Annotated in this window: 59 protein-coding genes, 1 pseudogene and 1 riboswitch (1 of these 61 running past the window's edge); of the genes and pseudogenes, 29 read left to right on the forward strand and 31 right to left on the reverse strand. The window is 59.8% G+C overall.

Translation table 11 applies throughout. The features are described 5' to 3' along the window. The 4 genes and pseudogenes from AC13Q5_RS30230 to sugE form a co-directional block, all read left to right on the forward strand. Positions 1–178 (forward strand): annotated as a pseudogene (locus tag AC13Q5_RS30230) (S-(hydroxymethyl)glutathione dehydrogenase); the annotation flags it as partial. Positions 179–252: 74 nt separating this feature from the next. Further along, positions 253–693: a YaiI/YqxD family protein gene (locus AC13Q5_RS30235; RefSeq protein ID WP_075850584.1), complete on the forward strand. Its 441-nt coding sequence runs from the start codon at positions 253–255 to the stop codon at positions 691–693. A gap of 118 nt (positions 694–811) precedes the next feature. After that, positions 812–1,648 carry an S-formylglutathione hydrolase gene (gene fghA, locus AC13Q5_RS30240; protein WP_488504196.1) on the forward strand — a complete coding sequence of 279 codons (837 nt, stop codon included), beginning with the start codon at positions 812–814 and terminating at the stop codon, positions 1,646–1,648. Between the two features lie 134 nt (positions 1,649–1,782). Further along, entirely contained in the window at positions 1,783–2,097 is a 315-nt protein-coding gene (sugE, locus tag AC13Q5_RS30245; RefSeq protein WP_075850586.1) for a quaternary ammonium compound efflux SMR transporter SugE, read from the forward strand. 111 nt (positions 2,098–2,208) lie between these two features. Here sugE and AC13Q5_RS30250 read toward each other — a convergent pair whose 3' ends face one another. From AC13Q5_RS30250 to AC13Q5_RS30285, 8 genes are all read right to left on the reverse strand, one after another. Next, entirely contained in the window at positions 2,209–2,595 is a 387-nt protein-coding gene (locus AC13Q5_RS30250) for a DoxX family protein (RefSeq protein ID WP_075850587.1), read from the reverse strand. A gap of 137 nt (positions 2,596–2,732) precedes the next feature. Next, positions 2,733–3,125 carry a DoxX family protein gene (locus tag AC13Q5_RS30255; RefSeq protein WP_075850588.1) on the reverse strand — a complete coding sequence of 131 codons (393 nt, stop codon included), beginning with the start codon at positions 3,123–3,125 and terminating at the stop codon, positions 2,733–2,735. Positions 3,126–3,248: 123 nt separating this feature from the next. Beyond that, the gene (locus AC13Q5_RS30260) at positions 3,249–4,781 is read right to left on the reverse strand and encodes an acyl-CoA carboxylase subunit beta (protein ID WP_488504197.1); all 1,533 of its coding nucleotides are present in this window, start codon (positions 4,779–4,781) and stop codon (positions 3,249–3,251) included. 44 nt (positions 4,782–4,825) lie between these two features. Further along, a complete protein-coding gene (locus AC13Q5_RS30265) occupies positions 4,826–5,296 on the reverse strand; it encodes a hypothetical protein (protein ID WP_075850590.1) in 471 nt (156 codons plus the stop codon). Positions 5,297–5,365: 69 nt separating this feature from the next. Next, positions 5,366–6,151 (reverse strand): ATP12 family chaperone protein, encoded by a 786-nt coding sequence (locus AC13Q5_RS30270; protein WP_488504198.1) that lies wholly within the window; start codon positions 6,149–6,151, stop codon positions 5,366–5,368. Positions 6,152–6,160: 9 nt separating this feature from the next. Beyond that, complete coding sequence (locus tag AC13Q5_RS30275; protein ID WP_075850592.1) at positions 6,161–6,814, reverse strand: HAD-IA family hydrolase; 654 nt, start codon at positions 6,812–6,814, stop codon at positions 6,161–6,163. Continuing rightward, a complete protein-coding gene (locus tag AC13Q5_RS30280) occupies positions 6,811–7,809 on the reverse strand; it encodes an RluA family pseudouridine synthase (protein ID WP_075850593.1) in 999 nt (332 codons plus the stop codon). Before AC13Q5_RS30280 ends, AC13Q5_RS30275 begins: the two co-directional genes overlap by 4 nt. A gap of 185 nt (positions 7,810–7,994) precedes the next feature. After that, positions 7,995–8,528 carry a copper chaperone PCu(A)C gene (locus AC13Q5_RS30285; RefSeq protein WP_488504199.1) on the reverse strand — a complete coding sequence of 178 codons (534 nt, stop codon included), beginning with the start codon at positions 8,526–8,528 and terminating at the stop codon, positions 7,995–7,997. 168 nt (positions 8,529–8,696) lie between these two features. After that, positions 8,697–8,784, forward strand: a riboswitch (glycine riboswitch). A gap of 148 nt (positions 8,785–8,932) precedes the next feature. On the opposite strand from AC13Q5_RS30285, the gene gcvT reads away from it, so the two are divergent. From gcvT to AC13Q5_RS30310, 5 genes are all read left to right on the forward strand, one after another. After that, positions 8,933–10,069 (forward strand): glycine cleavage system aminomethyltransferase GcvT, encoded by a 1,137-nt coding sequence (gene gcvT / locus AC13Q5_RS30290; protein WP_488504200.1) that lies wholly within the window; start codon positions 8,933–8,935, stop codon positions 10,067–10,069. Between the two features lie 25 nt (positions 10,070–10,094). Beyond that, positions 10,095–10,457, forward strand: coding sequence for a glycine cleavage system protein GcvH (gcvH, locus tag AC13Q5_RS30295; protein WP_075850596.1), 363 nt, complete (start codon positions 10,095–10,097; stop codon positions 10,455–10,457). Then, positions 10,457–13,321 carry an aminomethyl-transferring glycine dehydrogenase gene (gcvP, locus tag AC13Q5_RS30300; RefSeq protein WP_075850597.1) on the forward strand — a complete coding sequence of 955 codons (2,865 nt, stop codon included), beginning with the start codon at positions 10,457–10,459 and terminating at the stop codon, positions 13,319–13,321. The genes gcvH and gcvP overlap by 1 nt, the downstream gene beginning before the upstream one ends. A 146-nt stretch (positions 13,322–13,467) precedes the next feature. Beyond that, entirely contained in the window at positions 13,468–14,088 is a 621-nt protein-coding gene (locus AC13Q5_RS30305; RefSeq protein ID WP_488504201.1) for an alpha/beta hydrolase, read from the forward strand. Position 14,089: 1 nt separating this feature from the next. Further along, positions 14,090–14,356 carry an addiction module antidote protein gene (locus AC13Q5_RS30310; RefSeq protein WP_075850599.1) on the forward strand — a complete coding sequence of 89 codons (267 nt, stop codon included), beginning with the start codon at positions 14,090–14,092 and terminating at the stop codon, positions 14,354–14,356. Between the two features lie 19 nt (positions 14,357–14,375). On the opposite strand, the gene AC13Q5_RS30315 is transcribed toward AC13Q5_RS30310, so the two are convergent. From AC13Q5_RS30315 to AC13Q5_RS30355, 9 genes are all read right to left on the reverse strand, one after another. Continuing rightward, positions 14,376–15,068, reverse strand: a complete 693-nt coding sequence (locus AC13Q5_RS30315; protein WP_457881165.1) for a ZIP family metal transporter — start codon at positions 15,066–15,068, stop codon at positions 14,376–14,378. Positions 15,069–15,237: 169 nt separating this feature from the next. After that, complete coding sequence (locus AC13Q5_RS30320) at positions 15,238–15,843, reverse strand: hypothetical protein (RefSeq protein WP_488504202.1); 606 nt, start codon at positions 15,841–15,843, stop codon at positions 15,238–15,240. A 34-nt stretch (positions 15,844–15,877) separates the two neighbouring features. Beyond that, entirely contained in the window at positions 15,878–16,267 is a 390-nt protein-coding gene (gene sufA, locus AC13Q5_RS30325; RefSeq protein WP_457881163.1) for a Fe-S cluster assembly scaffold SufA, read from the reverse strand. A gap of 76 nt (positions 16,268–16,343) precedes the next feature. Next, positions 16,344–16,724, reverse strand: coding sequence for an SUF system Fe-S cluster assembly protein (locus AC13Q5_RS30330; RefSeq protein WP_075850603.1), 381 nt, complete (start codon positions 16,722–16,724; stop codon positions 16,344–16,346). An 11-nt stretch (positions 16,725–16,735) separates the two neighbouring features. Next, entirely contained in the window at positions 16,736–17,977 is a 1,242-nt protein-coding gene (locus AC13Q5_RS30335) for a cysteine desulfurase (RefSeq protein ID WP_488504203.1), read from the reverse strand. Between the two features lie 15 nt (positions 17,978–17,992). Continuing rightward, a complete protein-coding gene (gene sufD, locus AC13Q5_RS30340; protein WP_488504204.1) occupies positions 17,993–19,267 on the reverse strand; it encodes a Fe-S cluster assembly protein SufD in 1,275 nt (424 codons plus the stop codon). A 22-nt stretch (positions 19,268–19,289) separates the two neighbouring features. After that, positions 19,290–20,045 (reverse strand): Fe-S cluster assembly ATPase SufC, encoded by a 756-nt coding sequence (gene sufC / locus AC13Q5_RS30345; RefSeq protein ID WP_488504205.1) that lies wholly within the window; start codon positions 20,043–20,045, stop codon positions 19,290–19,292. Between the two features lie 71 nt (positions 20,046–20,116). Further along, on the reverse strand, positions 20,117–21,586 hold the full coding sequence (gene sufB, locus AC13Q5_RS30350; RefSeq protein ID WP_075850606.1) for a Fe-S cluster assembly protein SufB: 1,470 nt from the start codon (positions 21,584–21,586) through the stop codon (positions 20,117–20,119). Positions 21,587–21,732: 146 nt separating this feature from the next. Continuing rightward, complete coding sequence (locus AC13Q5_RS30355; RefSeq protein ID WP_488504206.1) at positions 21,733–22,899, reverse strand: cysteine desulfurase family protein; 1,167 nt, start codon at positions 22,897–22,899, stop codon at positions 21,733–21,735. A 233-nt stretch (positions 22,900–23,132) separates the two neighbouring features. Here AC13Q5_RS30355 and AC13Q5_RS30360 point away from each other — a divergent pair, with 233 nt between their 5' ends. Further along, complete coding sequence (locus AC13Q5_RS30360; protein ID WP_047633174.1) at positions 23,133–23,810, forward strand: alpha/beta hydrolase; 678 nt, start codon at positions 23,133–23,135, stop codon at positions 23,808–23,810. A 12-nt stretch (positions 23,811–23,822) separates the two neighbouring features. On the opposite strand, the gene AC13Q5_RS30365 is transcribed toward AC13Q5_RS30360, so the two are convergent. Then, entirely contained in the window at positions 23,823–24,341 is a 519-nt protein-coding gene (locus tag AC13Q5_RS30365; RefSeq protein WP_075850608.1) for a GNAT family N-acetyltransferase, read from the reverse strand. Between the two features lie 179 nt (positions 24,342–24,520). Next, a complete protein-coding gene (locus AC13Q5_RS30370; protein WP_488504263.1) occupies positions 24,521–26,980 on the reverse strand; it encodes a caspase family protein in 2,460 nt (819 codons plus the stop codon). A gap of 319 nt (positions 26,981–27,299) precedes the next feature. Between AC13Q5_RS30370 and tyrS the strand changes: the two genes are divergently transcribed. Then, the gene (gene tyrS, locus AC13Q5_RS30375) at positions 27,300–28,556 is read left to right on the forward strand and encodes a tyrosine--tRNA ligase (RefSeq protein ID WP_488504207.1); all 1,257 of its coding nucleotides are present in this window, start codon (positions 27,300–27,302) and stop codon (positions 28,554–28,556) included. Positions 28,557–28,657: 101 nt separating this feature from the next. Here the strand turns inward: tyrS and AC13Q5_RS30380 are convergent, their stop codons facing one another. Then, complete coding sequence (locus AC13Q5_RS30380; protein ID WP_488504208.1) at positions 28,658–29,539, reverse strand: alpha/beta fold hydrolase; 882 nt, start codon at positions 29,537–29,539, stop codon at positions 28,658–28,660. A gap of 165 nt (positions 29,540–29,704) precedes the next feature. On the opposite strand from AC13Q5_RS30380, the gene AC13Q5_RS30385 reads away from it, so the two are divergent. After that, complete coding sequence (locus AC13Q5_RS30385; RefSeq protein ID WP_075850611.1) at positions 29,705–30,031, forward strand: hypothetical protein; 327 nt, start codon at positions 29,705–29,707, stop codon at positions 30,029–30,031. Positions 30,032–30,083: 52 nt separating this feature from the next. Here the strand turns inward: AC13Q5_RS30385 and AC13Q5_RS30390 are convergent, their stop codons facing one another. Next, entirely contained in the window at positions 30,084–33,503 is a 3,420-nt protein-coding gene (locus tag AC13Q5_RS30390) for a YhdP family protein (RefSeq protein ID WP_488504209.1), read from the reverse strand. 128 nt (positions 33,504–33,631) lie between these two features. Between AC13Q5_RS30390 and AC13Q5_RS30395 the strand changes: the two genes are divergently transcribed. The 5 genes from AC13Q5_RS30395 (at position 33,632) to AC13Q5_RS30415 (ending at position 38,587) form a co-directional block, all read left to right on the forward strand. Next, entirely contained in the window at positions 33,632–34,114 is a 483-nt protein-coding gene (locus AC13Q5_RS30395; protein WP_488504264.1) for a peroxiredoxin, read from the forward strand. 4 nt (positions 34,115–34,118) lie between these two features. After that, positions 34,119–34,949, forward strand: coding sequence for a ferritin-like domain-containing protein (locus AC13Q5_RS30400; RefSeq protein WP_457881154.1), 831 nt, complete (start codon positions 34,119–34,121; stop codon positions 34,947–34,949). A 116-nt stretch (positions 34,950–35,065) separates the two neighbouring features. Beyond that, on the forward strand, positions 35,066–36,382 hold the full coding sequence (locus tag AC13Q5_RS30405) for a peptidoglycan DD-metalloendopeptidase family protein (protein WP_457881153.1): 1,317 nt from the start codon (positions 35,066–35,068) through the stop codon (positions 36,380–36,382). A 197-nt stretch (positions 36,383–36,579) separates the two neighbouring features. Continuing rightward, entirely contained in the window at positions 36,580–38,097 is a 1,518-nt protein-coding gene (locus AC13Q5_RS30410; protein WP_457881152.1) for a DEAD/DEAH box helicase, read from the forward strand. A gap of 67 nt (positions 38,098–38,164) precedes the next feature. Next, positions 38,165–38,587 (forward strand): NUDIX domain-containing protein, encoded by a 423-nt coding sequence (locus AC13Q5_RS30415; RefSeq protein WP_075850617.1) that lies wholly within the window; start codon positions 38,165–38,167, stop codon positions 38,585–38,587. 3 nt (positions 38,588–38,590) lie between these two features. On the opposite strand, the gene AC13Q5_RS30420 is transcribed toward AC13Q5_RS30415, so the two are convergent. Genes AC13Q5_RS30420 through AC13Q5_RS30450 form a run of 7 tightly spaced genes read right to left on the reverse strand, consistent with a single transcriptional unit; the run spans position 38,591 to position 44,266 of the window. Beyond that, positions 38,591–38,911, reverse strand: coding sequence for a TfoX/Sxy family protein (locus tag AC13Q5_RS30420; RefSeq protein ID WP_075850618.1), 321 nt, complete (start codon positions 38,909–38,911; stop codon positions 38,591–38,593). 3 nt (positions 38,912–38,914) lie between these two features. Beyond that, a complete protein-coding gene (locus AC13Q5_RS30425) occupies positions 38,915–40,549 on the reverse strand; it encodes an NTP transferase domain-containing protein (RefSeq protein ID WP_488504210.1) in 1,635 nt (544 codons plus the stop codon). Continuing rightward, complete coding sequence (locus AC13Q5_RS30430) at positions 40,546–41,253, reverse strand: XdhC family protein (protein ID WP_488504211.1); 708 nt, start codon at positions 41,251–41,253, stop codon at positions 40,546–40,548. Before AC13Q5_RS30430 ends, AC13Q5_RS30425 begins: the two co-directional genes overlap by 4 nt. Continuing rightward, complete coding sequence (locus AC13Q5_RS30435) at positions 41,253–41,582, reverse strand: XdhC family protein (protein WP_069613195.1); 330 nt, start codon at positions 41,580–41,582, stop codon at positions 41,253–41,255. Before AC13Q5_RS30435 ends, AC13Q5_RS30430 begins: the two co-directional genes overlap by 1 nt. A 7-nt stretch (positions 41,583–41,589) precedes the next feature. Continuing rightward, positions 41,590–42,837, reverse strand: coding sequence for a vWA domain-containing protein (locus tag AC13Q5_RS30440; protein ID WP_488504212.1), 1,248 nt, complete (start codon positions 42,835–42,837; stop codon positions 41,590–41,592). 3 nt (positions 42,838–42,840) lie between these two features. Further along, a complete protein-coding gene (locus AC13Q5_RS30445) occupies positions 42,841–43,770 on the reverse strand; it encodes an AAA family ATPase (RefSeq protein WP_488504213.1) in 930 nt (309 codons plus the stop codon). Between the two features lie 19 nt (positions 43,771–43,789). Continuing rightward, a complete protein-coding gene (locus AC13Q5_RS30450) occupies positions 43,790–44,266 on the reverse strand; it encodes a flavin reductase (protein ID WP_208621517.1) in 477 nt (158 codons plus the stop codon). Positions 44,267–44,452: 186 nt separating this feature from the next. Here AC13Q5_RS30450 and AC13Q5_RS30455 point away from each other — a divergent pair, with 186 nt between their 5' ends. The 4 genes from AC13Q5_RS30455 (at position 44,453) to purB (ending at position 48,235) form a co-directional block, all read left to right on the forward strand. Next, on the forward strand, positions 44,453–45,538 hold the full coding sequence (locus AC13Q5_RS30455; RefSeq protein WP_075850624.1) for a branched-chain amino acid ABC transporter substrate-binding protein: 1,086 nt from the start codon (positions 44,453–44,455) through the stop codon (positions 45,536–45,538). Positions 45,539–45,618: 80 nt separating this feature from the next. Further along, positions 45,619–46,305 (forward strand): ribulose-phosphate 3-epimerase, encoded by a 687-nt coding sequence (rpe, locus tag AC13Q5_RS30460; RefSeq protein WP_075850625.1) that lies wholly within the window; start codon positions 45,619–45,621, stop codon positions 46,303–46,305. 94 nt (positions 46,306–46,399) lie between these two features. Further along, positions 46,400–46,813, forward strand: coding sequence for a hypothetical protein (locus AC13Q5_RS30465; RefSeq protein ID WP_488504214.1), 414 nt, complete (start codon positions 46,400–46,402; stop codon positions 46,811–46,813). A gap of 120 nt (positions 46,814–46,933) precedes the next feature. Next, complete coding sequence (gene purB, locus AC13Q5_RS30470) at positions 46,934–48,235, forward strand: adenylosuccinate lyase (protein WP_488504215.1); 1,302 nt, start codon at positions 46,934–46,936, stop codon at positions 48,233–48,235. Here purB and AC13Q5_RS30475 read toward each other — a convergent pair. Both AC13Q5_RS30475 and AC13Q5_RS30480 read right to left on the reverse strand, forming a co-directional pair. After that, positions 48,216–48,731 carry a low affinity iron permease family protein gene (locus AC13Q5_RS30475; RefSeq protein WP_457881144.1) on the reverse strand — a complete coding sequence of 172 codons (516 nt, stop codon included), beginning with the start codon at positions 48,729–48,731 and terminating at the stop codon, positions 48,216–48,218. The genes purB and AC13Q5_RS30475 overlap by 20 nt on opposite strands. Before the next feature lie 93 nt (positions 48,732–48,824). Then, positions 48,825–49,625: a DUF2189 domain-containing protein gene (locus tag AC13Q5_RS30480; protein WP_075851822.1), complete on the reverse strand. Its 801-nt coding sequence runs from the start codon at positions 49,623–49,625 to the stop codon at positions 48,825–48,827. Positions 49,626–49,793: 168 nt separating this feature from the next. Here AC13Q5_RS30480 and AC13Q5_RS30485 point away from each other — a divergent pair, with 168 nt between their 5' ends. From AC13Q5_RS30485 to AC13Q5_RS30510, 6 genes are all read left to right on the forward strand, one after another. Then, a complete protein-coding gene (locus AC13Q5_RS30485; protein WP_075851823.1) occupies positions 49,794–50,348 on the forward strand; it encodes an RBBP9/YdeN family alpha/beta hydrolase in 555 nt (184 codons plus the stop codon). A gap of 267 nt (positions 50,349–50,615) precedes the next feature. Next, a complete protein-coding gene (gene purC / locus AC13Q5_RS30490) occupies positions 50,616–51,380 on the forward strand; it encodes a phosphoribosylaminoimidazolesuccinocarboxamide synthase (RefSeq protein ID WP_004108877.1) in 765 nt (254 codons plus the stop codon). 17 nt (positions 51,381–51,397) lie between these two features. Next, positions 51,398–51,640, forward strand: coding sequence for a phosphoribosylformylglycinamidine synthase subunit PurS (gene purS, locus AC13Q5_RS30495; protein ID WP_075850629.1), 243 nt, complete (start codon positions 51,398–51,400; stop codon positions 51,638–51,640). Between the two features lie 103 nt (positions 51,641–51,743). Further along, positions 51,744–52,415, forward strand: coding sequence for a phosphoribosylformylglycinamidine synthase subunit PurQ (gene purQ, locus AC13Q5_RS30500; protein ID WP_113229767.1), 672 nt, complete (start codon positions 51,744–51,746; stop codon positions 52,413–52,415). Positions 52,416–52,534: 119 nt separating this feature from the next. Next, positions 52,535–52,942 carry a hypothetical protein gene (locus AC13Q5_RS30505; protein WP_075850631.1) on the forward strand — a complete coding sequence of 136 codons (408 nt, stop codon included), beginning with the start codon at positions 52,535–52,537 and terminating at the stop codon, positions 52,940–52,942. An 81-nt stretch (positions 52,943–53,023) separates the two neighbouring features. Beyond that, positions 53,024–53,557 carry an AAA family ATPase gene (locus tag AC13Q5_RS30510; protein WP_488504217.1) on the forward strand — a complete coding sequence of 178 codons (534 nt, stop codon included), beginning with the start codon at positions 53,024–53,026 and terminating at the stop codon, positions 53,555–53,557. A gap of 48 nt (positions 53,558–53,605) precedes the next feature. Here the strand turns inward: AC13Q5_RS30510 and AC13Q5_RS30515 are convergent, their stop codons facing one another. Beyond that, positions 53,606–53,914: a DUF1127 domain-containing protein gene (locus AC13Q5_RS30515; protein WP_457881142.1), complete on the reverse strand. Its 309-nt coding sequence runs from the start codon at positions 53,912–53,914 to the stop codon at positions 53,606–53,608. A 42-nt stretch (positions 53,915–53,956) separates the two neighbouring features. Here AC13Q5_RS30515 and AC13Q5_RS30520 point away from each other — a divergent pair, with 42 nt between their 5' ends. Beyond that, positions 53,957–55,375 carry an aminotransferase-like domain-containing protein gene (locus AC13Q5_RS30520; RefSeq protein ID WP_075850634.1) on the forward strand — a complete coding sequence of 473 codons (1,419 nt, stop codon included), beginning with the start codon at positions 53,957–53,959 and terminating at the stop codon, positions 55,373–55,375. A gap of 123 nt (positions 55,376–55,498) precedes the next feature. Beyond that, a protein-coding gene (locus AC13Q5_RS30525; protein WP_075850635.1) for an acyloxyacyl hydrolase crosses the window boundary here: on the forward strand, positions 55,499–55,685 show its beginning. Its footprint extends 422 nt past the window's final position; 187 of the gene's 609 nt are visible here — the first part of the coding sequence; its start codon is at positions 55,499–55,501; the stop codon falls past the right edge of the window.

Here is a 55,685-nt window from a genome sequence, read left to right on the forward strand (position 1 = left end):
CACGGCCTTCGGCGGCGCCCGCGGCCGCACCGACGTTCCGAAGATCGTCGACTGGTACATGGAGGGCAAGATCCAGATCGATCCGATGATCACCCACACCATGCCGCTTGAAGACATCAACAAGGGCTTCGAGCTCATGCACTCCGGCGAAAGCATCCGAAGCGTCGTGCTGTATTGAGGTTCAAAGTCACGGAAAGAAACGTATGCGGCGCGTGAGGAATGCGCCGCATATAGCTGAAAAGATTTGATATCATGATTTATGTCGACGCCGACGCCTGCCCGGTTAAGCCGGAAATCCTGAAGGTTGCCGAACGCCACGGCATCGAGGTGACCTTCGTCGCCAATTCGGGACTGCGGCCGTCGCGAGACCCGATGGTGCACAACGTCATCGTCTCCAACGCCTTCGACGCTGCCGACAACTGGATCGCCGAGCATGCCGGCGCCGGCGACATCGTCGTCACCGCCGATGTACCGCTTGCCGGCCGTTGCGTTGCCACTGGAGCGCTGGTGACGGGACCAACTGGGCGCATCTTCGACAAGACGAATATCGGCATGGCAACCGCCATGCGCGATCTCGGCGCACATCTTCGCGAAACCGGCGAAAGCAAGGGCTACAATGCCGCCTTCTCGCCGCGCGACCGCTCCGCCTTCCTCGAAACCTTCGACCGGCTTTGCCGGCGTGCCAGAGCATGATCCAAAAACTGCTCAGCGGTTTTTGGATAAGATCATGCAAAATCAAAACCCCAGAGCTTGAGCGCTTCGAAGAAAGGCCATCAAGCTCTGAAGCCAATCAAACGCCTGGAGGCCAGCCGTGAACATCATTTCCCAGAATACCGCCTTCGGCGGCATGCAGGGCGTCTTCTCGCATGAATCCGAGGCCTGCAAATGCGAGATGACCTTTGCCGTCTTCGTGCCGCCGCAAGCGATCAAGGAGCCTCGCCCGGTCCTCTGGTATCTCTCCGGCCTCACATGCACCCATGCAAACGTCATGGAAAAGGGCGAGTATCGCCGCATGGCCGCCGAACTCGGCTTGATCATCGTTTGCCCGGACACCAGCCCGCGCGGCAATGACGTGCCGGACGAGCTGACCAACTGGCAGATGGGCAAAGGCGCCGGCTTCTATCTCAACGCCACCGAGACGCCTTGGGCCGAAAACTATCATATGTACAGCTACATCACGGAAGAACTGCCGGCCCTCATATCAAGGCAATTCCGCGCCGACATGAGCCGCCAGGGCATCTTCGGCCATTCCATGGGCGGCCACGGTGCCATGACGGTCGCGCTGAAGAACCCCGACCGCTTCAAGAGCTGCTCAGCCTTTGCCCCGATCGTCCAGCCATCAACAGCCGATTGGTCCGCCCCGGCGCTGGAGAAATATTTGGGCAGCGACAAGGCCGCTTGGCGCCGCTATGACGCCTGTGCGCTCGTCGAGGACGGAGCTCGCTTCCCCGAATTCCTGATCGACCAGGGCAAAGCCGACAGCTTTCTCGAAAACGGCCTGCGCCCCTGGTTGTTCGAAGAGGCGATCAAAGGCACGGATATCGGTCTCACGCTGCGCATGCACGAGCGCTACGACCACTCCTACTACTTCATCTCCACCTTCATGGACGATCACCTGAAGTGGCATGCCGAACGCCTGGAAAAGTAAAGGTAGTGCGATCGTCTTGAAATAGGCAGACGGCAAAGGCATATAGGAAACACGCAGACGACTGCGGCGGCTGGCGCCCAAAACCGGCCGTAGGCATCGCGGGGACGGCCTCGCTCTTAACAAAGGAGCGTAAAATGGCTTGGTTCCTGCTTTTCCTCGCAGGCTTGTTTGAAATCGGTTGGGCCGTCGGTCTGAAATATACCGACGGCTTCACGCGGCTGACACCGACGGTTTTGACCGTGATATCCATGATCATCAGCATCACGCTGCTTGGCTTGGCCGTAAAGACCCTGCCGATGGGCACGGCCTATGCGGTCTGGACCGGGATTGGCACCGTCGGCACTGTTCTGCTTGGCATATGGTTGCTCGGCGATCCCGCGACATTGGTCCGCCTGTTTTGCATCGGCTTGATCGTGGCAGGCATTGCCGGCCTCAAATTCGTCGCCTGAGCACTTCCAGGAAAAGTGCGTAGCGGTTTTCCGTCCGGAATGCGTAAGGGAACAATAAGATAGAGCTTTTCCGCGATGCAAGGAAAAGCGGGAAAGCTCTGAGCGAGTCGATCATCGGCGCTGGCGGTTGTCCAGCGCCCAGCTTCCCGGTCCGGCAAATACCAGAAACAGGAAGATGAAGCAGAACAGGATGGCTCCATCTCCCTCATTGTTGGCCGGGAAAAAATTGATCGGCATATGCACCATGAAATAGGCGATCGCCATTTCGCCGCTCAGGAGAAAGGCGATCGGCCGGGTGAAGAGCCCAAGCAGGACAAGTGTGCCGCCGACAAGCTCTATTATTCCTGCCACGAAGAACAGCGTCGTGATTGCGTAAGGTGCCGGTGGAAAGCCGAAAACCTTTTGCGTGCCATGCTCGATGAACAGCAACGCGGCCATGATTCGCAGGATTGCTTGGGAGGCAGGCTGATAGGGCGACAAGCGCTCGGAAAATGACATGAGGATCTCCGTTCGATAGGGGATGCGAAGGAGATCCTGTCAAAAGTGCTCTCGCTTCGCTGACAACGGAGTGAACACGCGAGAGGCGAATTTATTCGCCGGACCCGGCGATCAGCCGAGCCCGACGAAGAGGCTGGTTACTTCTTGTTGTTGTCGATCGCCAGCAGGCCCGGGCCTGCGAAGATCAGGAACAGGAAGATGAAGCAATAAAGGATCGCTGCGTCACCGCCATTGTTGGCCGGGAAGAAATTCTTCGGATAATGCGCCATGAAATAGGCAACCGCCATGTTGCCGCAAAGGATGAACGCGACCGGACGGGTAAAGAAGCCGACGATCGTCGCCAATCCGCCAACGATTTCGATGATACCCTGAACCAGAATCAGGGTCGGCAATGGGCTTGGAAATTGACCGCCAGCCGGAAAGCCGAGCAGCTTCTGCAAGCCATGTTCGATGAACAATACACCAGTGACGACACGCAATACGGTAAGAGCATAGGGCTGATATTGATTCAGCCGATCGGAAAGCGCCATGTTAAACTCCAGTTTTAACTCCCCCACGAGGAAGCAATAGAGCGCACGGGCACGAACGTGAAAACACGGATTCTGACGCTCAATCAATTTTCCGTGTCAAATCCGTGACTTGTTGTCACATGCTCACAACGGGATGTTGTCGTGCTTCTTCCAGGGATTGGTCAGGTCCTTGTTGCGCAGCATCCTGAGGCCCTGTGCCAACCGCCGGCGGGTCGAGTGCGGCATGATCACTTCGTCAATATAGCCGCGCTCTGCGGCAACGAACGGTGACAGGAAACGATCCTCGTACATCTTCGTATGGGCCGCAATCTTTTCCGGATCGGCGATATCCTTGCGGAAGATGATCTCGACCGCACCCTTGGCACCCATGACGGCAATCTGTGCCGTCGGCCAGGCATAGTTGAGATCGCCGCGCAGATGTTTCGAGGCCATCACGTCATAGGCGCCGCCGAAGGCCTTGCGAGTAATGACCGTCAACTTCGGCACGGTCGCCTCGGCATAGGCGAAGAGGAGCTTGGCGCCATGCTTGATCAGCCCGCCATATTCCTGCGCCGTCCCCGGCAGGAAGCCAGGCACATCGACAAAGGTTATGATCGGGATATTGAAGCAATCGCAGAAGCGCACGAAGCGTGCGGCCTTCCGCGAGGCGTCGCTGTCGAGAACGCCGGCCAGCACCATTGGCTGATTAGCAACGAAGCCGACCGTCGCCCCCTCGATGCGGCCGAATCCACAGACGATGTTCTTGGCGAAACTCTCCTGAATCTCGAAGAAATCACCCTCGTCCGCCACCTTCAGGATCAGTTCCTTGATGTCGTAGGGCTTGTTGGCATTGGCCGGGATCAGCGTATCGAGCGAATTGTCAGCCTCGGTCACCGACTGATAGCACTCGATCTCGGGCACGGTCGCGGTGTTCGACTGCGGCAGGAAATCGATGAGACGGCGCACCTGCAGGAGCGTATCGACATCATTGTCATAGGCGGCATCGGCGATCGAGGATTTCGTCGTATGCACCGAGGCGCCACCGAGCTGTTCGGATGTCACGGTCTCGTTGGTGACGGTCTTCACCACATCCGGCCCGGTGACGAACATGTAGGAGGTGTCCCGCACCATAAAGATGAAATCGGTCATCGCAGGCGAATAGACGTCGCCGCCGGCACAAGGTCCCATGATGATGGAGATCTGCGGAATGACGCCCGAGGCAAGCACATTGCGCTGGAACACCTCGGCATAGCCGCCAAGCGCTGCGACGCCCTCCTGAATGCGGGCACCGCCGGCATCATAGATCCCGATGATCGGCGCCCGGTTCTTCAGCGCCATATCCTGTACTTTGGTGATCTTTTCCGCATGTGTTTCCGAAAGAGATCCACCAAAGACCGTGAAATCCTTGGCAAAAACGAAAACGGTGCGCCCGTTGACCGTACCCCAGCCAGTCACAACGCCATCGCCGGCGATCTTGCTCTTGTCCATGCCGAAATCGGTCGAGCGATGCTCGACGAACATGTCGAATTCCTCGAAAGAGCCCTCATCGAGGAAGATGTCGATGCGCTCGCGCGCCGTCAGCTTGCCGCGTGCATGCTGCGCGTCAATGCGCGCCTGCCCGCCGCCCAGCCTTGCGATCTCGCGACGACGTTCCAGTTCCTGCAGAATTTCCTTCATGCGGTCCTCTCTCCTTCATCGCTTGGGCTTAGCACGACGCAGGCTTAGTTGGCGAGCCGCGGCGTGTTCAGCGAAAAGATGGAGCGAACCCGCGCGGCGATATCTTCCGCCATCAGCTCGTCCGCGGTAGCGGGATCGGGAGCAACAGTTCTGGTCTCGAAGGATGCCATGGCAACCACGGCGCCGCCATCAGCCGCAGCGGCATCGATATTGATCTTGGCACTGCTGCGGTCGCGATTGAAGCCGCGTGCCTTGCGCACGTCGGTCAGCCTGACGGTGATGACAACCTGTGGCAATTGCGGAGCAAAGCTTGTTGCAGCGATCGCAGCGTTGACGCGATCGTTGACGGCTGCGACCAACGCCGGCGACACTGGCGGCAAAGCCTGATCGGCTACGACGGTTGCACTTCGCACGGCATATGTTGGAGGCGGAGGATCGACGGACCAGCTCGAGCACGCGGCCAGTGCCAAACATCCCACGAGCGCCGGTACGGCTCTCGGCCTCAACAACAACATGATCCCTGTCCCGACTTTCGAATTTGCAAGATATGCAGATCGACATAAAGGACTGGAAATCAACAATATTCAACTGCGAAGCGCAGAAAAAACGTCAGTCGCGGCCTGAAACTCCTCAAAACGCTGTGCACGGCGCCGCTCGGCCTCTTCGTCACTGCCCCAATGCTCGATGGTCCAATCCTCGTCGAGATGGGCGAGCGACCAGACGTCGGCAAGCGGCAGGAAGCCTTTGGCAAAAGCGAGCGCCAGGATCGCTGAGCCGGTCAGTGTCGTGATCGTGTGAAGGCTCGCAAGTTCCATCGGCGTGTCAAATTTGCGCAAAGCAGCGGCGAAGGCCGCAATGGCTTCACCGGGTTGTTCCTGGTGCATGACACCTTCCGCCAGGATGAAGCGGGCGCCGAAATCGCGAGCCGCCCATTCGATCACCGGATTCCAGCGCTCCGACTGCCGCTCGACGAGCCGCTCAGGACCGTCGGCGCGATAGCAGAGCAAATCGCTGCCGGAGAAGCGGACGATTTCGTCGAACACAGCCTGACTTTCCGTCGCAACACCGTCAATGGCCGTGTTGACGAGGCGCGTCACCGGCATGGTCGCGGGATCGATGACATCGACCTGCCGTGCCCATTCAGCGGCCACCAGCTTGGCGAGCGCTTCTGTCGGCAGCGCCAGGGAGCGCCTGGCCGGCGTCTTCACCACCTTGCCGTCAAGCGCGATGGCATGGCCGCCCTCGTCCGCGCTGATCGTCACATCCTTGTAGAAGCGCTTCGGCAAAGGCTTCTTCATCTGGATCTGCGCGCGGCGGATCGGATCGGGATGGCTGAGACCTTCGGAAAGATCGTTCAACAGGTCGCGCATGGCGTCACCTCAGAGAATATGGCTCAACAAGTCGTTCGGATGGTGGGCTATCGCGTCTGCACCGGCAGCCAGGAGCTCTTCCACGGAGGCATAGCCCCAGGCGACGCCGATGGCGGTCGCACCTGCCGCCTTCGCCATCTGCATGTCGTAGATGGCATCACCGATCACGATCGTATCATGCGGATCCATGCCGGTCTCATCGCAGCATTCCGTCACCATCGCCGGATGCGGCTTCGACGGGCAATCATCGGCGGTACGCGAGACGATGAAATAGGGCGTGAACTCGTTGACGGCAAGAATATGGGTCAACCCACGGCGGGACTTGCCCGTGACGGCACCGAGCAGCAACTCGTCACGCGCGGCAAGCGTCTCGATCAGCGACTTGATGCCGTCGAAAAGCGGCGTCTGCATATCCGCCTCGTCGCGAACTTCAGGAAAGATCGACTTGTAATGCGCCGTCATGGCAATCGCTTCGTCATCGACATGCGGCTTGCCCTGCATGCGGGCAATGGCGATATCGAGCGTGAGGCCGATGATCGATTTGGTGGCGGAAACATCAGGACGCTTGTAGCCAAAAGCCACGAAAGTCCGTGCCATCACCTCATGGATCAGCCGCACGCTGTCGACCAGCGTACCATCGCAATCGAAAAGGACCAGCTTCATTCGTCGTCCGGCTCCCCCGCCGATTCCATATCAAAGCCGAGAAGGTTCCAGGTCTGCACCATATGCGGCGGCAGAGGCGCGGTAACGCGCAGGCGTCCGCCACTCGGATGCGGAATATCGATATGCCGCGCGTGCAGATGCAGACGCTTCTGGACACCGCCGGGAAAATCCCAGTTAGGATCGTCATCGAAATATTTGGGATCGCCGATGATCGGATGGCCCATGTGCAGCGCATGAACGCGCAACTGATGCGTACGGCCGGTATAGGGTTCCATCTCCAGCCAGGCGAGGCTCTGCGCAGCGGTTTCGAGCACACGATAGTAGGAGATCGCGTGATCGGCGCCCTCCTCGCCATGCTTGGCGATACGCATGCGATCACCATCGGCCGTAGCCTCTTTCACCAGCCAGGTCGAGATCTTGTCCTCGTGCTTGCGCGGCACGCCCTTGACCAGCGACCAATAGGTCTTCTTGGTATCGCGCTCGCGAAACGCCGCCGTCAGCTTCTGTGCGGCGCCACGAGTGCGCGCGACCACGAGCACACCGGACGTGTCACGGTCGAGACGATGCACCAGACGGGGCTTTTCACCCTTCTTGCTTGTCCATGCCTCGAGCATCTTGTCGATATGGCGGGTAAGGCCGGAGCCGCCCTGCACGGCGAGGCCGGCCGGCTTGTTCAGCACATAGACCTTATCGTCTTCATGAAGCAGCATGCGCGCTAGAAGCTCGGCATCGCCACCATGTTTAAGGTCGTTACCGGCGATCGGGCCGCTCTTCAGGGCCTTGGCATCGACATCGAGAGGCGGCACGCGCACGATCTGTCCCGGCTGTACGCGCGCATCCGTCTTGACACGGCCACCATCGACGCGCACCTGGCCCGAACGCAGCAACTTCTGCAGCTGACCGAAGCCAAGCCCCGGAAAATGCACCTTGAACCAGCGGTCGAGACGCATGCCCGCTTCATCAGGCTCGACCTGTATATGTTCAATCCCGGCCATTCTTCTTCTTTCAAACACCGCAACATGTCCCGGGAAATTCCAAATCTTGTTCGGCGGGATCATGCGAATTCAAACGACGGGACGATCGGCCCCGTGGCCGGAGGTTTCCCGGCCTTTTGACGTGGCTTTAGAGCATTTCGACGAAAAGTGGAAACCGGAATTATACGGCAGGATAATTTTCTGGCTCAGTTTCCCTTGGCCGAGACGACGGGTAGATTGACGTCGACCATGCCTGCCTTGTTGAACATCAGCATCACGGGCACCGTACCGCCCTGCTTGAAGGGCGTCTTCACCTGCTTGAACATCATGTGCATCGTACTCGGCGCGAGCGTCACGGTTGCGCCGGCGGGGATGGCGATACCCCCCTTGATCTCGCGCATCTTCATGATCTCGCCCTCCATCTTCATCTCATGCAGCTCCACCTTGCCTGCGGACGACGAGGTTACGGAGGTGAGCTTGTCGTCCGTCTTGCCCGTATTGTGGATGGTGATGTAACCGCCGCCGACCGGCTGGCCGGGAAGCATGGCGCGAACATAACCGCCGCTGATATCGAGATCACCAAGCTTGGCAGACGCAGAGCCAGCAGGTGCCGCACCGGCATCCATGTGCATCCCGGGTATGGATTTCATCGCGCCACTGTCCTCGGCCATCACTTCATTGAGCGGAAGCGAAAAAGCGCCAATCGAAATCAGCAATGCGGCGGCGTAGTTGCGGTTCATGTTCATCTCCTGCCCGGCTCCTCGATCGAGCAGAAGGGATAGCCTCTCCCATCCCTGTTGCAAAGGCCCGTAATCATTAGGAAACGCAGGATTGATCGGCGCGACAAAAATTTGTTCAGCGGCGACATTTGCCCCTTGCCATCTCTGCCCGGGACCGGATAATGGCACTCAACCCTGTTGGGAGAATCCGGCGTAAGCCGGTGCCGAAGGAGCAACCGCCCCGGAAACTCTCAGGCCAAAGGACCAGCAAGGGGCAGACGGAACTCTGGAGAGAAGCGCGCAAGCGTTCGCCGAAGGGATAACAATCTCAGGCAAACAGACAGAGGGGGCTCATCGTCAGGCGCAACCGCGCCGAAATTGTGAGCTCTGCGCTTTGAAACGAGCGCAAAACCCGGAGGCGTCATTTGGACGAGACCGCTGCCCTCAAGACCACCCCCCTTCATGCCCTGCATGTGTCGCTCGGTGCCCGCATGGTGCCTTTCGCAGGCTATGACATGCCCGTGCAATATGCGCCCGGCGTGCTGAAGGAACATCTCTGGACTCGATCCTCCGCCGGACTGTTCGACGTGTCGCATATGGGTCAGGTGACGATCCGCGCCCGCTCCGGCAAATATGAGGATGCGGCGCTAGCCCTCGAAAGCCTCGTGCCGGTCGACATCCTCGGTCTCGCCGAAGGCCGCCAGCGCTACGGCTTTTTCACCGACGACAAGGGCGGCATCCTCGACGACCTGATGATTACCCATATGGACGACTATCTCTTCGTCGTCGTCAATGCCGCCTGCAAGGAGCAGGATTTTAAGCATCTTCAAGACCATATCGGCGATAGCTGCGAAGTGACCTTACTTGATCGAGCCCTCATCGCGCTTCAGGGACCGCGCGCCGTTGACGTCCTCGCGGAACTCTGGGCCGATATCGCCTACATGAAATTTATGGACGTGCGCCATTGTCGCCTCCATGACGTTTCCTGCCTCGTTTCGCGCTCCGGCTATAGCGGCGAGGACGGTTTCGAAATCTCCGTACCGGCAGACAAGGCCGAGGATATCGCCAAGCGGCTGCTCGAGCATCCGGATGTCCAGCCGATCGGCCTCGGCGCCCGTGACTCGCTGCGCCTCGAAGCCGGCCTCTGCCTCTATGGCAACGACATCGACCAGACGACGACGCCGATCGAAGGCGCGCTCGAATGGGCCATTCAGAAAGCCCGCAAGACGGGCGGCGCCCGCGCCGGCGGCTTTCCGGGAGCAGCTCGCATTCTCGGCGAGCTCGATGGCGGCACTTCGCGCCGCCGCGTCGGCCTGAAGCCCGAGGGCAAGGCGCCGGTGCGCGGTCACTCGAAGCTTTATGCCGATGCCGAAGGCAAGACCGAAATCGGCGAAGTCACCTCTGGCGGTTTCGGTCCGAGCGTCGAATCCCCGGTCGCCATGGGCTATGTGCCAACCGATTTCACGGCGCCCGGCACCACTGTTTACGCTGAAGTGCGCGGCAAGTATCTGCCCGTCGTCGTCAGCACCCTGCCTTTCATCAAGCCCACCTACAAACGTTGAACGTCTTTTCCAGAGAGGATTACCCATGCTGAAATTCACCGAAGAACATGAGTGGCTGAAGGTCGAAGGCGATATCGCAACGGTCGGCATCACGGCGCATGCCGCCGAGCAACTCGGCGATCTCGTTTTCGTCGAACTGCCTGAAGTCGGCGCCAGCTTCTCCAAGGGTGGCGACGCGGCAACCGTCGAATCCGTCAAGGCAGCCTCCGAAGTCTATTGTCCGCTCGACGGAGAGATCACTGAAGTCAACGAAGCCATCACCGCCGATCCGGCCCTCGTCAATTCCGACCCGATGGGTGACGGTTGGTTCTTCAAGCTCAAGCTGAAGAATGTCAGCGATCTAGATGGTCTTCTTGATGAATCCGGTTACAAGGAGCTGATCGGATAATGACGACGCCTACGGAATTCACGTTCACCGACTACCAGCCATACGATTTCGCCAATCGCCGGCATATCGGTCCGTCTCCGTCGGAGATGGCCGATATGCTCAAGGCGATCGGCTACAAGAGCCTTGATGGTCTGATCGACGCAACGCTGCCACCGGCAATCCGCCAGAAGGCGCCGCTTGCCTGGGGCGCAGCGATGACGGAGCGAGAGGCGCTCGACCGCCTGCGCGAGACAGCCAACAAGAACAAGGTTCTCGTCTCGCTGATCGGTCAGGGTTATTACGGCACCATCACGCCGCCGGTCATCCAGCGCAACATCCTGGAAAACCCGGCCTGGTACACAGCCTACACGCCGTACCAGCCGGAAATCAGCCAGGGCCGCCTCGAGGCGCTGCTCAACTACCAGACGATGATCAGCGACTTGACCGGCCTCGATGTCGCCAACGCCTCGCTGCTCGATGAAGCAACGGCAGCAGCCGAAGGTATGGCGATGGCGGAACGCGTCGCCAAGTCGAAGGCGAAAGCCTTCTTCGTCGATTCCGCCTGCCATCCGCAGACCATCGCGCTCATCAAGACCCGCGCCGAGCCGCTCGGCTGGAGCGTCATCGTCGGCAATCCCTTTACGGATCTTGATCCCGTCGATGTCTTCGGCGCGATCTTCCAGTATCCGGGCACGCACGGTCACATCAACGACTTCAGCGGCCTGATCGCACGCCTGCACCAGACGGGCGCCATCGCCATCATGGCTGCCGATCTCCTGGCCCTGACCCTGCTGAAATCCCCCGGCGAAATGGGCGCGGATATTGCCATCGGCTCCTCGCAGCGCTTCGGCGTTCCCGTCGGATATGGCGGCCCGCACGCCGCCTATATGGCCGTCAAGGACGACTACAAGCGCTCCATGCCGGGCCGTCTCGTCGGCGTTTCGGTCGATGCACGCGGCAATCGCGCCTATCGCCTGTCGCTGCAGACCCGCGAGCAGCATATCCGCCGCGAAAAGGCGACGTCGAACATCTGTACCGCGCAGGTGCTGCTCGCCGTCATGGCCTCCATGTATGCGGTCTTCCACGGTCCGCAGGGCCTGAAGGCCATTGCCCAGCAGGTCCATCAGAAGGCTGTTCTGATGGCCAAGGGCCTGGAAAAGCTCGGCTACACCGTCGAGCCGGAAACCTTCTTCGACACGATCACCGTCGAGGTCGGCCACATGCAGGGTCTCATCCTGCGCGCGGCCGTCGCGGAAGGCGTGAACCTGCGCAAGGTCGGTGAAACGAAAATCGGCATCAGCCTCGACGAGCGCACGCGCCCGGCGACGGTGGAAGCGGTGTGGCGTGCATTCGGTGGCGATTTCCGCATCGCCGATTTCGAACCGTCCTACCGCCTGCCGAAGAGCCTGCTGCGCACCAGCGAATACCTGACGCATCCGATCTTCCACATGAACCGCGCCGAAAGCGAGATGACGCGCTATATCCGTCGTCTCTCGGATCGCGACCTGGCGCTCGACCGCTCTATGATCCCGCTCGGCTCCTGCACCATGAAGCTGAACGCGACGGCGGAAATGCTGCCGATCACCTGGCCGGAATTTTCCGACATCCATCCTTTCGTTCCGGCCGATCAGGCGCTCGGCTACCGCGAAATGATCGACGACCTGACGGAGAAGCTCTGCGCCGTGACGGGCTATGACGCCTTCTCCATGCAGCCGAACTCCGGTGCGCAGGGCGAATATGCCGGCCTCCTGACCATCCGCAACTACCACATTGCCAATGGCCAGGGGCACCGCGACATCTGCCTCATCCCGACCTCCGCGCACGGCACCAACCCTGCCTCGGCTCAGATGGCCGGCATGAAGGTCGTGGTCGTCAAGGTCAGCGACGACGGCGATATCGACATGGCCGATTTCCGCGCCAAGACAGAGCAATATGCCGACAACCTCTCCTGCTGCATGATCACCTACCCTTCGACGCATGGCGTCTTCGAGGAGACGGTAAAGGAGATCTGCGATCTCGTGCACAAGCATGGCGGTCAGGTCTATCTCGATGGCGCGAACATGAACGCCATGGTCGGCCTCTCGCGTCCAGGCGATATCGGCTCCGACGTCAGCCACCTGAACCTGCACAAGACCTTCTGCATTCCGCATGGCGGCGGCGGTCCCGGCATGGGTCCGATCGGCGTCAAGGCGCATCTTGCACCTCACCTGCCCGGTCATCCGGAAACGGACGGCCGCAGCGGTGCGGTCTCGGCGGCAGCCTTCGGTTCGGCCTCCATCCTGCCGATCTCCTGGAGCTACTGCCTGATGATGGGTGGCGAAGGCCTGACGCAGGCGACGAAGGTGGCGATCCTCAACGCCAACTACATCGCCGCGCGGCTGAAGGGTGCCTATGACGTGCTCTACAAGTCCAAGGACGGACGCGTCGCGCATGAGTGCATCATCGATACCCGCCCGCTGGTCGCTAGTGCCGGCGTGACGGTCGACGATGTCGCCAAGCGCCTGATCGATTGCGGCTTCCACGCGCCGACCATGAGCTGGCCGGTCGCCGGAACGCTGATGATCGAGCCGACCGAATCGGAAACGAAGGCCGAGCTTGATCGCTTCTGCGAGGCAATGCTGGCGATCCGCGAGGAGGCCCGTGCCATCGAGGACGGCCGGATGGACAAGACCAACAACCCGCTGAAGAACGCTCCGCATACGGTGGAAGACCTTGTCGGCGAATGGGATCGCCCCTATTCGCGCGAACAGGCCTGCTTCCCGCCCGGTGCTTTCCGCGTCGACAAGTACTGGTCTCCGGTCAATCGCATCGACAACGTCTATGGCGACCGCAACCTCATCTGCACCTGCCCGCCGCTCGAATCCTATGCCGAGGCCGCAGAATAGAGTTTTGCAAAAAAGCGAAGCGGTTCAGTCGCTTCGCTGGAAACAGACATAAATCTATTGTGAAACTTGTCTATGAAAACGCCGCGTGTCCGAAAGGATGCGCGGCGTTTTCATGACGCCACAGTGGGGCCCTGGAATTCAGATTCATGCCGGAGCAACCGGAACTTCACTTCGTCGCCGGGCGAACGGAACGTGCTTCCGCGCCGCTGCTTCTCCTGCATGGGAGCGGCATGAATGAGGCCGCGCTTGTTCCTCTTGCCGATTCGGCTGCGCCGCAGCATCCCTATATCGCCCTGCGAGGTGCCATCGGCTGGGAGGGCGGATTTGCCTTCTTTCGCCGCAATCCGGATCGAAGCCTGGATCATGCGGATCTCATAAGCCGCACGGATGAACTCTGTGATTTCATCGAAACGGCTCTGGAGCAAGGGACGCTCAAGCGGACCCCCGTGCTGGTTGGCTTTTCGAATGGCGCGATCATGGCGGCATCCATTCTTTTGCGCCGGCCCCGCCTGGCCGCCGCCGCCATTTTGATGCGGCCACTCTCGCCGGCACTGGACGCACGCTTTCCATCGCTGGCAGCTTTGCCGATCCTGATCGTGTCCGCCGAGCACGATCAGCGACGCGAACCCGGCGATGCCGATATCTTGAAAAATCAATTTGCAAACGCCGGTGCGGATGTCAGCGCGCATGTGCTGGCAACCGGTCACGACGTCAATCAAGACGACATCGGCATCATCCGCGACTGGCTCATACGGAAAGGCTTATGACATGAATCAGGAGATTTCCCTGAGCACCGACAATCCCGACAGCTATATCGCGGCCGCATTCGCCACGGACGACCCCGCCTCGATCGCCAGGGCATTAGGCGAAGTTGCCCGCACGCGCAACATGAGCAAGCTCGCCAAGGATGTCGGCATGAACCGTTCGGCGCTCTATCGTGCACTGAGCGGTGACGGAAATCCGGAATTCGCCACGATCCTGAAAGTCGTCAGAGCGCTCGGCCTCAAGCTGACGCCGGTATCGGCCGCAAGCTAAGTCTCGCCTCGAAGCGTCGCTAACCGATCGCCTCTTCGAGCAGAAGCAGTACGAGAAAGCCGGTAAAGAACATGGCTGTCACCCAAGGGCGATCGGGTGTTTCATGAGCTTCGACCAGCAGTTCTTCGGTGACGAGATAGAGGAGCGCAATCAGCCCGAACGCGAAGAAGCCGGTCAGAATCGGGTCGGGCAACGACGCGATCGGTGTTCCCAGCAAAGCGCCGATCGGCAGCAGCAGTGCAAGCGCTGCCGTAATGGCGACGATCCTGGCTCGAGAGCGAACGCTCTCGCCAAGCTCGTTCGCGACCGTCAGGCCCAGGAACAGCACTTCGATCGTCAGCGCGATCGTCAGCAGCAGGCCTACCTTCGGGCCGGCTGCAAAGCCGATGCCGAGCACAAGGCCATCGATCAGAATATCGATACCAATCGCCGCGAGAAGGCCAACCGGTCCTTTGGCCCAGTTTTCCAGTTGCTTGACCAGCAGCATGACGATGACGCCGATCGCGCCGCCGATGACGGTCGCCAAGGGAGAACCTCTGTGCATGACATCGGGCAGGATCTCGCCAGCGGCGGCGGCAAAGACCACACCGGCGGCAAAATGCTGGATTGCGCTGACAAGATTAGGCCCCGGCCGCGTGTTCACGGCAACGGCGGCACCCGCAATGGCCGCAGTCGCAGGGATCAAGGTGTAAACCCATGCCGCAGCCGCCATAGAATTCCCCCTCGCGCGCCGTGTCGATTTTCACCGGCGAGCCGGTCAGCCGAGGAGATAGCAGTGATATCCTCGGCACGCGTCGATCAAAGCACGAAATGCAGCGAGGTGAAATACGGCTAAGTCGGCTCCAAGCGGACTGAGCACCCCGACCCTAAGCAATCGACAGCTACCAGATCACCTTGGACAATTCGGATAAGACGATATTGCCGTAGTCCTCGTCCTTGATGCTGAACTCGGCCTCGCCGGATTCCAAATTGAAGTTGAAATAGACTTCAGCTGCGCCCTCGGCAAGAAAGAGCTTGGTGGCGTACCAGTTTCCCGCCGCTCCACCAAAACCGCCGCTAGGAAGGCGCGTGGCCGGAGGGCCGAGAAATGCTATGTCAAATGGTAGTGTTTCCTGCTTCGCTGCTGAAAAGGTTGGAGAATCCGCGGCCAAAGCATTGGCCAGCCGTTCGAAAAACTGTGCCGGGCGGGAACTCGTAACATGACGAAATTCGCCATGCGAGAAGCTTACCGGAGTATCAAGATCGACGCTGCCGTCCTCTTTCCGCGGACCCTGAATTTCAATGAGGAATTTTGTTTGGTCCTGCCCCTCGCCATAGCGAGCCATCAAGGCGAGTGTTTCTGTATCCGAACCGCCAGTTATCGGGACAATTCTGAAGGGAAGAGAGGCCGGAAAATCACCGTCCGCAGGAAGCGTCACCTCGCTGCCGCTCTGTGCTGACAGCAACGCCACCACCGGCAGAATCAGCACGGAGCGCCGTGTGATCATCCCGCATCCTGAGATAACAAACGGCGCCTGCCCGTCATATGGCTTGCGCGGATTGGCGCTGAGCCGCCAGTGCGGCGAGATCGGCGGGCTTCAATTCGACGGATTCGCCACAGCCACAGGCCGATGTCTGGTTCGGATTGGTGAAGATGAAACCGGAGCGCAAGGTCGTCGTTTCGAAGCCCATTTCGGTGCCGAGCAGATAAAGTACCGCAGACGGCTCCACCCAGACCTTGGCGCCATCGCGCTCGATCAGGTCATCTTTCGCATTCGGCTCGGTCACCAGGTTGATGGTATATTCCATCCCCGCACAGCCGCCCTTCTTGATGCCAACCCGAACGCCCTTGGCATCGGGGCCGGAATTTTCAACGATCGCCTTGACGCGTGCTGCTGCCGCATCCGTCATGCTCATGACTGCAAAGCCCATGGGCTCATTCTCCTTCCGCAACCGGGGTCAAGATCCGGCGCTTCGAGTCTCAATGTAAAGCCGGCGGCCTAAAGCTTCAATACCAGCCGACGGCAACCTGCGCTTCTTCCGACATGCGATCCGGCGTCCAGGGCGGATCGAAGGTCATGCTGACGTCGACACCGGACACACCTTCGACGGCGCCAACCGCATTTTCGACCCAGCCGGGCATTTCGCCGGCAACCGGGCAACCGGGCGCGGTCAGCGTCATAACGATCTTCACCATGCGGTCGTCTTCGATATCGATCTTGTAGACCAGGCCGAGTTCGAAGATATCAGCGGGAATTTCCGGGTCGTATACCGTTTTCAGCGCTGAGATGATGTCGTCGCTGAGGCGCGCCAGCTCATCCTCGGGGATGCTGGAGTGCACGATCCCTTCGCGCGCGTCGATCTTCTGTTCGCTTTCGTCGAGTGACATCACTTGCCTCCTCAGGCAAAGAATTTCCGTGCATATTCCAGTGCGTCAGCCAAGGCATCCACCTCGGCGCGCGTATTGTACATGCCGAACGATGCTCGGCATGTGGAGGTGACGCCGAAGCGTTTCAAGAGCGGCTGGGCGCAATGGGTGCCGGCGCGAACGGCGACACCCTGCCGGTCGATCACCATAGAGACGTCGTGGGAGTGTATTCCCGCAAGCTCGAAGGAGAAAATGCCGCCCTTGCCCGGCGCCGTGCCGATGACGCGCAGCGAATTGATATCGCGCAGCCGTTCCGCCGCATAGGCGGCAAGGTCGGCCTCATGACGGGCAATCGCTTCGCGACCAATGCTGTCCATATAGTCGAGCGCGTAACCAAGGCCGATCGCCTGCACGATCGGCGGCGTACCGGCTTCGAAGCGGTGCGGCGGCTCATTGTAGGTGACGTTTTCCTCGGTGACGTCGAAAATCATCTCGCCGCCGCCCTGGAACGGCCGCATCTCCGCAAGCCGCTCCTTCTTGCCGTAGAGAACGCCGATGCCCGAGGGGCCATAGAGCTTGTGACCGGTCATGACGTACCAGTCGCAATCGATATCCTGCACGTCGACGGGCATATGCACTGCACCCTGCGAGCCGTCGATCAGGACGGGAATGCCGCGCTCATGCGCGATACGGCAGACTTCCTTTACCGGAACGACCGTTCCGAGCGCATTCGACATATGCGTAATGGCGACAAGTTTGGTGCGCTCCGTCAGGCTCTTCTCGAATTCCTCGATATGGAACGCGCCCTCGTCGTCGACGGGTACCCAGACCAGCTTAGCGCCCTGCCGCTCCCGGATGAAATGCCAGGGAACGATGTTGGAGTGATGCTCCATGATCGAGACGACGATCTCATCACCCTCACCAATCTTCGGCATACCCCAGCCGTAGGCGACCGTGTTGATCGCCTCGGTCGAGTTCTTGGTGAAGACGATATCGTCGACCGACGGCGCGTTCAGGAAGCGACGAACCTTCTCGCGCGCCGCTTCATAGGCTTCCGTCGCTGCATTGGACAGGAAGTGCAAGCCGCGATGCACATTCGCATATTCGTTGGAATAAGCATGCGAGATGGCATCGATGACGACCTGCGGCTTCTGCGCGGAGGCGCCATTGTCGAGATAGACCAGCGGCTTGCCATGCACCGTTTTCGCCAGGATCGGGAAATCCCGGCGAATGGCTTCGACGTTATAGGCCGTTGCCGGCACGATCTTGTCCACGAGCTTTGCCTCCAATCAGGCGTGCTTTTCCAGCCAGGCGGAGATAACGCCTTCCAGCGCCTCGACCAGGGCTTCGTCTTCCAGTTCCTCGACGATCTCGGCCACGAAGGCATTGACCAGCATGGCACGAGCCTTGTTCTCGGGAATGCCGCGCGCCATCAGATAGTAGAGATGGTTCTTGTCGATATCGGCGACAGTGGCGCCATGGCCGCACTGAACGTCGTCGGCGAAGATTTCGAGCTCGGGCTTCACCGAGAACTCGGCATCGTCGGACATCAGCAGCGTGTTGCACGCCATCTTCGCGTCGGTCTTCTGCGCATCCGGAGCGACCCGGATCATACCCTGAAAGACGCCGCGGGCGCGATCAAACACCACGTTACGGATAACTTCCGTGGAACCGGTGTTCGGAACGTCATGACCGAGCACCATCGTCACGTCGGTATGGGTATCGCCGCCGAGCAGATTGATGCCGCGAAGCGTCAAATCGGCGCCTTCGCCCACCACCTTGATGTAGAGCTCCTGACGCACGAGCTTGCCGCCGGCATTGATAACGAACAGCCTTAGCTTGGCATCTTCTCCAAGATCGATGCGAAGCTGGCCGAGATGGGTGTCTTCGCTGCCCTGCTCCTGCAGGACGATCCAGGTGATTTCAGAACCCTTGCCGATCTTCACTTCGCTGACAGAGGAAACCAGTGCAGCTGCGCCTTCAACCGCCTGATGACGCTCGATGAAGGTCGCCTTGACGTCAGCGCCAAAGGAGACAGGCAGGCGGCTGTGAATCTGGCCACCGGCATGGATGAACTGCACTTCCAGTGGCGCTTCGAGTTCGGTGCCATCAGGGAAATCGATGACATAACCGTCACGCACAAAGCTTGCATTGATGCGGCCGATCGCGTCATCCTTACCAAGAGCTTCGAGGCCGGCAGCAGCCGTGCCGTTGATCAGGCTGTCAGCGTAGCGTCCGACCGTCAAAGCCTTGACGGCGGCCTTCTCGCTTGCCTTGCCCTGAAGAACCGCGAGAACGGGAGAGCCTTCGACCGTTGCCGGGAGAGCCTCTACCAGCCCCTTACCGATATCGCTCGGCACCAGACGCAGCAGGTTCTTGAAATCGGTATAGTGCCAGGCCTCGACGCGGCGCGTCGGCAGGCCGGCAGTCTTCAATTCGTCCAGCAGGCGATCGCGGACGGCGAAAACTTCGCCATCACCGGGCAGATCGCCCATCTGGTCGTTATACGCCTCGATCAGCGCCGTTTCGGCTGATGTCAGGCGGTTCGTCGTCTGAATATTCATCGACGTGTCCTTTCCGCCTCGATCAGGCTGCAGCACCGATGATGTCGGCATAGCCGTTGGCTTCGAGCTCATGCGCCAGCGTCTTGTCGCCGGACTTGATCACCTGGCCCTTGTAGAGGACGTGAACGGTATCCGGAACGATGTAGTCGAGCAGGCGCTGGTAATGAGTGATGACGATCACGGCACGATCCGGAGAGCGCAGCGCGTTGACGCCGTCGGCAACGATCTTCAACGCGTCGATGTCGAGACCGGAGTCGGTTTCGTCGAGCACGCAAAGCTGCGGCTCCAGCAGTGCCATCTGCAGGATTTCAGCGCGCTTCTTTTCACCGCCGGAGAAGCCCACGTTGAGCGGGCGCTTCAGCATGTCCATGTTGATCTGCAGCTTGGCCGCAGCATCCTTGACGCGGCGGATGAAATCCGGCGTCGTCAGTTCGTCTTCGCCGCGCGCCTTACGCTGTTCGTTCAGCGCCACCTTCAGGAACTGCATGGTGGCAACACCGGGAATTTCGACCGGGTACTGGAAGGCCAGGAAGATGCCCTTGGACGCACGCTCAGCAGCATCGAGTTCGAGAATGCTCTCGCCGTTATAGAGGATGTCACCCTCGGTGACTTCATAGTCCTCGCGGCCGGCGAGAATGTAGGAGAGCGTCGACTTGCCGGAGCCGTTCGGACCCATAATGGCGGCAACTTCGCCCGCCTTGACGGTCAGGTTCAGGCCACGGATGATCTCGGTGCCGTCTTCGGCGATGCGGGCGTGCAGGTTCTTGATTTCAAGCATTTTAATATCCTATCGCAGGAATGAGTGTGCAGCGCGCCTAGCGCGCCAAAGCTAATTCTGTTTCGTGGACGTCAGCCAACGCTGCCTTCGAGCGAGATGCCGATGAGCTTCTGCGCTTCGACGGCAAACTCCATCGGCAGCTCCTGCAGGACTTCCTTGACGAAGCCGTTGACGATCAACGCGATCGCCGCTTCGGTCGGGATACCGCGCTGCAGGCAGTAGAACAGCTGGTCTTCGGAAATCTTCGACGTCGTGGCTTCGTGCTCGAACTGCGCGGACGAGTTCTTCGCCTCGATATAGGGCACCGTATGCGCGCCGCACTTGTCGCCGATCAGCAGCGAGTCGCACTGCGTGAAATTGCGAGCGTTCGATGCCTTACGGTGAGCCGAGACCTGGCCGCGATAGGTGTTCTGCGAAACGCCGGCGGCGATACCCTTCGAGACGATGCGGCTCGACGTGTTCTTGCCGAGATGGATCATCTTGGTGCCGCTGTCGACCTGCTGATGGCCGTTCGAAACCGCGATCGAATAGAACTCGCCGCGGCTGTCGTCGCCGCGCAGGATGCAGGACGGGTACTTCCAGGTGATCGCAGAGCCGGTCTCGACCTGCGTCCAGGAAATCTTGGAGCGATGGCCGCGGCAATCGCCACGCTTGGTGACGAAGTTGTAGATGCCGCCCTTGCCGTTCTTGTCGCCCGGATACCAATTCTGAACGGTCGAATACTTGATCTCGGCATCATCGAGCGCAACCAGCTCGACGACCGCTGCGTGCAGCTGGTTTTCGTCGCGCTGCGGCGCCGTGCAGCCTTCGAGATAGGAGACGTAGGCACCTTCTTCGGCGATGATCAGCGTGCGCTCGAACTGGCCCGTGTTCTTCTCGTTGATGCGGAAGTAGGTCGACAGCTCCATCGGGCAACGAACGCCCTTCGGCACGAAGACGAAGGAACCATCGGTGAAGACGGCCGAATTGAGCGTCGCATAGAAATTGTCCGAGGTCGGCACGACGGAGCCGAGATACTTGCGCACCAGCTCCGGATGTTCGCGGATAGCTTCCGAGATCGACATGAAGATCACGCCGGCCTTCTTCAGCTCTTCCTTGAAGGTGGTGACGACCGAGACGGAATCAAACACCGCATCGACCGCGATCTTCGGCTTCTCGACGCCGGCAAGAATTTCCTGCTCGCGCAGCGGAATGCCGAGCTTCTCGTAGGTCTTCAGCAGCTCCGGGTCGACTTCGTCGAGCGACTTCGGGCCGGCGAACTTTTTCGGTGCGGCGTAATAGTGGATGTCGTTGAAATCGATCTTCGGATAGTCGACGCGCGCCCAGGTGGGCTCTTCAAGCGTCAGCCAACGACGATAGGCTTCGAGGCGCCATTCCAGCATCCAGTCCGGTTCCTGCTTCTTGGCGGAGATGAAGCGAATGATGTCTTCGGAAAGACCCTTGGGAGCCTTTTCCACTTCGATCGTGGTCTCGAAACCGTACTTGTACTGGTCCACGTCGATCTGGCGAACCTGATCGACCGTTTCCTGGACTGCAGGCATTTCGTTCTCCAATCTCGCCGGATCCAAGGTCCGGCAGCTTGTCAACGTTGCGGCAGACTTATGTCTGCCCCCTATGTAGTCGGCCAAAAGGGACTTTTCACCCCGCTTGGCAAGCGGAAATTTCGGTTTCCGCAAATTTGTGGCCCTTAGGCCGCCGCGCCCGCCAGCTTGCGCCTTCCCGCTATGCGGGCAAACGCGGCGATTGCGCGATCGATATCCATTTCGGTTGTGGTCGGCCCCAACGAAATGCGGAGCGCTCCGAGTTTCGGGTCGCACCCCATCGCCACCAGCACATGGCTCTCGCCGACCTTGCCCGACGAGCAGGCCGACCCGGCGGAGATCGCCACGCCTTCCAGATCGAAGGCGATCTGGCCGGTTTCGGATTTCAGTCCCGGCAGCGTGAAGAAGCTGGTGTTCGGAACGCGCGGACCATCCTTCCCATGAATAATGACATCAGGCGCCGCAAGCTCCATCCCTGCTTCCAGCCGGCCGCGCAATGAAGCGATCGCAGCATTGCGAACATCGAAGTCCAGGGCAGCGGCCTCGGCGGCGGCACCGAATCCGATGATGGCAAGCGTGTTTTCCGTGCCCGAACGATGGCCTTTTTCCTGACCGCCGCCATGGATCAACGGCTTCGGCATCAGCACCTCGCCGCGCGAGACGAGTGCGCCGACACCCTTCGGCCCACCGATCTTATGCGAGGACACGATAACGAAATCCGCGCCGATCGCATTGATATCGAGCGGAACGCGGCCGGCCGCCTGAACGGCATCGACCACGAAGAGACCGCCCGCTGCCTGAACGAGCTTGGCCGCATCGCCGACAGGCTGGACAATTCCGGTCTCATTGTTCGCGAGCATGATGGCGACCATCGGCAGGCCGCTGGCCTTGTCATGGGCTGCTAACATGGTCTCCAGCGCGGCAAGATCGACCGTACCATCCGATGTCACAGGTATTTCGCTGACATTGCACCTGGCAAATCGCCCACCTTCGCGCACGGCCGGATGCTCGACGGCCGATATATAAAGGTGGCTGACCACAAGCGGCGTCCGCCCCATGCGAAATTCCGGCGTCAGCACCATATTGGCCGCCTCGGTGGCGCCGCTCGTAAAAACGACATGGGCGGGTTCCGCACCCGTCAGTCTTGCAACCTGCCGGCGTGCGGCCTCGACAGCTGCGCGCGCTGCCCTACCTTCACCGTGAACGGAATTGGGGTTGCCTTGAATATCCATCGCACGCAGCATTGCTTCGCGGGCCGCCGGAAGGAGCGGTGCGGTAGCATTCCAATCGAGATAAAGGCGCGTTGCCGCCATAATCTTCTTCCTGCGCGACTTTGCTTTGCTGCGACCGGCTCATTTTCCTTGAAATTTCAGCCGGGCATGCCTTATGACACGTTCCACAAACCGTTGCACAAACAACGCGCGGACCACCGCATCAAGTTTCGAATTGTTCTAAACTGCGTTCTAGAAAAGATGAGCGCATTCGTCAAGTCAACTTGCTGCGTGCCGTTGGGTTTGAACGCAGAAAAAGAAGAGCCGGAGTATCGATGCCCGAAGTAATTTTCAACGGCCCCGCGGGTCGCCTTGAAGGCCGCTATCAGCCCTCCAAGGAAAAGAGCGCCCCGATCGCGATTATCCTTCATCCTCACCCGCAATTTGGCGGCACGATGAACAATCAGGTCGTCTACCAGCTCTTCTATATGTTCCAGAAGCGCGGTTTCACGACACTTCGCTTCAATTTCCGCGGGATCGGCCGCAGCCAGGGCGAATTCGACCACGGCGCCGGCGAACTTTCCGATGCGGCATCAGCACTCGACTGGGTGCAGAGCCTCCATCCTGATTCGAAGAGCTGCTGGGTTGCCGGCTATTCCTTCGGCGCCTGGATCGGCATGCAGCTCTTGATGCGCCGCCCGGAAATCGAAGGCTTCATGTCGATCGCACCGCAGCCGAACATCTACGACTTCTCCTTCCTGGCACCCTGCCCGTCGTCTGGCCTGATCATCAACGGCGACGCTGACAAGGTTGCCCCGGAGAAGGACGTCAACGGCCTCGTCGAGAAGCTGAAGACGCAAAAGGGCATCTTGATCACGCACAAGGTCGTGTCGGGCGCCAACCACTTCTTCAACGGCCAGGTCGAAACGCTGCTCGGCGAATGCGAGGATTATCTCGATCGTCGCCTCAACGGCGAACTGGTGCCGGAACCGGCCGCCAAGCGCATCCGCTAAGAAAAGCGGCCGTTACTGAGCCATCATGAAAGTCGGACACGAGATCCCGTCGATCGTCATCGACGGGTGATCCTGCATGCCGATCTTTCGCAAAACGCGTTGCGATGCAGCGTTTTGCGGGTGGGTGAAGGCGATGAAATGCCTGGCAAGATCACGTGTGAAGAACCATTGTGCCAAGGCGGTAGCAATCTCCGTCGCATAGCCATTACCCCAGGCCTCCTTTCGAATCGAATAGCCAAGCTCGAATTCGCCGCGGCCACTCTCCTCATGAAAACGCGAAAAACCGGCGCGACCGATAAAGCGGCCGTCCTCACGGCGCAGCATCTTGTATTTCGTCACGCCATCGCGCGTGTGTTCTCCGAACCAGCTTTTCAGCCGCTCCTCGGCCTTCTCCAGCGTCCAAGGGGCGCCGCCGGAAAGATAGCGCGTCGTGTCGATCGTCGAATGCAGCTGCCGAATCAACTCGGCATCACCCTTGTCCCACATCGTCAGAACGAGGCGCGGGGTTTCGAGTATGATGGTATCACTCATCTGCCTGCCTGTTTTCATGTTGGATCTGCAGCCTGCCGTAACCTGTATGGCATCGCCGATTGACAACCGGCCAGTCAGTGCTAACCGCTCGGCCTGATTTCAACAAGGTAATGAAGCGACAATTCCGAATGAGAAGGCCCGCCGAAGCGGGCCTTGAGATTATCGCCTGATATCATCGGTCAGTGACATGCGGGCAAGCCGGGAGCGCCGCACTTCTTCTTTTCCGGAGGCTTTTGCGGCGGAGGCGGAGGTGGTTTCCTCACCTGTTGCTGCACGACCTTCGGCTGCGGTTGGGGCTTCGGCTGAGCCTGCGGCTTGGGCGCGGGCGGCCTCGCCTGTGCCACGACGTGCGGCGCCGGCCTTGGCTGCGCAGGAGCCGGATTGGCTTGCCGAGGCGGCGCAGCGGCAACACGAGGCTGACTGTGGGCCTGAGGCTGGTTGCTGGGGATAACCTTGGGCTTTGCCGGCGTCGTGGCGGCGACGGCCGGGGCATGCGCATTGGGTTTCGGTGCAGCGGCAACCGAATTCAGTTTGCCGCTTGGCACTGCCTGTGGTGCCGGGGTCTTGGCAATCTGGCTTTGCCCCTTCGCGGCAGGTGCATTGCCAACAGTCGGCTGCGGCTGCCCCTTGGCGCCGGGCAGCGCATGTGCGCCGGCGTTCGGTGTGGCCTGCGGCTGTTGAGCCTGTTTCGTCTGCGCTGCTCCAGCATTGGCCGGCAGCTTGCCCGTGGCGGGCAGAGGCTGACCGTTGGCACCGGGAAGTGCGTGCGCATTGGCATTTGTGCCCTGCTGGGCAGGTTGCGTCGCAACAGCCGGATTATGCGCCGCATTCGGTGCGGCTTGCGGTAATTGCCCCTGCTTCGTTTGAGCCGTTCCCGGATTGACAGGCAGCTTGCCGCCAGCCGGCAGCGGCTGACCGTTGGCGCCGGGAAGCACGTGGGCAGCAGCATTGCCGCCTTGCGGCTGGGCCGATGGCGCAACCGCCGGAGCGGTGCCAGGCGCTGCCTTGACGGCCGCAGCCGGGTTCTGCTTCTGCAGAACCGCAGCCTTCTTCTGCACCGATGGCGGCAGAGCAACATGCAACGCCGCAGCACCAGCCCCGGCGATGACGGCAGCGCCGGCAAGCTTCTGCCCGGTTGTCAATCCAGGTGCCGCAGGTGCAGCCCCGTTCTCATTGACAACAGTGTTGTTGTTGATGACCGTCGTGTTGTTCACGACCGTATTGTGGATGTTGTTGAAGATGACGTTGTTTTCGGGCGGTGCGATATCGCGTGGCGGCTCTACCCAGGCAGGGACTGGAACGAAGACCGGCGCCGGCAGCACATAGACATCGACAGAGGGTTCCGGCGGCGCCAGCACCACGAAATCCGGTGGCGGCGGTGCCAGGAAGACAACGGGCGGCGGCGGTGCATAGCCGAAGTCGGCATCATCGAAATAAAGCACAGGCCGGTCGACATAGACCACTTCCGGCGGCGGAGGCGGCGGCACGTCATACTCGATCACGGTGAATGATGGTGGCGGCTCGAGGGCGGCCTCGAAATGCTCGAGACGGCGGCGGGCGTCCCAGACGTGCGGACCACGCGGATAACGCCTCAGATATGACCAATAGGCCTCCGGCGTGTCGGCAATCCAGGTCTCGCGCCAGGTAATTGCCTCGCGGCGGGCGGCGACAATGGCACGGACACGCCTCACCATGGAATCGTTCGGATAGGCGGCGAGGAAATCCTCATAGCCCTGCAGCGTATCGCGATCGAGCGCGGCGAAATAGGCATCCCGTTCGCCGAAATCTCGGATCGGTTTCGTCCTGTTTGCAACATCCTCGGCGCTCGACACCGCAGCAGCCGGCGCATTCGGACCGCGATCGAAAAAGTTGAATGCATTCTTGAATTTGGAAGCATCCCACGAGATCTCGGCGCCCTTGGTGAGATCGCCGACACGCAAGCGCGTCCGATCGAAGACGTCATCAAGCGACAGGCCACCGACGCGGATCATTTCCGCCAGCGCATGCGCGTAGGAACCATAAGGCCCGGCCTCTTGTGGCGCGACCGTGCCGGGCGCCGCATTGAAGGCAATCAGCTGGTTGGCGTCGGGATCGACCAGTGCCAGACCACCAGCCAGTGGCTGATTGGACTGCACGAAAGGATTGGCCCTCGCCGCATCCAGCACGACGATGCTGCCGCGATTGTTGATGGCCGACAACGATTTGGTGAGGTCGCTCACGCGGATCGCCTGGACGGGGACATCCGTGGCATTGGCGATCTGCGCATCGACAGGCACGAAATAATTATCGCCCTGATATTGCAGGCCGTAACCCGCCAGATAGACGAACACGACGGTATCGGGACCGGACGCGTTCGCTTTCGTCAGAAAGTCGCGCATCGCGTCGCGCATGCCGTTCTGGTCGAGATCGCGCGCACCGATCACGTCGAAGCCCGCAGCCTGCAGCGTTTGCGCGATCAGGCCGGCATCGTTGGCCGGCGTCGGCAGAGCGCCTGCCTTGTAGGCGGCATTGCCCACGACGAACGCTATTCTCTTTTCAGGGGAACCTTGAGCTTCGGCCGGGCTCGCAGCAGCGACACCGACCAAAACCAACATCATGGCAAGAAATGCCCAGATCGTCTTTTTGGATGACAATCCCATCTTCGAAAGCAGAGGCGACATACCGGTTTCTTTCACGAAACATGAGGTGCGTACGGGGATCAACAAGAAATCACTAGGATTTGATTCGGGCGAATGCGCGGCTTATTCCCGGCGGCTTCGCGGCGATGTTACGGTCTATTGACGTTCAGAAGCATCGATTTACAAACCACGCCCAGCCTAAGGCACTTAGCGAAACTTGATCTCACGCCCCACCAAAATGGTGACGCGCCGATAAATCGGTGATAAACGCGCCCCGCGACATCAAACAATAGCGACTTCGCCGCATCCGCCAAGGTTGTGGCATCGAGAGACCAAGATCATGGCTGAGTTCAAATCCGATTTCCTGCACACCCTGCAAGAGCGCGGCTTCATTCATCAGATTTCCGATGAAGCCGGCCTCGACGACCTCTTCACAAAGGAAACCGTGACGGCCTATATCGGCTATGATCCGACGGCATCGAGCCTGCATGTCGGCCATCTCACTCAGATCATGATGCTGCATTGGCTGCAGGCGACCGGCCATCGGCCGATCTCCCTGATGGGCGGCGGCACCGGCATGGTTGGCGACCCCTCCTTCAAGGAAGAGGCCCGCAAGCTGATGACCGTCGACATGATCGAAGACAATATTGCCTCGATCAAGCGCTGCTTCTCGAACTATCTTGATTACAATAAGCCGGGCAATGCGGCCTTGATGATCAACAACGCCGAATGGCTGCGCTCGCTCAATTACCTTGAATTCCTGCGCGACGTCGGTCGGCACTTCTCGGTCAACCGCATGCTGTCCTTCGACAGTGTGAAGACGCGCCTTGACCGCGAGCAGTCGCTGTCGTTCCTCGAATTCAACTATATGATCCTGCAGGCCTACGACTTCGTCGAATTGGCCAAGCGCTACGATTGCCGTTTGCAGATGGGCGGCTCTGATCAGTGGGGCAATATCGTCAATGGCATCGATCTTGGTCACCGCATGGGGACCAAGCAGCTCTTCGCGTTGACATCGCCGCTGCTGACGACCTCTTCAGGTGCCAAGATGGGCAAATCGGCCTCCGGTGCCGTCTGGCTGAATGCCGACCTGCTGCCGGTCTATGATTTCTGGCAGTACTGGCGCAACACTGAGGATGCCGACGTTCCCCGCTTCCTCAAGCTGTTCACGACGCTGCCGATGGACGAGATCGCACGGCTGTCTGCTATTGCAGGCTCGGAACTCAACGAGGTCAAGAAGATCCTCGCGACCGAAGTGACCGCGATCCTTCACGGCCGCACAGCAGCCGAACAGGCAGCCGAAACCGCGCGCAAGACCTTCGAGGAAGGCGGCCTGTCCGAAAACCTGCCGTCGATCGATGTTCCGGCTTCCGAACTCGAAGCTGGTATCGGCCTGCTGGCCCTGATCGTCCGCGCCGGCCTTGCCGGTTCGAACGGCGAAGCTCGCCGCCACGTCCAGGGTGGCGCAGTGCGCATCAACGACCAGGCCATCAGCGACGAGCGCAAGGTCGTCGGCACCGGTGAGATCACCGCCGAAGGCGTGATCAAGCTGTCGCTCGGCAAGAAGAAGCACATCCTGATCCGCCCGGCCGCCTGAAGGGCCGATGCACGGACAACGAACAAAGCCGGCGCCCTCTCGCCGGCTTTTTTGTTTCTGTCTAGCTGAAGGTCGCCGGTTGATGGCATGAACCGGCTTGGTCAGCCGACGCGCGCGGAGCCGGCCCGCAACGTTGATATCGCTTTCAGGAAGGACATGATCACCGCTCCCAATCGTTCGGGCTGATCGTATGGAAGGCCGTGACCGGCGTCAGCGATCAGTTCATATCGAAGCAAGGGATTGAGCTTTTGCAGCTCACGGGCCGCATCCAACGAAACGACCCCTTTATTATCTCCGATCACGAGAAGAATCGGCACGCCTATGCTTTGCACAAGTTCGCGATAGTCGGGATTTGGAGGTGTGAGCACCTCAAATGCGGACATGCTGGTCTGAAGCCTCGCATCAACCAGGCATTCCAGAATCTCCTCTGACCGGGATGGATGTCGAACGCGCGCTTGGGTAAGGAGATCAGCCCTGCTTGAAACCAGCGATCGCCGCTGCTCCTCTGCAATATCGCTTTCAAAAACCTCGCGCTGCCACTCTGGACTTATGAAAGTTGGATCGACCAGGACAACGCCCGAAACCCCTGCTCCGAGTTCGCGAGCGGCCACAGCAGCGGTCATGCCTCCCATCGAATGACCGAGCAATATTGGAGCTTTTAGATTCAATTTCTTTGTGAGCTCGACAACGTCGCCTGCTAGGTCATCATACAAATATCCTCGAGCCGGCGCGCCGGATTTTCCGTGTCCTCGTGCATCCGGCAAGACGACATCAAAGTCATTCTCCAACATACGCGTCAACGGCGCCAAACACGCGCCGCTCCCGAGCAACCCATGCAGCGCTACCAGCGGAAGATAATGGCCGCCTGTTCGCAGATAGTGAATGTCGATGCCGTTTGCATTGCAGTTGCCAGTCGTCCAACCGACAAGGCACGATTTGCTTTGGGTCATGTCTCTTAGAGTGCCATAGCTTATCTGGAACATCGATAGAAACGTCGCGCCAGAACGTTCAAGCCGATACTGCGATGCTTGAAGGCTGCCGGTCTATAAGTTCAAACCCTGACGCTTGGCTAATTTTCTGCATTTGCGATGTCGGATCGCGACCTGCCCATTCGTCCTCTGTTAAGGTTCCAATCCTGGAGGTGGATTATGGATGAATTGCCGGTAATCAAGACAAGGCGCAAGGGCCGAAGCTCTACCCAAAGCATGTTGATTCCCAGCGAGGAGATGGTTGCTCGCGCGCTCTGGGCAGCGCCTCCGGGCCAATTGTCCGATATTGCGGGGGTAAGACAGGCGCTTGCCAAGCAATATGGCGCAGATGCCTGTTGCCCTGTCACCGTTCAGCGACATTTGGTGCAGATCAGTCAAAGCGGCGCGGCTCCGTTTTGGCGTATCGTGGACCCCGATCGACCATTCGCCCGGCGCATGAGCGGTGGCGCCGAACGCATACGTGAGCGGTTGGCGAACGAAAAATAGCCACGCGCAGCCCTATTCTATCGCAAGGAACGAGCCTCAGCGTCGCGCCGCCTCAATATTCAAATATCTGCCTGAAAACACCCGGCGCGATGATCGAAAGAGGATTGATCTGCAGGTTCGATTTCTCGATCGTGCCGGTCAGCCTGAAGGTAATACCAATCAAGCCGCGATCGCTGCCATTGCCCAGGATGAAGCCGACGATCGGAACTTCGGCGAACAGCCGGTTCAGGCCATACGCGGGCATGAAGGTTCCCGTCATATCCATCTTGCCATTGGCGTCCTTCAGCGTGCCCTGGAACGTCGCCCCGACCTGCACGCCACGTACCACGCCGTTTTCGACCGAGAGCACCCCATCGCGCATCACCAGCCGCGCAAAGCCGCGCTCGAAATTCTGCGAACGCGTATCGATATTCTGCTTCACGGCCGAATTCAGGCTCTTGCCGTTCTTTCCGCTCGGCGTCGACACGATGGTCGAGAGTTTCTTGTCATCGATGATGGCGAAGTTGCGGATATCGAGCGAGCCGTCCCAGTCGTCTTGCCCGATCGAGCGCAGCGACAGATTGAGCAACCCACCCTGCAAATGCTTATAGAGGTCGGTGAAGCGCGCAACGGCGCCGGCATCGCCGCTCGTGATACGGATGACGCCGTTGGCGCCTTTGCTCATCTGGGTGACGAGCGCTTCGCCGCTACGAGTGACGCCGGAAAAATCCGCAGCAGTCGTCTTGCCGCCGGCAATCGAATAGACGCCCTTGACATTGCCGACGGTCTCATCGTTGAAACCGATAACCTTGTCGAGATTGGCGCGAACGGTCGCGCTCGCCGAAGCGTCTCCGTCCGAACTCTGCTGGCCGCCCGATGTGGACGCCTTCAGACGTGCAAGGATCGGACGTATGTCGGCGGAATTACCCGATATCGCCACGTCGTAGCCGCCACTCTTGCCTCGCTTCAGCGAGAGCGCGAAATCATCGAGCGCCGAGAGCTTCACACTGTCGAAGCTTGCCGACGTGAGGCTCCCCTTGCTGATGAGCAGATCGCCGCTGGCGCCGAACCCATCCCCCTTGAGCATGAAATTCTTGAGCGTCGTCTGGCTGTCTGGACCGGATGCCTCGAACTGCGCTGTCGCCGCAATGCCGCTGCCCTTCGACCAGCCGACCCACGGCACGGTCAGAGCCGCCTTGCCGAGGTCGACCTTGACGCCTTGGCGATCATCGTCGATGCGCGTCAACTCCACTCTGACAGGCCCATCGATTATATCCCGAAGTCCAGGCAGTACGGTATTGCGTTGCGTATCGGTCAGCGTCGCCGTGATCACGCGGGCGCGCCTGACGGTCGATTTGCTGTCGGTCGGCTCCACCATGTCGATCTGGGCCGGAATACTGTCGATCTGGGCCTGGGCTTGCAGATGCACGGATTGCGGATCGGCCGAAATCACGCCGGTCAGATTGTCGATCTTGCGATTGTTCATCGGCTTCAGCAGATCGACATTGTCGAGATTGAGCTTCGCCTGCCAGTCCGGCGGAGGCGGCTGCTGATCCTTGATAAGCCCTATCCTGGCATCGACCTTGGCGACGATCTTGCCGTTGAAATCCTCCGGCTTGAATTCGGTCCGTTGAAGCACTTCAAGCGGCTTGTAGGTCAGAAGTTCGCCGATCGCATCGCCGGAGCCTGAAATCGTCAAATCAAGATCAGCCATTAGCGGCTTGTCGTAGGTCGCCGGGATCGAGAAGCTGCTGTCGCTCAGCGTGATCGTGCGGCCGGTCGGAAAGTAGGACGTGGCCGTCGCAATATCGACGACCATATTCGGACCGGTCAGATCGAAATGGGCCTTGGTATCGCGCAACGGCGGGATTTCTCCCGGCACGTTCATGCGCGCCCCGTCGATGTCGAAGGCGATATGCAATTCGTTCTTGCCAAGCTGCAGCTTGCCGGTCTGTGACGCTTCCCGCAGTCGGCCAGCCGGAATGAAGACCGATATGGCGGCATTGGTCACCGACCCGCCGAAAAGGTTGCCCTCGACCCAGATCCTGGGTTTCGAAGCCATCCAGAAAGGCCAAAGCTGCTTGACAACAGTCGTGTCGAGCTTGTCCGCGCGGCCGCCGAAGCTGATCTCCGGCGAGCTGTCGCCGAGCTTCATATGCAGGGAGCCGAAAAGCGCGCCCTGCGGCGTCGATATGCCGAGATTGTCGAACTGGAATTCCTTGGTTGCGGAAAAGAACCGTCCGGTGGCGCGACCGTCGAAGCTGACGGGCTTTTCCCCTGAGAGAGATGAGGCGGCGACGCCGTCCTTGATCACGAAGTCGATGCCGAAGCCCTTGCCTGCGTTAGCGTCGACACGATCGAGATCGATGACCGCGCCGGAAAATGGAGCAATCGTCCGGAGAAACTGCGCTTTTGACGGCGCAATCTCGAGGGTCTGGTGATCGAAGTTGTAGGCGAGGTTGATATTGGCCTGCGTCAACTCCTGCACATCATGGTCCATATAGAGGACACCGGGCTGGACATTGATGGTAGCGCTCAGCTTGGGATCGACGCCTGCCTCGCCCTTGACGGCCGAAAGCGTGACGTCCCCGAAGGCCATTAGCCCCTGTCGCGGCGTACCATTCGGGTCATAGGTCATCGTGAGCGGCTTGAGATCGAGATTGGATATCTTGGCCGCCAGCGAGGAGCTTTGGCCGGCCTCCTTTTGATCCGCCCTCACATCCAGGAGCGCCACGGATCCGTTGAGCGCAACCTGGCCATAGAGATGTAGAGAATTGGGCGCAACGCGCTCGAAGGTCAGATTGTCGACGACAAGAGAGATGGGATCACCCTCCTGTCGTGCCAGCTTCATCGAGAAGCCGGAAATGCGCACGGAATTCGTGCCGCCGCGCTGGACGAAATGTTCAAGGAAATCGAGATTGTCGAAGGCCGCATTCAGGGCCTTGGGCAAGGCATCGACGCGCAAGGCAGTCCAATCGACGGGATCGCCTTGCGGCAGCAGCGAGGTGTCGAGCGCGATGCCCTCTGCCGCAACGCTTGCCACTTCCACCCGGCCCTCGATGAGGGCCAGCGGGTCCAGCTCCATGTTGACGGCCGACATCGTCGACAGATGCTTGCCGCTCTCCTGATCGACGACGTTGACGTCGCGCGCTTCCAGCGCCAGCCGCAGATTAGGGGTAAACCGGATCACGGTCGCGCCTACTTCTGCCTTGTAACGCGGGCCGATGGCCTGATCGAGAGCCGTCTGCGCCTTCTGGGACAGCGGCGCATCGAAGATGCCACCTTCGATGGTCGCGATGACAGCTCCGAGAATGATGGCGAGAAATGCAAAGAAAACCAGCGTCATGCGGCAGACATGCCAGACATGCGAGCGACTGCGGCGAGCACGCTCTGGCACATGCACGATCAACGGATCTTCGACCTGAGCGGACGGCAGATGGTCGAGCGACACGAGATCCTTTTTGCGGAATGTTACCTTTTCGCCTCGGATCACTCCTGCGCGTGCCTTTCGCTTATACAATTTTGTTGGTGACGCTGCGTCCCATTGGACGGCACACACGGGCAGTATATATGGCTTACCTCAAGTGTCATCTAAAAAACCGGCAAAAGAAAGGTTTTCCCGTGGCGGAAGTTTTTCCAGTTCAACTGAACATCGGCGACAAAGCACCGGATTTCGATCTCCCGCGCGATGGTGGAGATCACGTTCGTCTTGCCGATTTTGCCGGGAAGCCGCTGGTCATTTATTTCTACCCCAAGGACGATACGACCGCCTGCACGACAGAATCGATTACCTTCACGGCACTCGCTGCCGATTTCGCAAAGCTCGGTGTCGCGCTCCTCGGCGTCTCGCCGGATTCTGTGAAAAGCCATGACAAATTTATTAGGAAGCATGCGCTTTCCGTGCCGCTCGCCTCCGACGAGGAAAAGACCATGGCAATGGCTTACGGCGTCTGGCGGGAAAAGAGCATGTATGGCCGCACCTATATGGGCGTGGTGCGCTCGACCTTCTTGATCGGCGCCGACGGCAAGGTTGCAGGAGTGTGGGACAAGGTCAAAGTCGCCGGCCACGCCGAAGCAGTTCTTGCCGCTGCCAGGGAACTCTGACGACATGGCGGAAACCACCGAAATCATTACATCGCTGCGCGGCGGCGCCATCGCCGCTATCCGCTCAGCCGATCTCGATCTGAAGACCGAACTTGCCCAGGAATCGGCAAGGCGGTGGTTTGCCCGCACCTTGTCGCTGCGTTCACCGCTCGACCCACCGCTCGCCGATCGGCCTGGCCGGCCAGAAAAGCCGGAATTGGTGCCGCCAAAACATATGGAGAAGCGTTCGCTGCATACGCTCAAGGGGCGCATCGCACTGTTGCATGCCATTGCCCATATCGAGCTGAATGCCGTCGATCTGGCGCTCGATATCGTCGCGCGTTTTGCAACTGGCCCGGTCCCCAATTCCTTCTTCGACGGCTGGATGCAGGTTGCCTTCGAGGAAGCCAAGCATTTCCGCATGGTGCGGGCGCGCCTGCGCGAACTCGGTGCAGACTACGGCGATCTGCCCGCCCACGACGGCCTCTGGCAGGCCGCTCATGCGACCCGCACCGATCTCACCGCCCGCTTGGCCGTCGTGCCGCTGATCCTCGAAGCGAGAGGTCTGGACGTGACGCCGGCGCTGCAGGCCAAGATGCGCGAAACCGGCGATCTGGAGAGTGCGGCCGTTCTCGACGTCATCTATAACGACGAAAAAGGCCATGTCGCCGTTGGCGCCAAGTGGTTCCGCTTCCTGTGCGCGCGCGAAAAGCGCGATCCGGCCCGCACCTTCCAGGAATTGGTACGCGCCAACTTCCGCGGTTCGCTGAAGGCACCGTTCAACGATATCGCCCGGGCGGAAGCCGGACTGACGCCTTCCTTCTATCGTTCGCTGACATCTACAAGCAATGCTTGATATACTAGCGTAAAACGGCGCTTTCCGGTATTTAATACTGCCATAGAAAGCATTCATTAACCATAATGCCGTGTACTTCCACTGGGTGCCAAAACGCACCGATTGGGAGATTCTCGGTGACAGCAAAGCCTCAGAACCGGGTTTTCGGCAAGCAACGGCGACATCACACCATTATCCTCGCGAGCGGCGATACGGTGCGCCATATGACCGTGCGCCCATGGATGGCCGCCGTCGCCGTCTGCATGGTCGGGATCTTCTCGATCGGCTATCTCCTGGCAACATCCTATCTCGTGCTGCGCGACGATCTCATCGGCGCGACGATGGCCCGTCAGGCGCGCATGCAATATGACTATGAAGACCGCATCGCCGCTCTACGTGCTCAGGTCGATCGCGTCACCTCCCGCCAACTCCTCGATCAGCAGGTCGTGGAGGAAAAGGTCGACAAGCTGATTGAGCAGCAACAGCAGCTCTCTTCACGCAACGGCAAGCTCAGTACCCTGCTCGACAGGGCAGAGAGTTCCGGCCTGACAGACAAGAGCGCGCACCCGGATGCCAACGCTGCTGCGCCAAAGAACGAGCACGCCCAGTTGACGTCGCCCAAGGCAATCGAAAAGCTTCTCCTGAGCGGCAGACCGGCTGACGCCACACCCGACAATTCCACGCTCGCCTACGTCCCTGCCCCCGAAACCGTTGCCGACCGTGCTGATCGGGTCTTTTCCAAGGTAACGCTGTCGCTGAAGCATATCGAACAGGATCAGCTGTCCCGAATTCGCAACCTCACCGCCGGCGCGTCTGAAACCGCGAGCGAGATCCAGTCGATCATGCAAAATGTCGGCGTAAAAGTTCCGAACGAAGTCGCCAGCGTCAGCAAGGAAGATACGGACGGCGGCGTTGGCGGCCCTTACGTGCCGCCGGAGAATGTCGATCAGTTCGAACAATCCATGGCCGACCTCGATACAGCTTTGACGCATCTGGAGACGGTGCGCGGCGCGGCCGAAAGCCTGCCCTTCCGCAACCCTGCCCCGGGCAAGCTCGTCACCAGCCCCTTCGGCAACCGCAAGGACCCGTTCTTCGGCACGCTGGCACTTCATACTGGTACCGATTTCCATTTCAGCCCCGGCGAAAAGATCAAGGCCACCGCCCCTGGCAAGGTGGTTTCGGCAGGATGGACCGGCGGTTACGGCAACATGGTGGAGATCGACCATGGCGATGGTATCTCCACCCGTTATGGACATATGGAGCAGGTCCTTGTCAAAGTCGGCGACAAAGTCGGCGCTGGCGACGCGATCGGTCTTGCCGGTAGCACCGGACGCTCGACAGGAACACATCTGCATTATGAAGTGCGCGAGAACGGACATCCCATAGACCCGATGTATTTCATCGGCGCCGGCACGAAACTCGCAAGTTACATCAGCGGATTGGGCGCAATTTAGCTGCGGGAATTGTGACAAACGCGCAACAAAGATGGCACTAATCCGAAAATTGCGTTATGAATGAACTTCAGGCCTGTTGAAGCGCCTGCTTTCCTTGACTTCCCGGGTATTTGGTTCTATGTCGCGCTGCATTGCGGCACGCTCCTGCGTGTCGACTCATGGTGTTCGACTGAACCAAGACGGAATTAGATTTCCCTTTGACAACATTTGCTGACCTTGGCCTGAGCCAAAAAGTCCTTTCCGCGGTGACTGACGCGGGTTACACCACACCGACTCCGATCCAGGCCGGTGCAATCCCCTTTGCGCTTCAGCGCCGCGACATCTGCGGCATTGCCCAGACCGGAACCGGCAAGACGGCCTCCTTCGTGCTGCCGATGCTGACCCTGCTTGAAAAGGGCCGCGCCCGCGCACGCATGCCGCGCACACTGATTCTGGAGCCGACACGCGAGCTCGCAGCGCAGGTTGCCGAAAACTTTGAGAAGTACGGCAAGAACCATCGCCTGAACATCGCCCTGCTGATCGGTGGCGTCTCCTTCGAAGACCAGGATCGCAAGCTGGAACGTGGCGCCGATGTGCTGATCTGCACGCCAGGCCGCCTGCTCGATCATTTCGAGCGCGGCAAGCTGCTGATGAGCGCCGTCGAGATTTTTGTCATCGACGAAGCCGACCGTATGCTCGATATGGGCTTCATCCCGGATATCGAGCGTATCGCCAAGCTCATCCCCTTCACGCGTCAGACACTGTTTTTCTCGGCAACAATGCCGCCGGAAATTCAGAAGCTGGCCGACCGCTTCCTGCAGAATCCGGAACGCGTCGAAGTTGCCAAGCCGGCATCGACGGCGAAGACCGTGACGCAACGCTTCGTTGCCTCGCACGGCAAGGATTACGAAAAGCGCGCGACGCTGCGCGATCTCATCCGCGCTCAGACGGATCTGAAGAACGCGATCATCTTCTGCAATCGCAAGAAGGACGTTTCCGACCTCTTCCGTTCGCTGGATCGCCACGGCTTTTCCGCCGGCGCACTGCACGGTGACATGGACCAGCGCTCGCGCATGACCATGCTGCAGAACTTCAAGGATGGAAACCTGCAGCTGCTCGTCGCCTCCGACGTCGCCGCACGCGGCCTCGACATCCCCGATGTCAGCCACGTCTTCAATTTCGATGTTCCGATCCATTCGGAAGACTACGTTCACCGCATAGGCCGTACCGGCCGTGCTGGCCGCTCCGGCGCCGCCTTCACCATCGTGACGAAGCGCGACACCAAGCACGTCGACGCGATCGAGAAGCTGATCGGCGAAGATGTTCAGTGGCTGAATGGCGATCTTTCGGCGCTACCGCCGGCTGATGAGAGTGGCGACGACAACCGCTCCTCCCGCCGCCGTGACCAGAAGGGTAAGGGCCGCGACCGGGATCGCAGCCGCGGAGGCCGCAGCGCCTCGAGTCATAAATCTGATATCGACGTCGAGGATAATGACGTCGTAGCGATCGAAGCAGCACCAGCAAAGGCCGAAAGCGTGAAGAACGAGCGCAAGTCTGAGAACAACAATAAATCCCATAACGGTTCTCGCAACAGCCACCGGCCCTTCCCTGCTGCCAATGACGATCACCGCGAGCGCCGCAACCGCTATCGCGATCAGGATGACGGCCCGACGCCGGTTGGCTTCGGCGACGATATCCCGGCCTTCATGCTCATCGTTGCAAACGCCAAGGCCTGATAGATCCCGTCCAGACATGCAGCAGGCCGGCTTGCCGGATGCTGCGTCCAACCTCGGGATCTGAATATTGGGCAAGCCCGGCATCGATTTCCCAGGATTAGGAACCGGTCTCGCGATCCTGCGGGACGGTAAGCTTTTGCTCTATCGGCGCCTCAAGGCACCGGAGGCCGGATTCTGGAGCATCGTCGGCGGCAAAGTCGATCATATGGAGCCCGCCGCCAGGGCTGTTGTCCGTGAAGCGGAAGAGGAAAGCGGCCTTTCCATCGGCGAAATCGACTATCTGTGCACACAGGAGGTCATCGTAGATGCCGACTGCCAGCACTGGGTTTCGCTGATCTATGTCTGCAAGGATTTTTCCGGCGAACCTCGACTGATGGAGCCGGACAAGCTCTCCGATTTCGGCTGGTTCGGCCGCGGCGAATTGCCGGCTCAGCTTTCAGAGTTCGCAAAGGCAACGATCGCCCATCTAAGCGAAGCAGATTTCCGCTGACGCCTATTTGTCCGAACGAAGGGCGGCCTCATAGGCAAGCCGCACCCAGCGAGCCATTTCATCCGGATCATCAAAGGCATCGTCGGGTATCGACCAGTAGGGCATGTTGATGGCCTTGCCCTTCTTGCCCTCATAGGCCCAGCGTCGCGCACCGGCTGCCTCGAATTCGGAAGCGCTGGCATCGTCCGCTTTCAGGAGGATCTCATCGTCTACCTCGAGCGCTAAAATCCGCCCCATATGGTAGATTCCCTTGCCGCCGAACATCCGCTTGATGGTGATCGGCCCAAGCGACTGAAACATCTCCTCGATATCGATATTGTCCATTCCCTACCCCTTCAAGACACCACCGGCAGCAACGACGGCCTCTGGCGTATCGACATCAAGATGGGCCGCCTCGCCGATCTCGACATCATTGACCGGAAGCCCCGATGTTTCGATGATATGCCGCGCACCCACATCGCCTTCAAGCCGCATGACCGCGTTCAACACGGATCGTGGCAGGATAACGGGATTGCCGCGCTTGCCGCCGGATACCGCCCGTACGATCGCCTGGCCATTCGCCTGACGAAAGGCTGAGATCAAGGTTTTCAGATCGTCGCTGGTGACGCCAGGCATGTCGGCCAGCATGACAAGAACGCCATCGGCCTTCTGAGCCGTTTGCGTACTGACGCCTGCAACCAGCGAACTGGCCATGCCCGAGGCATAATCCGGATTGAACACCGGTTTGACGGCGAGACCGCTTAATACGCCTTCGATCTCATCGCGACGATGCCCGGTGACGGCGACGATATCCGATACGCCACTTGCAATGGCGATAGATGCCGAACGACGCACAAGCGGCACGCCGTCAAATTCGGCCAGAAGCTTGTGCGAACCACCCTCGCCCATGCGGCTCGCCTTTCCTGCGGCTAACAAGACGATGGCAACCGATATATCCGATGGCGACTTGGCGGCGATGTCGCGTGGCCGCGGGCGTGATTGTATCTCCATGAGCAGACCTCCAACACCCATGCCACCGATATCCTGCCGCGTCGGTCGTTCGCCGGCTAATATGCGATCCAGCACCCAATCGAAACCATTCTCCTTTGGGCTGCGCGCGCATCCCGGCGCCCCGACGACATAGACATCTCCCACGCTGCCCAGAACCAATAAGTTACCGGGATCGACGGGCATGCCGACCTGGATGACCTCGCCGCCGGCAAGCCGGATCGCTTCCGGGATGACATCGCCGGTATCGATGACCGCCGAAGCGCCAAAGACGATCACCAGCTTCGGCATTCGATCGGACGCCGCCAGCGCACGACGGATCGCATCGGCAACGTCTCTTGCCCTGTGCACAACGCGCTCTTCCCGCTGCAGCCCGCTGCCCGAAGGCTGCAGGCGCTGCGAAAGTATCCTCGCCGTCTTGTCCATGACCGAGGCCTTCAGCGACGGCAGCTCCGTGGCAACAAGCGAAACGGCATGCGGCACGAATGGCTTGACCTCGAAAACCGGCATTCCCCTTAGAATCTCGACACCTGCAGCGATTTTAGCGCCCGAAACGGCAAGCGGAATGATCTTGAAGGTCGCGACCATGTCGCCCACCCGCACAGGTACATGATCGGCAAGACAGGCGAGCGTAATCGCCGGATCGAGATTGTTGATCCGATCGACCGCTTCACGATTTGCAACGAAAAGGCCATCGACTGCGCTATGGACATTCACCCGTCCTGTCGCCGCTTCGGAAAAAGTCAGATGATCGGGTGCGACAGCCCGCGCCAGTCGGTCGGCCGCCTCGTCTTCCATGAGATCGCCCGGCTCGATACGCGCGGCGATAATGTGGTCGATTCCGGCCGCAGCGAGCCGCACGATATCGTCACCGACAAGCCTATGCCCTTTCGAGAAACTGCCATCGGCCAGCCGGACAGAATGGGCGAGAACTGCCCCCTCCGCCTCCGCCGTCAAAAATTCACCGAAGATCATAGCGCAGTGCCTTTTGGCGACGAGACATCCCGCCCGCGAAGCGAACCGATAATTTCAGCCAGAATGGCAACCGCGATCTCGGCCGGGCTTGCGGCGCCGATGGCAAGTCCGATCGGCGCATGAATGCGGGTAAGCTCGGCGTCGGTTAAACCCTCGCGCTTCAAGCGATCGAGCCGGCCGGCATGGGTCTTGCGGCTGCCGAGCGCACCGACGTAGAAACAGCCAGTCTTCAGCGCCTGGATGATGGGTTCGTCATCGATCTTCGGATCGTGGGTCACGGCGACCAGCGCCATATAGCTGTCGAGCGGTCTTTCCTTGAGCACATCCACCGGCCAGTCGGCAATCAGGTCGATGCCTTCGAACCGTTCCGGCGTTGCAAAGGCAGTGCGCGGATCGATGATCGTCACGTCGAAGCCAGCAAGGGCCGCCATACGCGCCAGGATCTGGCTGATATGCACGGCGCCGATGATGACGATGCGCGGCGGCGGCAGATGCACGTTGAAGAACAGGCTCTGCCCGCCGACATCAAGCGCCGCGGACTTGCCTGAACGGAATACCGCTGAAGCAGCATCGGCGAGAGCGCCTTCCAGCACATCGCCCTCCACGATCAGCCGATCCGCTCCACCGGAAAGATCAGTGACGAGGATCGCCGCCTGCCGCCTGCGCCGCATCTCATTCAGCCGCGCCAATATCTGACGGTCCATCAGGCGAGCCTTTCAACGTAGACGCGGATGCGGCCGCCGCAGGAAAGGCCGACCCGCCAGGCGGTCTCATCGGCAACGCCGAATTCCAGCATGCGCGACTTGCCGGTCTCGATGACGTCAAGCGCCTCGGTGATGACGGCGCCTTCGACGCAACCGCCGGAAACCGAGCCATGAAAATTACCTTCGCCGTCAATCACGAGATGACTGCCCGAGGGCCGTGGCGCCGAACCCCAGGTATCGACGACCGTCGCCATGGCCACGCTGCGGCCTGCCGACACCCATTCCTCCGCGATCACAAGCGGATCCAGACTTTCGGATATATCTGACATCGGAGCCTCATTGCTTGCCGAGAAACCGTCGCGGATCATAGGTATCCGCGCGGCCGGCTGTGAGGGCCGATACGAGATCGGCCAGAGATAATAGATTGTGAACGGGACGGAATTCGTCAACATGCGGCAGCATCGCTTTTACACCGCGAGCGCGTGCCTCGAAACCCTCGAAGCGCAGCAAAGGGTTGAGCCAGATGAGCCGCCGACAGGAGCGATGCAGGCGATCCATTTCTTGCGCCAGTAATTCCACGCCTTCGCGCTCCAGCCCATCAGTGATCAAGAGCACGATCGCGCCCTGTCCCAGCACCCGACGCGCCCAGAGTTTGTTGAATTCCGTCAGCGTCTCGCCGATCCGTGTCCCGCCGGACCAGTCGCGCACGGCCACCGCGCATTCATCCAGCGCCTGATCGGGGTCCTTGTGGCGCATCGCCCGTGTCACGTTGGTCAGGCGTGTGCCGAACAGAAACGTATGCACACGTCGCCGCCGCTCGGTCAGCACATGCAGGAAATGCAGGAAGATACGCGTATACTGGCTCATCGAGCCGGAGATATCGGCGAGAACGACCAATGGCGGCTGTATTTCCTTCGGTCGCCGAAAGCGCGGCAGAATCAGCGCCCCTCCCGTGCGCAGCGCTGAGCGCATTGTCGCCCGCGGATCGACCTTGACCGGCGTGAGGGATGGAGCAAAACGGCGTGTACGGACCCGGTCGAGCGGCAATCGCAGCTTTTCGAGTTCCTTCTTGGCGACCGCAATCTCGGCTGCCGACATCTGCGCGAAGTCCAGATGGCGCAAGACCTCACTGCCGGAGGTGGTAAAGCGCCCATCGATCTCGACATCAGGCGTCTCGTGCTGCGGCTGCCGGTCGTTGCGATTGTTCAGCAAGGCATCGCTTGCCCGGCTCTCACCCGGCTTCGGCTTTTCCTTCTCGCGATGATCCGGGGCAACAGGCGACATCATCGCGATCATCTTGGCGACCAGATCGCGCGAGCGCCAGAACAGCCGGAACGCTTCGTCGAAAACAGCAAGATCTTCATGCCGCTTGACGAAGACGGAACAGAGGGCGGCATGGAACTCGTCGCGGGAGCCGATGCCGATAGCCTCGACCGCTTCGATAGCGTCGGCAATGGCACCAGGTCCGATCTTCAACCCGGCCTTGCGCAGCGTCCGACCGAACAGCACGATATTATCGGCGAGGTGCCCGTCACCGGCTGGTGACGACGCTACGATAGTGCCATCTTGCCCACCCGGTTCCATGGCTCAACCTGCTGCGAGCAGCTCCAATTTCACTTCATCCAGGACGCGCTTGCCCTCGGCGCCCTGGATGCGAGCGATATCATCCTGGTATTTCAACAGTGTGCCCAAAGTGTCAGAAACTGTTTCGGGATCGAGCGCCAGACGATCGAGTTCGGTCAGGGCGGTCGCCCAGTCGATCGTTTCGGCAACCCCCGGGTTCTTGAAAAGGTCGAGCGTGCGCAGCTTCTGCACATAGGCGACGATCTGCCGCGAGAGCGCTTCGTTGCAGCCAGGCACCTTGCGGCGGATGATTTCGAGCTCCTGATCGGCCTGCGGATAGTCGACCCAATGATAGAGGCAGCGCCGTTTCAGGGCGTCGTGCACTTCGCGCGTTCGATTGGTGGTGATGATGACAATCGGCGGCTCCGCGGCGCGGATCGTGCCGAGTTCCGGCACCGTCACCTGAAAATCGGACAGCACTTCCAGCAGGAAGGCCTCGAAAGCCTCATCCGTGCGATCCAGCTCGTCGATCAAGAACACGGGCGCGCGTCCGCCAACGGCCGATAGCGCTTGCAGCACCGGACGGCGGATCAGATAGCGCTCGGAAAAGATATCCGCCTCGATACGGTCGCGATCAGTGAGGCCCGATGCTTCGGCGAGCCGTATTTCCAGCATCTGGGCCGGATAGTTCCATTCGTAGACGGCCGAGGAAACATCAAGCCCTTCGTAACACTGCAGCCGGATGAGCGGCCGGTCGAGAGCCTTCGACAGGACCTTGGCGATTTCGGTCTTGCCGACACCGGCCTCGCCCTCCAAAAAGAGCGGCCGCTTCATCTTCAACGCGAGAAAAAGAACCGTGCCGAGCGCGCGTCCAGCCAGATAGTCATGAGCGCCGAGCAGCGCCATCGTCTCATCGATCGAACTCGGCAGCGAAGGTAATGTCTGATCCGCCATGATAACTCCCTTGCAGGGGTTATAGCGTGTGATAGCCCCGGTTCATATAGAGCAATGCCGGCTTTGGCTCGCTGTAGCGTATGGCCATCACCTCGCCGAAGATGATGTTGTGCGTGGACGCCTGCTTGATCTCGAGCACGCGGCAATCGAAAGCGGCAAGCGCATCGCTGAGCACGGGCGCACCCGTCACCAACGTCTCGAACTTGCCGGCAGCGAAGCGTTCGTCCACGGTAAGCTGCGTCTTTCCAGAAAAGGCGTCGGCCAGGGATTGATGGTCCGCACCAAGGGTATTCAGAGCAAAAATGCCGCTCTTGAAGAATATCTCGTTCTTGGCGTTGCTATTATTGAGGCAGATCAGAACAGTGGCCGGGCTATCCGACACCGAACAGGCGGCGGTGATCGTGACACCACGTCGTTCCGAACCTAGCGCGGTCGTCACCAGCTGCACATGCCCCGCATAACGGCTCATGGCATCGCGATAAAGCGCCGGGTCCATACGTTGCCTGTCTAGCACCACCGTCTCCTTTGTTGAGTCGTGCTTGCCTGTCATTCAATATGACGGTCAGGTGTTAGCTTTTCTACAATAGCATTATTGAAAACAGAGCGATTTTGCTGCTTTTTCTTTGACGATGCCCTTGAGACGGATAAATAGGGCAGGAAAATTGTCCGGGATACTCCATCGATGAACGTTCTGCGTCGCCTTCCGCTCCTGTTTGCGCTGCTTTCGGCAGCCGGCAGCAGCTATGCCGCGGGAATCCACATCGGCGTCGTGGCACCGCAGGACGGTAATTTCGCGACGCTCGGCGCACAAATCATCGCCGGCGCCAATTTCGACATACAAGCGCATAACAACACGGCGACCATTGTCGGCGAGCCCTGTACCGAAGATGGCGGCCGGGCCGCCGCCGAAGCCCTAATTGCGGCAAAGGTGCAAGTGGCAATCGGCTTTCTCTGCACGGAAACGCTGGAAGGTGCCTTGCCGCGCCTTAAGGAAGCCGGCATTCCGGCGATTACCGTCTCCGTGCGCTCGCGCATCCTCATGGAAGATGCACTGAAGAATGGATGGCCACTCTTCCGCCTCGCCCCGGTCGATAGTGCCGAGGCGGCGATGGCCATCACCACCATCCTGAAAAATTGGGCAGCAGAGCCGATGGCGCTGATCGACGACGGCACGATCCACGGACGGGAGCTGGTTGGGGCGATCCGCAACGCTCTTGAGGAAAAAGGCCTGAAGCCCGTCTTCACGGATACTTATAGGCCGGGCCAAGACCAGCAGATCGCGCTTGTGCGCCGTCTCAAAAAGGCCGGTGCCACGCGCGTTTTTATCGGCGGTGATCGCAGCGATGTCGCAGTAATTGCACGTGACGCCAAGAACGAAAATATTCCGCTAACCATCATGGGCGGCGATGCCATGCGCGCCGCTGATCAGCCGGTACCTCTTTTGGAAGGTGTGCAGGCAATTGCGCTGCCCGACTATGCCAATCTGTTCGTAGCACAGCCATACGTACAAAATTTGCGCGCCGCCGGTATCGAACCGGATGGATATGTTCTGCCGGCTGCGGCCGCCTCTCAGATCGCCAATCAGGCGGGGGAAGATGCAAAAAAGGCAGGAAACAAGTCTATAGCCGATGAGCTTGTCGGTACGTCTTTCCTGACTGCAATCAACGTGTTCACGTTCGGCCCTAACCACGAATTGACCGAAAATCCTTATTGGCTGCAAGAATGGCGTGGCAACACCTTCGTGCGAGTTAAGGCTCCGTCGAACTAAGGCGATCCGTTCGGGCGGTTGTTCGCCCGCAAGAGCGGTGCTAATCCAGACGCGAAAAAACAGATGGAGTGCAGCTACCCATGACCTTGCCGATCCGCATTGCCCCTTCCATTCTCGCAGCAGACTTCGCCAAGCTCGGACAGGAAGTCAAGGATGTGACCGAAGCCGGAGCCGACTGGATCCATCTCGACGTCATGGATGGCCATTTCGTGCCGAATATTTCGTTCGGCGCCGATGTCATCAAGGCGCTTCGGCCCTATACGACAGCCACCTTCGACTGCCACCTGATGATCTCGCCCGCCGACCCCTATCTGGAGGCCTTCGCCAAGGCCGGCTGTGATCGCATCACGGTTCATGCCGAAGCCGGCGTGCATCTGCATCGCTCGCTGCAGACGATCCGCCATCTCGGCAAGAAGGTCGGCGTCACCCTCAATCCGGCAACGCCGCTTTCCATCTTGGAAAACGTGCTCGACGATATCGACCTGATCCTGATCATGTCCGTCAATCCCGGCTTCGGTGGCCAGAAGTTCATCCCCGCCATGGCCGACAAAATCCGCAACGCCAAGTCTATGATCGGTGACAGGCCGATCGAGCTCGAAGTCGATGGCGGCGTCTCGGTCGAGACCGCTCCGCTCATCACGGCGTCCGGCGCCAACGTCCTCGTGGCCGGCTCTGCCATCTTCAAGGGCGAATCGGTTGAAGCCTATCGCCAGACCGTTGGCGATCTCCGGGCTGCCGCCGAACGAGGCCGCGTTGGATCAAACTAATCCAACCAATGTCATTACAGCGACGGGCCGGACACGGTCCGTCGCCTCGCATTGTTTGGAAATCTTCGCTGGCGCCATCGGTTGGGGCGCGGCCATGGCCGCATCGGCACTTGCTGCCCTCTATTTGCGCAATGGCCTTCTGACCAGCCACCTCACCGCCCTCACGCTCGTCTATTTCTTTGGCGGCGCCCTTGCCTGGCCCGTTCTCGTGCCGCTTGCCCGGCGTTTCACCCGCCGGCGGCCGATCAGCGCCCGCTTCGCGGCCTTCTTCCTGGCGCTGTCCATCGGCACCGTGGCTATGACGGCATTTCTCTTCGCCATGGACTATCGCTGGTTCTATTCCCGCTGGCACGCGCCGTTCGGCTCACTCATCTGGACGTTCCAGTTTCTCTTCACCGGCGCCAGCGCCGTCTACCAGTTTGCCGTCCTCGGCCTCATCCTGTTTCTGCCGCTTGGCCTGCTATGCCTGATCGTCGTTTCGGCCTATCTTGCGCGACAAGTCCGTTGAGGCGCTCAAAAGACTGCTCCGACAAACATTGTGCCCATGAAACATTGTGATTGCCGCCCGTCTTTGTTATGGGGGCGCGCCGAGTTCTCCCTTTCCGTCAGCCAAGAAAGCTTTGAGCCTATGATCCCGCGCTACTCCCGACCGGAAATGGTCGCCATCTGGTCTCCCGAAACCAAATTCCGTATCTGGTTCGAGATCGAGGCCCATGCCTGCGACGCGCTGGCCGCTCTCGGCGTCATTCCGAAATCCGCAGCCGACACCATCTGGGAAAAGGGTGGCAAGGCGACCTTCGACGTCGCACGTATCGACGAGATCGAGGCCGTCACCAAGCACGACGTCATCGCATTCCTGACGCATCTGGCCGAAATCGTCGGCCCCGATGCCCGTTTCGTGCACCAGGGCATGACCTCGTCCGACGTGCTCGACACCTGCTTCAACGTCCAGCTCGTGCGCGCCAGCGACCTGCTGCTCGCCGATATCGACAAGCTGCTGGAGGCCCTGAAGCGCCGCGCTTTCGAGCATAAGGACACCGTGACCATCGGCCGTTCGCATGGCATCCACGCCGAACCCACCACCTTCGGCGTCAAGCTGGCGCTTGCCTATGCCGAATTCGAGCGCTGCAAGCAGCGCCTGATCGCCGCTCGCGAGGAAGTCGCCACCTGCGCCATCTCCGGCGCCGTCGGCACCTTCGCCAATATCGACCCACGCGTCGAAGAGCATGTCGCGGCCGCCCTCGGCCTGAAGCCGGAGCCGGTCTCGACCCAGGTCATCCCGCGCGACCGTCACGCGATGTTCTTCGCGACCCTCGGCGTCGTCGCCTCCTCGATCGAGCGTCTCGCCACCGAAATCCGCCATCTGCAGCGCACCGAAGTTCTGGAAGCGGAGGAATATTTCTCTCCGGGCCAGAAGGGCTCGTCCGCCATGCCGCACAAGCGCAATCCGGTGCTGACGGAAAACCTGACGGGTCTTGCCCGCATGGTCCGCTCCTACTCGATCCCGGCCATGGAGAACGTCGCCCTCTGGCATGAGCGCGATATCTCGCACTCGTCCGTCGAACGCATGATCGGCCCGGACGCGACCGTCACGCTCGATTTCGCGCTCGCCCGCATGACAAGCGTCATCGACAAGCTTCTCGTCTACCCGGACAATATGATGAAGAATCTGAACAAGTTCCGTGGACTTGTTCATTCGCAGCGCGTGCTGCTGGCCCTCACTCAGGCTGGCGTTTCCCGTGAGGATTCCTATCGCCTGGTCCAGCGCAACGCCATGAAGGTCTGGGAAGAAGGCAAGGATTTCCTCGAGGAACTACTCGCTGACCAGGAAGTGCGTGCGGCCCTTTCGGAAGAGGACATCCGCGAGAAGTTCGACCTTGGCTATCACACCAAGCATGTAGGCACGATCTTCAAGCGGGTTTTCGGCTAGAATTTCCCGTTTTCGATTGCGCTTTTCCTGAGGCGGTGCGGCTGACGCGCCGCCTCTTTCTTTTGTTCTCAGATTTGGTTGCGATAGCGCGATTATGCTCGATGCTGTCGCCAACCTTGCCTTTGTGCTGTTCATGGTGGCGCTTTGCCGCCTTCTCGACCAGCCAATCGAGGTGCTTCAGATCCTCTTCATCGAGGTTCTCGATTCCGACAAAGCGATTCTCGGCCGCGCTCGTCAGGATGAGTTCGTTGAGCTTGGCCTGGATGGCTCGCGTATCGCGCGTCTGCGCATTCTGGAGCAGAAAAACCATCAGGAAGGTGACAATCGTCGTACTGGTGTTGATGACCAGTTGCCATGTGTCCGAATAACCGAAGATCGGCCCAGTAGCGGCCCAGAGAACGACGGAGAGCAGGGCAAGCACGAAGATGGCCGGCTTGCCGGTCCATTCCGAAACAACGACTGCGAAGCGAGTGAAAATATGCGTAAGTCGCGCCATGATCCGCATCTCCTGATGATGCGGATCAACGTAGGAAACCGCGCCGCGGTTCCAACAATGGCGGCGCGTCGCCTATGTGGATCGCACTAGCACTTAGCCTTCAACCGCTACCAGCTTGCGATAGAGATGCCAGGACGCATGGCCAAGGACCGGCATGACGACGGCCAGCCCGGCAAAGATCGGGATAGTACCGATCACGAGCAGCGCCGTCACGATCAGGCCCCATACCGCAACAGGAACCGGATTGGTGAGCGTTGCCCGGATGCTGGCATCGATTGCGGCGACGACGCCGACATCACGGTCCAGCAGCAGCTGGAAGGTAATGACCGTTGTCGCCAGCGAGACGAGAGCGAAAATGAAGCCAATCAGATCGCCCCAGAACATCATCGCCATGCCCTCGCGCGTCGTCAGCACGCTCGAAATGAAGGAGGACAGCGTCGGCGGCACACCATCGCCGAAGTAGATGTAGTAGATATTCTGCGCCACGACGAGCCAGACGATGAAGAGCCCGAACAGCATGAGGCCGGCGACAATGATCGACGGCAAGGCCGACGAGAAGCGCACGTCGAATGCATGGCTCCAGGACGTATCGAGCCCCTTTTCCCGCCGCCGGCTGATCTCGTAGAGGCCGATGGCGGCCAGCGGCCCGAGCAGGGCAAAGCCGGACATCAGCGGAAACAGCAATGGTAGCAGGTTCTGATCCGTGCTCCAGATCGCCAATGCAATGCCGGCAATCGGATACATCAGGCACAAGAAGACATAATGCGATGGCTTTTCGCTGAAATCGTCCAGCCCCATCTTCAGGGCGTCGACGAGATCGGCGATACCGATCTTACGGATGGCGGGACGCGTAAACGTGTGATCCGCTCCGCCCATGACGTGAAAGGCCGTCATAATGCTCTCCTCCTCAACCGTGGTGCTCGGTTGGCGGTGCAAGATGGCGGCAAAATGGCTGCCGACATCGTCATTCGCTACCGGCAACGGCAATCCTAGCAAATTTTGCCGTAATTGTCGCCTTTTTCCCTTGACAGTTGGGTTCACCTTTTCCACATCGGCGAGATCATGAAAGCCTCCGACGCAAACATCCTCATCATCCCCGGCTATACCAATTCCGGCCCCGACCACTGGCAGACGCGCTGGGAGCAGAAGCTCTCCACCGCGCGGCGCGTGGAACAGGCGGAATGGTCGAAGCCCGTGCGCGATGATTGGGTGGCGCGCATTGCCGAAGAAGTGAATGCCTCGGACAAGCCCGTCGTACTGGTCGCGCATTCGCTCGGCGTTCCCTCGGTGATCCATGCGATCCCGCATTTTCGCAACAAGGTTGCAGGCGCCTTCTTCGTCGCGCCGCCCGATGTCGCCAATTCCGGGATTCGGCCGAAGCACCTGATGACATTCGGCCCCTACCCACGCGATCCCTTGCCGTTTCCGTCTATCACGATCGCCAGCCGCAACGATCCCTTCGGCAGCTACGAACATGCGGATGATATCGCCAACAGCTGGGGCTCAATGCTGATCGATGCCGGCGAGGCCGGCCATATCAATACCGAATCCGGCCACGGCCCCTGGCCTGAAGGCACGATGGTCTTTGCCAAGTTTCTCAGCCAGCTGAAGCCGTAGTATTATTGGTAAGCGATGATGGATAGAGGCATGCCTCGCCTCACTAGCCTGTGAAGTACCGGGCACCTTCATTCCATCGTCAGATAAAAGCCTGTAAAACAGGCCATGACAGCACCCCGATTCCCAGCATTGGCACCCCGCCGAGGCCGGAATTGCGAGGAAGGAGGCGCAGGCGGATTGTGAATTCGCTTCTTATCCGTTATGGGGACGCCCACATACGATCCACTTGCGCTGTCCCATGAGCGCCAAAGACAGAGAACAATACCAATGAACCGTCGCCGCCGTATTTACGAGGGCAAGGCCAAGATCCTTTACGAGGGGCCTGAGCCGGGCACGCTGATCCAGTTCTTCAAGGACGATGCCACCGCCTTCAACAAGAAGAAGCACGAAGTCATCGATGGCAAGGGTGTTCTGAACAATCGTATCTGCGAGTACATTTTCAGCCATCTGAACAAGATCGGCATTCCCACGCATTTCATCCGCCGCCTCAACATGCGCGAGCAGCTGATCAAGGAAGTGGAGATGATTCCGCTCGAGATCGTCGTGCGCAATGTCGCCGCCGGCTCGCTCTCCAAGCGCCTCGGCATCGAGGAAGGCGTTGTGCTGCCGCGCTCGATCATCGAATTTTATTACAAGTCCGACGCGCTCGAAGACCCGATGGTCTCCGAAGAGCATATCACGGCCTTCGGCTGGGCCAATCCTGCCGAGCTCGATGACATCATGGCGCTTGCCATCCGAGTTAACGACTTCATGACCGGCCTTTTCCTCGGCGTCGGCATCCAGCTCGTCGATTTCAAGATCGAATGCGGCCGCCTCTTCGAAGGCGACATGATGCGCATCATCCTCGCCGACGAAATTTCGCCGGACAGCTGCCGTCTCTGGGATATCGAAACCCATGAGAAGATGGACAAGGATCGCTTCCGTCGCGATATGGGCGGTCTGCTCGAAGCCTATTCCGAAGTCGCTCGCCGCCTCGGCATCATCAATGAAAACGAACCCGTGCGTGGCACGGGACCGGTTCTCGTCAAGTAAGTTCAGGAAGGACAATCGTGATCAAGGCTCGTGTAACCGTCACGCTGAAGAACGGCGTTCTCGATCCGCAGGGCAAGGCAATCGAAGGCGCGCTCGGCGCCCTCGGCTTTGACGGCGTCCATCAGGTTCGCCAGGGCAAGGTCTTCGATCTCGAGCTGGAAGGCACCGACAGGGCCAAGGCGGAAGCCGATCTGAAAGCCATGTGCGAAAAGCTTCTCGCCAATACGGTCATCGAGAACTTCAGCATTTCGATCGACTGATTGTCGTCCTTCGCGAGCCGTCCTTCCTTTGTCGGAGGCAATGGGGTATGGCTCACGAAGCAAATTCCAGCGATTACTCTTCGCCACTTGCGGGACCAGCATCATGAAATCAGCAGTCGTCCAACTCCCCGGCCTCAACCGTGACCGCGACATGATCGCGGCACTGACCAAGATTTCCGGCCATGCGCCTGTAACGGTCTGGCAGACGGAGACCGAGATCCCGGATGTCGACCTGATCGTCATTCCCGGCGGCTTCTCCTACGGCGATTATCTGCGTTGCGGCGCGATCGCCGCCCGCATGCCGATCATGCAGGCGATCAGGGACAAGGCCGACAAGGGCGTCAAGGTTTTGGGCGTCTGCAACGGTTTCCAGATCCTACTGGAAGCCGGCATGCTACCCGGCGCGCTGATGCGCAATGCCTCGCTGAAGTTCGTCTGCCGCGAGGTGAAGCTGGAAGTCGTCAATGCCGAAACGGACTTCACGGCCGCCTATGCCAAGGGTCAGGTCATCCGCAGCCCCGTTGCGCATCACGATGGCAACTATTTTGCCGATGCCGAAACGCTGAAGGCGATCGAGGATAATGGACAGGTGGTGTTCCGCTATGCCGAAGGCACCAACCCCAACGGCTCCGTCAACGACATTGCCGGCGTGATGAACGCCAAGGGCAACGTGCTCGGCATGATGCCGCATCCGGAAAACCTGATCGAGGCAGCCCATGGCGGCAGCGACGGCCGCGGCCTGTTTGCCTCCGCGCTCGGCGTGATCGCGGCCTGATAGGCCGTCCCGCTATCGGAACCTTAAAATCGGCGTCTTTGAATAGAACAGCAGGGCGCCGGAAAGTGATCCGGCATCTTCGGCAGACCAGCCCTAACCGCTTCATTGGAAAGAGATTGATGCGCCCTCGCCTCCCGACAGGACTTTATTCCGCCGCTGCCATCGCGATGCTTGGGCTGCTGGTCACCTCGTGCGGCCCGCGTCCGCCGAGCATCACCGCGACCGATCACAGCGCGCTGTCGACGATGGAGCGCATCATGCTCAATGCCAATGCCTGCTGGTTCAAGTCTTCGGACCCGGCCTTTGCCAGCTATCAGCTCGCTCCCGAGCTCAATTCCTTCACCGGTCGCCCGCGCATCCTCGTGGTCGACAAGAAACATCCGACCGGCCGGCCGTCGCTCGTTGTGCAAGCGGAAGGCAATCCCGCGCAGCTGCAGGCCTTCGGTCCGATGATGTCAGGCGCTTCCGGCGGCCGCATCACGGGTGACGTCAATCGCTGGGCTGGTGGCTCCAAGGCTTGCAGCTAGGTCGACGGCCCTAGGCTTTCCGCTTCTCGGGGAAGCCTCGCAGCCAGCGCATGACGTGCCCTTTACCCAGGGATCATTGTCATGGACAGGTTTATCATTCTTTCCGGCTGCTCCGGCGGCGGTAAATCCACGCTCTTAGAGGCGCTCAAGCTCCGCGGTTACCACATCGTCGAGGAACCAGGCCGCCGCATCGTCATCGAGGAATTGCAAGGCGATGGATCGGCCTTGCCGTGGGTCGATGCGCCGGCATTCGCACGTAGGGCAATCGCCATGTCGCTAAAGGATCGCGAAGACGCAACCGCGTTCCCGGGTACTGTCTTCTTTGACAGGGGGCTGATCGATGCAGCATCGGCACTCGAACACATGACGGGCGAGCCCGTCTTGGCGTCGCTCGGCCGAATGCATCGCTACAGCAGACATGTCTTCCTGACGCCGCCCTGGCCGGAGATCTATGTCGGCGATCGCGAACGGAGGCACGATTTCTCGGCCGCCGTCTCGGAATATGACCGGCTGAGCGCTGCCTACCCAACACTTGGCTACGAAATTCATGTTCTGCCGAAAGTCAGCGTCGGGGAACGTGCGGACTTCGTTCTTTCCATTCTGGGACTTGGGTAGGCAGCGCAGGCCGCGCCTGATGTTGGGCAGGCCTGCTTGACAACCCCATCAATCCCAAAAGAACGACTTTTTGACTTCCTTGGCTGCCTCGCGGCGCGTCAGGCCGATGTCGCACAATTGATCGTCCGTCAAATCTCGTAGGACCTGCCGGCTTTCGCGCTTCTCCAGCCAATGCAGGTATAATGTCCAAAGCCGACGAACTACATGCGGCCTTGGCTCTGCCGCTGTAATCCCCATGCCCACCGAACGGGCTTCTCGCGCCTCGGTCGAGCAGATTGTATCTATTGTACTCATATTCATTTCCATAGAACGGTGACAATTATGATGCATCGAGCCAAACGATACAAATTGACTCATACTCTTGACTCGACAACAGGGACAATCTAGGAAATTGTCATTATGACAAATTGGCTCCCTGACATTTCCAGTGGCAACGGACCGGTCTATATCCGCGTTGCCGACAGCATCGAGAACGCGATCACGCACGGCGTTCTGCCACCCGGCACCAAGCTGCCGCCACAACGCAATCTCGCCTACGATATCGGTGTGACCATCGGCACCGTGAGTAGAGCCTATGCACTTGTGCATGAACGCGGCCTCGTAGCTGGCGAGGTCGGCCGCGGCACCTATGTTCTGGAGCGCTCGAACGGCAAGCAGATCGAGCTCGTCGATCCCATCACCCAAGCACTCTCCGGCACTCGCGGCCTGAATACGCCTGACGCCAAGATCCGCTTCGACACCACTGCCGCTCCTGACATCGGGCAGGGTGCGATCATCGGCAAGCTCTTCGCCGACATCAGCAGCGAGCACCAGACGGAGATCTCCTCCTATTCGAGGAACTTCCCGGCGAGCTGGTTTGAAGCGGGACAGATCTGGCTTGCCCGAAACGGCTGGCAGCCGGCAATCGAGACAATCGTACCGACACTCGGTGCCCATGCCGGCGCCATTGCCGTCATTTCAGCCGTCACCTCGCCGGGCGACAAGATCGTCTTCGAGAACCTGACCTATACGCAGATCAGCCGCGCCGCGCGCCTGCTCGGACGCCGCACGATCCTGGTGGATTCGGACGAGCACGGCATGATCCCCGAGGATTTTGAGCGCCTGTGCCAGCAGCAGCACCCGCGCCTCGCCTTCCTGATGCCGACAGCCCACAATCCCACGCTGGTGACAATGCCGGAGGCAAGACGCCGGGCGATTGCCGCGATTGCGCGCCGGCACAGCGTCTGGCTGATCGAGGACGATCTGTATGGCGGCATGACCGGCGACCAGAACCCGCTTATGGCCACCATTGCGCCGGAGCGAACTTTCGTCGTCAGCAGCCTGTCAAAATCCGTAACGGCTGGCGTGCGCGGCGGCTGGGTCGCCTGCCCGCCGCATTTCGCCCAGCGCATCAAGGTCACCCATAAGATGACGACCGGCGGTCTGCCGTTCATTCTGGCCGAAACCTGTGCCCGGCTCGTGCTGGGCGGCCATGCCTTGGAACTGCGTCGCAGATCTGTCGAGGAGATCAAGGCCCGCGAGCAATTGGCGCGCGAGGCATTATCAGGCTTCGAGTTCAACTCGCATCCGCATCTGCCGTTCCTGTGGCTGAAGCTGCCTGAACCCTGGCTGTCAGGCACATTCAAGAACGCTGCCCTCTCGGAAGGCGTGCTCATTGATGACGAAGATGAATTTAAGGCGGCCCGAATCGACAGGGTTTTCCACAGGGTCCGCGTCGCTTTTTCGTCACCGCCACAGCGAGAAGATGTCGCCATGGGCTTCATGACTTTACGCAGGTTGTTGGAAAACGGCTCATCAGGATACGATAGTCACATTTAAGCAAGCCTTATCAATTTATCGACAGACATCTTGCGCAATTGCGATTTCGCTATCTCGACACTTAGCACGCTACCATTCTATCAATAAAGAATGAGGATTCGCCCGCCACACCAGGGGGAGTGCATGGCTATTGCAGGCTTTTTGAGCAAGCGTTTAGTTTCGAGTTTTCTGGTAGTCAGTTCGGTATTTGTGGCAGGTCAATCGGCCGCAACCGCTGCAGACACGGTGGTGGCTACTCCTGCCCCTCAAGTCAAAATTTTCGACGAACTCCGTTTCGGTGCAAGCGGCTCCATCCAGAGCGGCAACGAGC

This window comes from Martinezella sp. CNPSo 3964, assembly GCF_057784375.1.

What these genes read in the sequence shown, in the direction of transcription:
- AC13Q5_RS30235 (WP_075850584.1), top strand. Translation starts at nt 253, where the DNA reads ATGATTTATGTCGACGCCGACGCCTGCCCGGTTAAGCCGGAAATCCTG.
- sugE (WP_075850586.1), top strand. Translation starts at nt 1,783, where the DNA reads ATGGCTTGGTTCCTGCTTTTCCTCGCAGGCTTGTTTGAAATCGGTTGG.
- AC13Q5_RS30250 (WP_075850587.1), bottom strand. Translation starts at nt 2,595, where the DNA reads ATGTCATTTTCCGAGCGCTTGTCGCCCTATCAGCCTGCCTCCCAAGCA.
- AC13Q5_RS30255 (WP_075850588.1), bottom strand. Translation starts at nt 3,125, where the DNA reads ATGGCGCTTTCCGATCGGCTGAATCAATATCAGCCCTATGCTCTTACC.
- AC13Q5_RS30260 (WP_488504197.1), bottom strand. Translation starts at nt 4,781, where the DNA reads ATGAAGGAAATTCTGCAGGAACTGGAACGTCGTCGCGAGATCGCAAGG.
- AC13Q5_RS30265 (WP_075850590.1), bottom strand. Translation starts at nt 5,296, where the DNA reads ATGTTGTTGTTGAGGCCGAGAGCCGTACCGGCGCTCGTGGGATGTTTG.
- AC13Q5_RS30270 (WP_488504198.1), bottom strand. Translation starts at nt 6,151, where the DNA reads ATGCGCGACCTGTTGAACGATCTTTCCGAAGGTCTCAGCCATCCCGAT.
- AC13Q5_RS30275 (WP_075850592.1), bottom strand. Translation starts at nt 6,814, where the DNA reads ATGAAGCTGGTCCTTTTCGATTGCGATGGTACGCTGGTCGACAGCGTG.
- AC13Q5_RS30280 (WP_075850593.1), bottom strand. Translation starts at nt 7,809, where the DNA reads ATGGCCGGGATTGAACATATACAGGTCGAGCCTGATGAAGCGGGCATG.
- AC13Q5_RS30285 (WP_488504199.1), bottom strand. Translation starts at nt 8,528, where the DNA reads ATGAACCGCAACTACGCCGCCGCATTGCTGATTTCGATTGGCGCTTTT.
- gcvH (WP_075850596.1), top strand. Translation starts at nt 10,095, where the DNA reads ATGCTGAAATTCACCGAAGAACATGAGTGGCTGAAGGTCGAAGGCGAT.
- gcvP (WP_075850597.1), top strand. Translation starts at nt 10,457, where the DNA reads ATGACGACGCCTACGGAATTCACGTTCACCGACTACCAGCCATACGAT.
- AC13Q5_RS30305 (WP_488504201.1), top strand. Translation starts at nt 13,468, where the DNA reads ATGCCGGAGCAACCGGAACTTCACTTCGTCGCCGGGCGAACGGAACGT.
- AC13Q5_RS30310 (WP_075850599.1), top strand. Translation starts at nt 14,090, where the DNA reads ATGAATCAGGAGATTTCCCTGAGCACCGACAATCCCGACAGCTATATC.
- AC13Q5_RS30315 (WP_457881165.1), bottom strand. Translation starts at nt 15,068, where the DNA reads ATGGCGGCTGCGGCATGGGTTTACACCTTGATCCCTGCGACTGCGGCC.
- AC13Q5_RS30320 (WP_488504202.1), bottom strand. Translation starts at nt 15,843, where the DNA reads ATGATCACACGGCGCTCCGTGCTGATTCTGCCGGTGGTGGCGTTGCTG.
- sufA (WP_457881163.1), bottom strand. Translation starts at nt 16,267, where the DNA reads ATGGGCTTTGCAGTCATGAGCATGACGGATGCGGCAGCAGCACGCGTC.
- AC13Q5_RS30330 (WP_075850603.1), bottom strand. Translation starts at nt 16,724, where the DNA reads ATGTCACTCGACGAAAGCGAACAGAAGATCGACGCGCGCGAAGGGATC.
- sufD (WP_488504204.1), bottom strand. Translation starts at nt 19,267, where the DNA reads ATGAATATTCAGACGACGAACCGCCTGACATCAGCCGAAACGGCGCTG.
- sufC (WP_488504205.1), bottom strand. Translation starts at nt 20,045, where the DNA reads ATGCTTGAAATCAAGAACCTGCACGCCCGCATCGCCGAAGACGGCACC.
- sufB (WP_075850606.1), bottom strand. Translation starts at nt 21,586, where the DNA reads ATGCCTGCAGTCCAGGAAACGGTCGATCAGGTTCGCCAGATCGACGTG.
- AC13Q5_RS30355 (WP_488504206.1), bottom strand. Translation starts at nt 22,899, where the DNA reads ATGGCGGCAACGCGCCTTTATCTCGATTGGAATGCTACCGCACCGCTC.
- AC13Q5_RS30360 (WP_047633174.1), top strand. Translation starts at nt 23,133, where the DNA reads ATGCCCGAAGTAATTTTCAACGGCCCCGCGGGTCGCCTTGAAGGCCGC.
- AC13Q5_RS30365 (WP_075850608.1), bottom strand. Translation starts at nt 24,341, where the DNA reads ATGAGTGATACCATCATACTCGAAACCCCGCGCCTCGTTCTGACGATG.
- AC13Q5_RS30370 (WP_488504263.1), bottom strand. Translation starts at nt 26,980, where the DNA reads ATGGGATTGTCATCCAAAAAGACGATCTGGGCATTTCTTGCCATGATG.
- tyrS (WP_488504207.1), top strand. Translation starts at nt 27,300, where the DNA reads ATGGCTGAGTTCAAATCCGATTTCCTGCACACCCTGCAAGAGCGCGGC.
- AC13Q5_RS30380 (WP_488504208.1), bottom strand. Translation starts at nt 29,539, where the DNA reads ATGTTCCAGATAAGCTATGGCACTCTAAGAGACATGACCCAAAGCAAA.
- AC13Q5_RS30385 (WP_075850611.1), top strand. Translation starts at nt 29,705, where the DNA reads ATGGATGAATTGCCGGTAATCAAGACAAGGCGCAAGGGCCGAAGCTCT.
- AC13Q5_RS30400 (WP_457881154.1), top strand. Translation starts at nt 34,119, where the DNA reads ATGGCGGAAACCACCGAAATCATTACATCGCTGCGCGGCGGCGCCATC.
- AC13Q5_RS30420 (WP_075850618.1), bottom strand. Translation starts at nt 38,911, where the DNA reads ATGGACAATATCGATATCGAGGAGATGTTTCAGTCGCTTGGGCCGATC.
- AC13Q5_RS30425 (WP_488504210.1), bottom strand. Translation starts at nt 40,549, where the DNA reads ATGATCTTCGGTGAATTTTTGACGGCGGAGGCGGAGGGGGCAGTTCTC.
- AC13Q5_RS30430 (WP_488504211.1), bottom strand. Translation starts at nt 41,253, where the DNA reads ATGGACCGTCAGATATTGGCGCGGCTGAATGAGATGCGGCGCAGGCGG.
- AC13Q5_RS30435 (WP_069613195.1), bottom strand. Translation starts at nt 41,582, where the DNA reads ATGTCAGATATATCCGAAAGTCTGGATCCGCTTGTGATCGCGGAGGAA.
- AC13Q5_RS30440 (WP_488504212.1), bottom strand. Translation starts at nt 42,837, where the DNA reads ATGGAACCGGGTGGGCAAGATGGCACTATCGTAGCGTCGTCACCAGCC.
- AC13Q5_RS30445 (WP_488504213.1), bottom strand. Translation starts at nt 43,770, where the DNA reads ATGGCGGATCAGACATTACCTTCGCTGCCGAGTTCGATCGATGAGACG.
- AC13Q5_RS30450 (WP_208621517.1), bottom strand. Translation starts at nt 44,266, where the DNA reads ATGGACCCGGCGCTTTATCGCGATGCCATGAGCCGTTATGCGGGGCAT.
- AC13Q5_RS30455 (WP_075850624.1), top strand. Translation starts at nt 44,453, where the DNA reads ATGAACGTTCTGCGTCGCCTTCCGCTCCTGTTTGCGCTGCTTTCGGCA.
- rpe (WP_075850625.1), top strand. Translation starts at nt 45,619, where the DNA reads ATGACCTTGCCGATCCGCATTGCCCCTTCCATTCTCGCAGCAGACTTC.
- AC13Q5_RS30465 (WP_488504214.1), top strand. Translation starts at nt 46,400, where the DNA reads ATGGCCGCATCGGCACTTGCTGCCCTCTATTTGCGCAATGGCCTTCTG.
- purB (WP_488504215.1), top strand. Translation starts at nt 46,934, where the DNA reads ATGATCCCGCGCTACTCCCGACCGGAAATGGTCGCCATCTGGTCTCCC.
- AC13Q5_RS30475 (WP_457881144.1), bottom strand. Translation starts at nt 48,731, where the DNA reads ATGGCGCGACTTACGCATATTTTCACTCGCTTCGCAGTCGTTGTTTCG.
- AC13Q5_RS30480 (WP_075851822.1), bottom strand. Translation starts at nt 49,625, where the DNA reads ATGACGGCCTTTCACGTCATGGGCGGAGCGGATCACACGTTTACGCGT.
- AC13Q5_RS30485 (WP_075851823.1), top strand. Translation starts at nt 49,794, where the DNA reads ATGAAAGCCTCCGACGCAAACATCCTCATCATCCCCGGCTATACCAAT.
- purC (WP_004108877.1), top strand. Translation starts at nt 50,616, where the DNA reads ATGAACCGTCGCCGCCGTATTTACGAGGGCAAGGCCAAGATCCTTTAC.
- purQ (WP_113229767.1), top strand. Translation starts at nt 51,744, where the DNA reads ATGAAATCAGCAGTCGTCCAACTCCCCGGCCTCAACCGTGACCGCGAC.
- AC13Q5_RS30505 (WP_075850631.1), top strand. Translation starts at nt 52,535, where the DNA reads ATGCGCCCTCGCCTCCCGACAGGACTTTATTCCGCCGCTGCCATCGCG.
- AC13Q5_RS30510 (WP_488504217.1), top strand. Translation starts at nt 53,024, where the DNA reads ATGGACAGGTTTATCATTCTTTCCGGCTGCTCCGGCGGCGGTAAATCC.
- AC13Q5_RS30515 (WP_457881142.1), bottom strand. Translation starts at nt 53,914, where the DNA reads ATGAGTCAATTTGTATCGTTTGGCTCGATGCATCATAATTGTCACCGT.
- AC13Q5_RS30520 (WP_075850634.1), top strand. Translation starts at nt 53,957, where the DNA reads ATGACAAATTGGCTCCCTGACATTTCCAGTGGCAACGGACCGGTCTAT.